This window comes from Pseudaquabacterium inlustre (assembly GCF_038066595.1).
GTDB lineage: Bacteria > Pseudomonadota > Gammaproteobacteria > Burkholderiales > Burkholderiaceae_C > Pseudaquabacterium > Pseudaquabacterium inlustre.
This window is the reverse complement of record NZ_JBBUTH010000007.1, coordinates 1-57671: the sequence shown is the minus strand read 5'-3', so window position 1 is coordinate 57671 and position 57671 is coordinate 1. Positions and strand designations below refer to the sequence as shown.

At 70.9% G+C, this 57671-nt stretch carries 45 protein-coding genes (1 of these 45 running past the window's edge); 18 read left to right on the top strand and 27 right to left on the bottom strand.

From position 1 onward, the window contains the following. The 9 genes from AACH10_RS11880 to AACH10_RS11840 all read right to left on the bottom strand — a co-directional run. Positions 1-639, bottom strand: the 5' portion of a protein-coding gene (locus AACH10_RS11880; protein ID WP_341410632.1) for a histone deacetylase family protein. Its footprint begins 450 nt before the window's first position; only the first 639 of its 1089 coding nucleotides appear in the window; its start codon is at positions 637-639; its stop codon lies off the left edge, out of view. A 27-nt stretch (positions 640-666) separates the two neighbouring features. Further along, entirely contained in the window at positions 667-2055 is a 1389-nt protein-coding gene (locus AACH10_RS11875; RefSeq protein WP_341410631.1) for an aminotransferase, read from the bottom strand. A gap of 43 nt (positions 2056-2098) precedes the next feature. Further along, positions 2099-4231 carry an alpha/beta hydrolase domain-containing protein gene (locus AACH10_RS11870; RefSeq protein WP_341410630.1) on the bottom strand — a complete coding sequence of 711 codons (2133 nt, stop codon included), beginning with the start codon at positions 4229-4231 and terminating at the stop codon, positions 2099-2101. Positions 4232-4250: 19 nt separating this feature from the next. Further along, a complete protein-coding gene (locus AACH10_RS11865) occupies positions 4251-5204 on the bottom strand; it encodes a 2-hydroxyacid dehydrogenase (RefSeq protein WP_341410629.1) in 954 nt (317 codons plus the stop codon). Positions 5205-5212: 8 nt separating this feature from the next. Then, complete coding sequence (locus AACH10_RS11860; RefSeq protein ID WP_423228596.1) at positions 5213-6877, bottom strand: ABC transporter ATP-binding protein; 1665 nt, start codon at positions 6875-6877, stop codon at positions 5213-5215. Next, complete coding sequence (locus AACH10_RS11855; protein WP_341410628.1) at positions 6874-7728, bottom strand: ABC transporter permease; 855 nt, start codon at positions 7726-7728, stop codon at positions 6874-6876. Before AACH10_RS11855 ends, AACH10_RS11860 begins: the two co-directional genes overlap by 4 nt. Before the next feature lie 2 nt (positions 7729-7730). Then, positions 7731-8705, bottom strand: a complete 975-nt coding sequence (locus AACH10_RS11850) for an ABC transporter permease (protein ID WP_341410627.1) — start codon at positions 8703-8705, stop codon at positions 7731-7733. A 7-nt stretch (positions 8706-8712) separates the two neighbouring features. After that, a complete protein-coding gene (locus AACH10_RS11845) occupies positions 8713-10287 on the bottom strand; it encodes an ABC transporter substrate-binding protein (protein ID WP_341410626.1) in 1575 nt (524 codons plus the stop codon). A gap of 105 nt (positions 10288-10392) precedes the next feature. Then, positions 10393-11154 carry a class II aldolase/adducin family protein gene (locus AACH10_RS11840; protein ID WP_341410625.1) on the bottom strand — a complete coding sequence of 254 codons (762 nt, stop codon included), beginning with the start codon at positions 11152-11154 and terminating at the stop codon, positions 10393-10395. 329 nt (positions 11155-11483) lie between these two features. Between AACH10_RS11840 and AACH10_RS11835 the strand changes: the two genes are divergently transcribed. Then, on the top strand, positions 11484-15524 hold the full coding sequence (locus AACH10_RS11835; RefSeq protein WP_341410624.1) for an autotransporter-associated beta strand repeat-containing protein: 4041 nt from the start codon (positions 11484-11486) through the stop codon (positions 15522-15524). 120 nt (positions 15525-15644) lie between these two features. Beyond that, positions 15645-17444 carry an ATP-binding response regulator gene (locus AACH10_RS11830; protein ID WP_341410623.1) on the top strand — a complete coding sequence of 600 codons (1800 nt, stop codon included), beginning with the start codon at positions 15645-15647 and terminating at the stop codon, positions 17442-17444. A 9-nt stretch (positions 17445-17453) separates the two neighbouring features. On the opposite strand, the gene AACH10_RS11825 is transcribed toward AACH10_RS11830, so the two are convergent. After that, entirely contained in the window at positions 17454-18074 is a 621-nt protein-coding gene (locus tag AACH10_RS11825) for a response regulator transcription factor (RefSeq protein WP_341410622.1), read from the bottom strand. A 221-nt stretch (positions 18075-18295) separates the two neighbouring features. On the opposite strand from AACH10_RS11825, the gene AACH10_RS11820 reads away from it, so the two are divergent. Beyond that, positions 18296-21202 carry a beta strand repeat-containing protein gene (locus tag AACH10_RS11820; protein WP_341410621.1) on the top strand — a complete coding sequence of 969 codons (2907 nt, stop codon included), beginning with the start codon at positions 18296-18298 and terminating at the stop codon, positions 21200-21202. Positions 21203-21223: 21 nt separating this feature from the next. Here AACH10_RS11820 and AACH10_RS11815 read toward each other — a convergent pair whose 3' ends face one another. Next, the gene (locus AACH10_RS11815) at positions 21224-21889 is read right to left on the bottom strand and encodes a glutathione S-transferase family protein (RefSeq protein ID WP_341410620.1); all 666 of its coding nucleotides are present in this window, start codon (positions 21887-21889) and stop codon (positions 21224-21226) included. A 99-nt stretch (positions 21890-21988) separates the two neighbouring features. Beyond that, positions 21989-23080 carry an HTH-type transcriptional regulator GntR gene (gntR, locus tag AACH10_RS11810; protein WP_341410619.1) on the bottom strand — a complete coding sequence of 364 codons (1092 nt, stop codon included), beginning with the start codon at positions 23078-23080 and terminating at the stop codon, positions 21989-21991. A gap of 166 nt (positions 23081-23246) precedes the next feature. On the opposite strand from gntR, the gene AACH10_RS11805 reads away from it, so the two are divergent. The 4 genes from AACH10_RS11805 (at position 23247) to AACH10_RS11790 (ending at position 26806) form a co-directional block, all read left to right on the top strand. Next, positions 23247-23822, top strand: a complete 576-nt coding sequence (locus AACH10_RS11805; RefSeq protein WP_341410618.1) for a gluconokinase — start codon at positions 23247-23249, stop codon at positions 23820-23822. 3 nt (positions 23823-23825) lie between these two features. Continuing rightward, positions 23826-24341 (top strand): TRAP transporter small permease subunit, encoded by a 516-nt coding sequence (locus tag AACH10_RS11800; protein ID WP_341410617.1) that lies wholly within the window; start codon positions 23826-23828, stop codon positions 24339-24341. 117 nt (positions 24342-24458) lie between these two features. Beyond that, positions 24459-25751, top strand: a complete 1293-nt coding sequence (locus AACH10_RS11795) for a TRAP transporter large permease (protein ID WP_341410616.1) — start codon at positions 24459-24461, stop codon at positions 25749-25751. A 35-nt stretch (positions 25752-25786) separates the two neighbouring features. After that, positions 25787-26806, top strand: a complete 1020-nt coding sequence (locus tag AACH10_RS11790; RefSeq protein ID WP_341410615.1) for a TRAP transporter substrate-binding protein — start codon at positions 25787-25789, stop codon at positions 26804-26806. A gap of 26 nt (positions 26807-26832) precedes the next feature. On the opposite strand, the gene AACH10_RS11785 is transcribed toward AACH10_RS11790, so the two are convergent. From AACH10_RS11785 to AACH10_RS11765, 5 genes are all read right to left on the bottom strand, one after another. Further along, positions 26833-27501, bottom strand: a complete 669-nt coding sequence (locus AACH10_RS11785; RefSeq protein WP_341410614.1) for a hypothetical protein — start codon at positions 27499-27501, stop codon at positions 26833-26835. Then, positions 27498-28490 (bottom strand): MlaD family protein, encoded by a 993-nt coding sequence (locus AACH10_RS11780; protein WP_341410613.1) that lies wholly within the window; start codon positions 28488-28490, stop codon positions 27498-27500. The genes AACH10_RS11785 and AACH10_RS11780 overlap by 4 nt, the downstream gene beginning before the upstream one ends. Positions 28491-28506: 16 nt before the next feature. Continuing rightward, on the bottom strand, positions 28507-29304 hold the full coding sequence (locus AACH10_RS11775; protein ID WP_341410612.1) for an MlaE family ABC transporter permease: 798 nt from the start codon (positions 29302-29304) through the stop codon (positions 28507-28509). A gap of 70 nt (positions 29305-29374) precedes the next feature. Continuing rightward, positions 29375-30256 (bottom strand): transglutaminase-like domain-containing protein, encoded by an 882-nt coding sequence (locus AACH10_RS11770; protein ID WP_341410611.1) that lies wholly within the window; start codon positions 30254-30256, stop codon positions 29375-29377. Positions 30257-30295: 39 nt separating this feature from the next. Next, positions 30296-32314 carry a chorismate-binding protein gene (locus tag AACH10_RS11765; protein ID WP_341410610.1) on the bottom strand — a complete coding sequence of 673 codons (2019 nt, stop codon included), beginning with the start codon at positions 32312-32314 and terminating at the stop codon, positions 30296-30298. 204 nt (positions 32315-32518) lie between these two features. On the opposite strand from AACH10_RS11765, the gene AACH10_RS11760 reads away from it, so the two are divergent. Then, positions 32519-33421, top strand: coding sequence for a DMT family transporter (locus AACH10_RS11760; RefSeq protein WP_341410609.1), 903 nt, complete (start codon positions 32519-32521; stop codon positions 33419-33421). Here the strand turns inward: AACH10_RS11760 and AACH10_RS11755 are convergent. The 4 genes from AACH10_RS11755 to puuE all read right to left on the bottom strand — a co-directional run bounded on the left by AACH10_RS11755 (position 33407) and on the right by puuE (position 39439). After that, positions 33407-35230 carry a sensor histidine kinase gene (locus AACH10_RS11755; RefSeq protein WP_341410608.1) on the bottom strand — a complete coding sequence of 608 codons (1824 nt, stop codon included), beginning with the start codon at positions 35228-35230 and terminating at the stop codon, positions 33407-33409. The two genes, AACH10_RS11760 and AACH10_RS11755, sit on opposite strands and share 15 nt — an antisense overlap. Positions 35231-35360: 130 nt before the next feature. Continuing rightward, complete coding sequence (locus AACH10_RS11750) at positions 35361-36626, bottom strand: M20/M25/M40 family metallo-hydrolase (RefSeq protein ID WP_341410607.1); 1266 nt, start codon at positions 36624-36626, stop codon at positions 35361-35363. 28 nt (positions 36627-36654) lie between these two features. Further along, positions 36655-38430, bottom strand: a complete 1776-nt coding sequence (uraD, locus tag AACH10_RS11745; RefSeq protein ID WP_341410606.1) for a 2-oxo-4-hydroxy-4-carboxy-5-ureidoimidazoline decarboxylase — start codon at positions 38428-38430, stop codon at positions 36655-36657. Between the two features lie 22 nt (positions 38431-38452). Further along, positions 38453-39439: an allantoinase PuuE gene (puuE, locus tag AACH10_RS11740; protein WP_341410605.1), complete on the bottom strand. Its 987-nt coding sequence runs from the start codon at positions 39437-39439 to the stop codon at positions 38453-38455. 115 nt (positions 39440-39554) lie between these two features. Between puuE and uraH the strand changes: the two genes are divergently transcribed. Then, complete coding sequence (gene uraH / locus AACH10_RS11735; protein ID WP_341410604.1) at positions 39555-39911, top strand: hydroxyisourate hydrolase; 357 nt, start codon at positions 39555-39557, stop codon at positions 39909-39911. A gap of 268 nt (positions 39912-40179) precedes the next feature. Continuing rightward, positions 40180-41565, top strand: coding sequence for a vanadium-dependent haloperoxidase (locus tag AACH10_RS11730; protein WP_341410603.1), 1386 nt, complete (start codon positions 40180-40182; stop codon positions 41563-41565). Positions 41566-41581: 16 nt separating this feature from the next. Here AACH10_RS11730 and AACH10_RS11725 read toward each other — a convergent pair whose 3' ends face one another. Together AACH10_RS11725 and AACH10_RS11720 are read right to left on the bottom strand one after the other, a co-directional pair. After that, on the bottom strand, positions 41582-42688 hold the full coding sequence (locus tag AACH10_RS11725; RefSeq protein ID WP_341410602.1) for a hypothetical protein: 1107 nt from the start codon (positions 42686-42688) through the stop codon (positions 41582-41584). After that, positions 42685-43851: a PhnD/SsuA/transferrin family substrate-binding protein gene (locus AACH10_RS11720; protein WP_341410601.1), complete on the bottom strand. Its 1167-nt coding sequence runs from the start codon at positions 43849-43851 to the stop codon at positions 42685-42687. The genes AACH10_RS11725 and AACH10_RS11720 overlap by 4 nt, the downstream gene beginning before the upstream one ends. A gap of 465 nt (positions 43852-44316) precedes the next feature. Here AACH10_RS11720 and AACH10_RS11715 point away from each other — a divergent pair, with 465 nt between their 5' ends. Together AACH10_RS11715 and AACH10_RS11710 are read left to right on the top strand one after the other, a co-directional pair. Continuing rightward, positions 44317-45513: a urate hydroxylase PuuD gene (locus AACH10_RS11715; protein WP_341410600.1), complete on the top strand. Its 1197-nt coding sequence runs from the start codon at positions 44317-44319 to the stop codon at positions 45511-45513. Between the two features lie 125 nt (positions 45514-45638). Next, positions 45639-46085, top strand: a complete 447-nt coding sequence (locus AACH10_RS11710) for a VOC family protein (protein ID WP_341410599.1) — start codon at positions 45639-45641, stop codon at positions 46083-46085. 28 nt (positions 46086-46113) lie between these two features. Here the strand turns inward: AACH10_RS11710 and AACH10_RS11705 are convergent, their stop codons facing one another. Continuing rightward, positions 46114-46947 (bottom strand): IclR family transcriptional regulator, encoded by an 834-nt coding sequence (locus tag AACH10_RS11705; protein ID WP_341410598.1) that lies wholly within the window; start codon positions 46945-46947, stop codon positions 46114-46116. A 95-nt stretch (positions 46948-47042) separates the two neighbouring features. On the opposite strand from AACH10_RS11705, the gene AACH10_RS11700 reads away from it, so the two are divergent. From AACH10_RS11700 to AACH10_RS11685, 4 genes are all read left to right on the top strand, one after another. Next, positions 47043-48026 (top strand): Bug family tripartite tricarboxylate transporter substrate binding protein, encoded by a 984-nt coding sequence (locus AACH10_RS11700; protein WP_423228595.1) that lies wholly within the window; start codon positions 47043-47045, stop codon positions 48024-48026. Between the two features lie 16 nt (positions 48027-48042). After that, on the top strand, positions 48043-50442 hold the full coding sequence (locus tag AACH10_RS11695; RefSeq protein ID WP_341410597.1) for a cytochrome P450/oxidoreductase: 2400 nt from the start codon (positions 48043-48045) through the stop codon (positions 50440-50442). A gap of 186 nt (positions 50443-50628) precedes the next feature. Beyond that, positions 50629-51672, top strand: a complete 1044-nt coding sequence (locus AACH10_RS11690) for a hypothetical protein (RefSeq protein WP_341410596.1) — start codon at positions 50629-50631, stop codon at positions 51670-51672. Positions 51673-51722: 50 nt separating this feature from the next. Next, the gene (locus tag AACH10_RS11685; protein WP_341410595.1) at positions 51723-52490 is read left to right on the top strand and encodes an Abi-alpha family protein; all 768 of its coding nucleotides are present in this window, start codon (positions 51723-51725) and stop codon (positions 52488-52490) included. 176 nt (positions 52491-52666) lie between these two features. Here the strand turns inward: AACH10_RS11685 and AACH10_RS11680 are convergent, their stop codons facing one another. Both AACH10_RS11680 and AACH10_RS11675 read right to left on the bottom strand, forming a co-directional pair. Further along, entirely contained in the window at positions 52667-53755 is a 1089-nt protein-coding gene (locus AACH10_RS11680) for a cadherin-like beta sandwich domain-containing protein (protein ID WP_341410594.1), read from the bottom strand. 130 nt (positions 53756-53885) lie between these two features. After that, on the bottom strand, positions 53886-54317 hold the full coding sequence (locus AACH10_RS11675; protein WP_341410593.1) for a hypothetical protein: 432 nt from the start codon (positions 54315-54317) through the stop codon (positions 53886-53888). A 118-nt stretch (positions 54318-54435) separates the two neighbouring features. Here AACH10_RS11675 and gshA point away from each other — a divergent pair, with 118 nt between their 5' ends. Further along, positions 54436-55995 carry a glutamate--cysteine ligase gene (gene gshA / locus AACH10_RS11670; RefSeq protein WP_341410591.1) on the top strand — a complete coding sequence of 520 codons (1560 nt, stop codon included), beginning with the start codon at positions 54436-54438 and terminating at the stop codon, positions 55993-55995. A gap of 16 nt (positions 55996-56011) precedes the next feature. Then, the gene (locus AACH10_RS11665; protein WP_341410590.1) at positions 56012-56362 is read left to right on the top strand and encodes a hypothetical protein; all 351 of its coding nucleotides are present in this window, start codon (positions 56012-56014) and stop codon (positions 56360-56362) included. 81 nt (positions 56363-56443) lie between these two features. On the opposite strand, the gene AACH10_RS11660 is transcribed toward AACH10_RS11665, so the two are convergent. Then, positions 56444-57671 (bottom strand): PEP-CTERM sorting domain-containing protein (locus AACH10_RS11660; RefSeq protein ID WP_341410588.1); only part of this gene is annotated, 1228 nt, incomplete at its 5' end.

The following is a 57671-nucleotide window of genomic DNA, read 5'->3' as shown; positions in this document are numbered from 1 at the left end:
GTGGGCGTCCACGTCCAGCACCGCCACGCGGCCGAAGTGCTGCGCCAGGTGCTGCGCGGCCACGGCGGTGTTGTTGACGTAGCAGAAGCCGCCGGCGCGGTCGCGGTGGGCATGGTGGCCCGAGGGGCGGCACAGTGCATAGGCCAGGCGCTCGCCAGCCACCACCGCCTCGGCCGCGGCAAAGGCCGTGTGCGCGGCGCGCAGGATGGAGCGCCAGGTGTGCGGTCCGATCGGGCAGGCCAGGTCGCTGATGTACCAGCCGGTCTGCGGCACCAGCGCGTTGCTGGGGCAGGTCGGGCGCACGCCGCCGGGCCCCGTGGCGTTCGGGTGCCCCGTCGGGTGCGGGTAGGGCGACAGGTTGGGCAGCACCTCGGGGCCTTGCTCGACGCCGGGCACCGACAGGGCCTGCCAACGCTCAAAAGCGGTGGCCAGGTAGTCGAGGTAGTCGGGTGCGTGCACGGCCTCCAGCGGCGCGCGGCCGGCGTCGCGCGGCAGCTGCGGCGGCAGGCCCAGCGTGGTGAGCGTGTCGCGCAGCGCCTCGGCCCGCGCCGGCACGTCGGCGGGTTGGTGGATGCGGCCCAGGCGCATGAACTGCTGCGGCTGGTGCAGCAGCTGGTCGGGGCAGAAGAAGGCTTGCATCGGGCGGCTCCGGTGGAAGGAGGGTGTTCAGGCCGTGAGCGTGGCCACCTCGGCCTCGAAGCGGTCGAAGGCACGGCCCAGGCGGGCGAAGAGTTCGTCCAGCTCGGCCTCGGTGATGATCAGCGGCGGGCACAGCGCGATGGTGTCGCCCATCGCGCGCACCACCAGGCCTTCTTCCAGCGCCAGCTGGGCCAGGCGCGGACCGGCCTTGGCGGCGGGCGGGAAGGCCGTCTTGCCGCTCTTGTCAGGCGCCAGCTCCAGCGCGCCGATCAAGCCCACGCCGCGCGCCTCGCCCACCACGGCGCGCTCGCCGAAGTGGCGCAGCGCGGCCAGGAAGCGCGGGCTCAGGGCCTGCACGCGGTCGAGGATGTGGTCGTCCTCGTAGACCTGCAGGGTCTCCAGCGCCACGGCGCAGGCCACCGGGTGGCCCGAGTAGGTGTAGCCGTGGCCGAAGGTGCCCAGCCGGCCGCTGTTGGCCATCAGACTGGCGTGGATGCGCTCATTGACCATCACCGCCGAGATCGGCACATAGCCCGATGACAGCGCCTTGGCGCAGGTCAGGATGTCGGGCTTCAGGCCGAAGGTCTGGCTGCCCCACATGGCGCCGGTGCGGCCGAAGCCGCAGATCACCTCGTCGGCGATCAGCAGCACGTCGTGCTTCTTCAGCACGGCCTGGATCTTCTCGAAGTAGGTGGCCGGCGGCACGATGACGCCGCCGGCGCCCATCACCGGCTCGGCGATGAAGGCGGCCACGGTGTCGGGGCCCTCGGCCTGGATGCGCGCATCCAGCGCATCGGCCAGGCGGGTGGCGAAGGCCTCTTCGCTTTCACCGGGCAGCGCGTTGCGCCAGTGGTGCGGGCAGTCCACATGCAGCATGCGCGGCAGCGGCAGGTCGAAGTCGGCATGGTTGCCGGGCAGGCCGGTCAGCGAGGCGCTGGCCACGGTCACGCCGTGATAGCCGCGCTGGCGGGCGATGATCTTCTTCTTGCCCGGCTGGCCCAGGGCGTTGAAGTGGTACCAGACCATCTTCACCGCGCTGTCGTTGGCCTCGGAGCCCGAATTGGCGAAGAACACGCGCGCCATCGGTACCGGCGCCAGCGCCAGCAGCTTGGCCGCCAGCTGGGCCACGGCCGGGTTCGAGCGGTGGTTGAACGTGTGGTAGTACGGCAGCGTGCGCAGCGCCTGGGCGCCGGCCTCGGCCAGGCGCGGGTGGCTGAAGCCCAGCGACGCGCACCACAGCCCCGACATGCCCTCGATGTAGCGCCGGCCCTGGTCGTCCTCCACCTCCACGCCATGGCCGCGCACCACCACCAGCGGGCCCTGCTCGGCATGGGCCTGGGCGTTGGTGTAGGCGTGCAGGTGCGATTGCGTGTCGAGCTGGCGCAGGGCCTGGATGCTGTCGGAGGTGGTGGTCATCGCGAAGGGGGCGGTTGAAACGGGGGATCGTCGGAACAGGGCGTCAGCGCAGCACCTGGCTGGCCTCGGCCGCGCGGATCAGGGCCTGGGCGTCCTCGGGCAGCAGGAAGCCCTGCTGCTGCGCGGCGGCGGCGGCCTGGCGCACGGCCGCCACATAGCCGGCATGGCTGCCGTAGCGTTCTTCCAGCGAGGGGCGCGGGTCCTGGGCGGCCTCGCGCTGGGCCTGGGTGCGGGCGAAGGGCAGCATGCCGCCCACGTAGTTGCAGATCTGGCCGGCGTGGAAGGGCTTGTCGCCCGCGGCGGTGATGTTCCAGCCCAGGTAGGTGCCCAGCGGCGCCAGGGCCAGCACCACGGGCACGCCGCCCAGTTCGTTGCCGTCGGCGTCGACCTTGGGCGCCCACATCGGCAGCACCTGGCGCACGCGCGGCGGGGCCAGGCTGGCGATGCCGCTGCCGTCCACGGGGTCGAAGTCGGGGCCGTGGTCGAGCACATGCACCGGCATGATGAAGTCGGGCTCGGGCACCGTGGCGCGCAGGCCGGGCAGCGTGGGCATGCCCAGGCTGGCCTTGTCGGCGCGCGCCAGCTGGCCGGCGGCCAGCGTGGGGTAGCGGCTGGGCGGGGGCGGCACGTCCTGCATCACCCAGCGGCGGAAGTGCTGGCGCAGCGCATTCACCGTCTCGGTGTGCGGCATGGGGTTGGCGGGCAGCACGCCGGTGCCGAAGTTGTTGCCGGGGCAGGCTGCGCCGGTGGCCGGCAGGCCCACGCCGGGCAGGCTGGTGTCGAAGCCGCCGGCGCCGCCGCCGTGGTGGCTGCTGGCCAGGTAGTAGCGGCGCACATTGGGCGGCAGCGGCAGGTCGGCCTTGCCATCGGTGCCCACCCACTCGGGCGTGAGCTTGAGCGCCCACACCTCGGCCGAGCCGAAGTGCTCGATCACCTTGGGGCAGGTGCGCGTGGCCTGGCAGCGCTGCAGGATGCCGGACTCGCGACCGCCGCGCAGCGCGTCGGGTGCGGGCAGCCACCACTGCGGGCCTTCGCTGCCGGCCTGGTAGAGCTCCAGCACGCCGTCGGGCTGGGCCCAGCGGTAGTTCAGCGCGATGCGGCGCCCGGCGATGATGGGCCACAGGCCGTCGTGCACGGCCTGGCCATCCTCGCCCCGGTTGAAGCCCAGGTGCAGCCAGCCGCGCAGGAAGTTGCCCGACTGCGACACGCCGCGCCCGATGCTGTGGCTCACCCAGCCCGCCACCGGGTTGGGCGTGCCGGCGTCGTCGGCCTTGGCGGTCTTGAAGAACTGGCCCACGTCGCGCCAGGCGGCGAAGCCCATGCCCAGCACCTGCGGGTCGGCCGCGGTGAACACCACCTGGTACAGGCGCTTCGGATCGAAACCGGCCTTCAGGCAGATCTGCGTCGGGTCGGGCGTGCCGGGGAAGGGGTTCTTCGCATCGCAACGCGCCCAGGCCCATTCGGCCGCGGGCACCACGCGCTCGTCGATCACCTCGCCGCTCTGCAGCTCGCCGCCGCGCGACACCAGCCTGGCCTTCGTGGTGTCCAGGCTCAGCGGGCGGTAGGGCACCGGGTTGGTCTGCACCAGCAGCGGCTGCGAGGCCGGGCCGCTGCGGTTGACGATGCGCGCGAACACCTCGCCGGTGATGCGCCCGCCATCCGCGGCGCGGGCCACCGGCAGCTGCAGCCATTGCGTGGCGCCGATGGTGGCGGTGGGCTTGACTGCGGTGGCGCCGGCGCTGTCGCCCTGCCAGGCGCTGGCCAGCATCACGTCACCGGCGGCGTACTCCTGCGCTGCATTGGGGAAGATGCGGCCGCGGTTGGGCACGTCGTGCCACATCAGTCCGCTGGCCTGGGCCTTGTCCACCGGCTTGAGCAGCTGGAAGGTGGCCACGTAACGCGCCTTGCCATCGGCATCGAGGCCCAGGCGGATGTCCTGGATGATGGCGTTGCCGGGCAGGGCCGGGTCCAGCTCGCCGAAGGCGCGGCCGACGATCTGCTCGTAGGCCACGCCGGTCGGTGCGCCGGCCGGGGCCGCCGCGGGCTGGCGGGCGTCGATCACCAGGCGGGTGACGCGGGCCTGCGCCGGCGCAGCCGGCAGCAGGCTGACCAGGGCAAGTGCGCCAAGGCCGAGGGCCTGGGCGGTGCGGGTGGGCAATCGGTGGAGGAGGGGCATGTCGGTGCAAGCTTGCATGTCAGTAGCCGCGGTGGCGGTCGATGGCCACCTCGGTGGCCCGGCCTGACAGGATGGCCGACAAGTTCGCCAGCGTCTGCCGGGCAATCACCGAGGCCGGTGTGCGCGTGGCGATGTGCGGCGTGACCGTGATGCGCGGATGGCGCCAGAACGGGTGGCCGGCCGGCAGCGGCTCGGTGCGGAAGGCGTCCAGCGTGGCCGCCCCCAGCTGACCGCTGGCCAGCGCCATCAGCAGGTCGGCATCCACCACGTGGTCGCCACGGCCCACGTTGACGAGGTGCGCGCCCTTCGGCAGCGCGGCCAGAAAGCGCGCGTCGATGCGGTTGCGCGTGGCCTCGGTCAGCGGCAGCAGGCACACCAGTGTGTCGCAGCCCGAGAGAAAGTCGGCCAGCTGATCGTCGCCATGGAACAGCGAGACGGCGGCCAGGTCGGCGGGCACCTCGGACGCGCTGCGCTTCCAGCCGCGCACCGCGTAGCCGATGCTCAACAGCGTGCGCGCGCAGGCCTGGCCCAGCGCACCGAAGCCGGCGATGCCCACGCGGTGCTGCGGCGGGTGCTGCACCGGTTGTTCGCGCCATTCACCGGCGCGCTGCTGGGCCAGGTAGGCGCCCATGTGGCGCTGGCCGTGCACCACGGCCCAGGCCACGTAGGCGGCCATGCCGCTGGCCATCTGGCTGTCGACGATGCGGCACAGCGGGATGTGATCCGGCAGGGCGGGGTCGCGCACCAGGTGGTCGATACCGGCGGCCAGCGACTGGATCAGCTTCAGCTTGGGCAGCGTGGCGATCACGCCGGGCGGCGGCTCCCAGCAGACCACGGCGTCGATGTCATTTCCATCGCCCAGGTCGGGCCAGATGCGCAATTCGATGCCCGGGCAGGCGGCCTCGAAGGCCGGCCGCAGGTAGTTCATGTCGATGGTGGCGCTCACCAAGGCGAGCGTGGGCGTGTCGCTCATACCCTGCGTCATGCCGCCAGCTTCGGCACCGCCGCCATCAGCGCCTGCGTGTACGGGTGCTGCGGCCGCGCCAGCACCTCGGCCGTGGGCCCGTGCTCGACGATGCGGCCGCGCTGCATCACGGCGATCTGGTCGCACATCTCGCCGGCCACGCGCAGGTCGTGGGTGATGAACACCATGGCCAGCTGGAATCGCTCGCGCACCTCGGCAAACAGCTTCAGCACCTGGGCCTGCACGCTGACGTCCAGCGCGCTGACCGGCTCGTCGGCCACCAGCAGCTGGGGCTGCATGGCCAGCGCGCGGGCGATGCAGATGCGCTGGCGCTGGCCACCCGAGAACTCGTGCGGGAAGCGCTCGGCCGCCTCGGGCCCCAGGCCCACCAGTTGCAGCAGCTCGCGCACGCGGGCTTCGGCTTCAGCGCGCGGCACGCCTTGCGCGATCGGGCCGGCCATCAGCGCCGGGCCGATGCGGTGGCGCGGGTTCAGCGAGGCGTTCGGGTCCTGGAACACCATCTGGATGTGGCCGCCGGTGGCGCGGCGCAGGCCTTCGCCGGCCAGCAGGCTGCGGCCCTTGAACAGGATGCGGCCCGAGTCGAACGGCGACAGGCCGACCAGGCAGCGGCCCACGCTGCTCTTGCCCGAGCCCGATTCGCCCACCAGGCCCAGCGTTTCACCGGCGCGCAGCGCAAAGCTCACGTCTTTGGCCGCCTGCACCGTGCGGCCACGGTTGAACAGGCCGCGGCCGGTGACATGGGTCTTGCACAGGTCCTGCACCTGCAGCACGTAGCTGGCCTCGTCGGCCGCCGGCGGCAGGGCCTCGCGCAGCGTGCCCTGCGGAATGGCCGCCAGCAGCTGGCGCGTGTAGGCATGCTGCGGCGCGCGCAGCACCTGGGCGGCCGGGCCGGCCTCGACGATGCGGCCGGTCTGCATCACCACCACGTCGTCGGCGATCTCGGCCACCACGCCGAAGTCGTGCGTGATGAACAGCACCGCCGTGCCGCGGCGCTGCTGCAGCTCGCGGATCAGCGTGAGGATCTGCGCCTGGGTGGTGACATCCAGCGCGGTGGTGGGCTCGTCGCAGATCAGCAGCCGGGGCTCCAGCAGCATGGCGCAGGCGATCATCACGCGCTGGCGCTGGCCGCCCGACAGGCGGAAGGGGTAGCTGTCGACCAGCAGCTCGGGCTCGGGCAGGCCCACGTCTTTCAGCGCCGCGACGATGCGCTGGCGCTTCTCGGTCGTGCCCAGCTTCTCGTGCGCGTCCAGCACCTCGGCCAGCTGGTCGCCGATGCGCATCACCGGGTTCAGCGCGGTCATCGGCTCCTGGAAGACCATGGCGATGCGTGCGGCGCGGAAGGCGCGCCAGCCGTCCTCGTCCAGCTGCAGCAGGTCCTGCCCGTCGAACATCATGCGGCCGGCCACCGGCTGCACCGCCGGCTGGGGCAGCAGGCCCATCAGCGCATTGGCGATCATCGACTTGCCCGAGCCCGATTCGCCCACCACGCACAGCGTGCGGCCGGCGTGCAGCGTGAAGCTGGCACCCTGCACGGCCAGCGGCCGGTCGGCGCCGGGGGGCAGGCGGATGTCCAGGCCTTCGACGCTGAGCACGGGCTGGGCAGGGGCTTGGGTCGGATGGGCGGCAGTCATGGCGGCAAAGTCCAGGGCGCGGGCGTTCATCGGGTTCTCCCCGCGGCACGGGCGTTCAGGCCGTCGTTCAGGCCCTCGCCCACCAGGTTCAGCGCCAGCACCGTGAGCACGATGGCCAGGCCGGGAAACAGCGCCATCCACCAGGCCTGGCGCAGCACGGTGCGCGCTGCGCCCACCATGTAGCCCCAGCTCATCTGGTTGGGGTCGCCCAGGCCCAGGAAGCTCAAGGAGGATTCCAGCAGGATGGCCGTGGCCACCATCAGCGAGGCCATCACGATGATGGGCGAGGCGGCGTTGGGCAGGATCTCGCCCAGGATGATGCGCGGCGTACTCAAGCCCGCCAGCTGCGCGGCGGAGACGAAATCACGCTGCCGCAGCGTGAGGAACTCGCCGCGCACCAGGCGCGCCACCGGCGGCCAGCTCACCAGCGCGATGGCCGCGACGATGGAGCCGATGGACGGCTGGAAGATGGCCACCAGCACGATGGCCAGCGCGAAGCTGGGCACGGCCTGGAACAGCTCGGTGAAGCGCATCAACGTGGCATCCACCCAACGTCCGAAGTAGCCGGCCACCGCACCGATGCCCACACCGATGATCAGCGACACCACCGTGGACACCACGCCGATCAGCAGCGAGATGCGCGCACCGCGCACCACGCCCGAGAAGATGTCGCGGCCCATGGTGTCGGTGCCCATCGGCAGGCCGGCGGTCTGGCCCGGCTGCAGGAAGGGCTGGTCGACCATGTCCCAGGGGTCGTTGGCGGCCAGCAGCGGCCCGAAGGCCACCAGCAGCGCCACCAGGGCCAGCACTGCCAGGCCGGCCACTGCGCCCTTGTTGCGCGCGAAGCGCTTCCAAAAACCCGAGTTGGATGACGAGGCCATGATCACTGCAGTTCGATGCGCGGATCGACCAGGGTGTAGACGAGGTCGGTCAGCAGGTTGAACAGCACCGCCATCGCTGCGGTGACGAGAAAGCAGCCGAGCAGCAGGTTGTAGTCACGCTGCAGCAGGGCATCGAACATCAGCCGGCCGATGCCGGGCCAGGCGAAGACCGTCTCGGTGAGCACCGCGCCGCCGATCATGCCGCCCGCCTGGATGCCGGCCAGCGTGACCACCGGCAGCAGCGCATTGCGCAGCACATGGGCGCGCAGGATGCGGCCGGCGGCCAAGCCCTTGGCGCGGGCGGTCTTGACGAAGTCCATCTGCGCCACGTCCAGCATCGCGGCGCGGGTCATGCGGGCGTAGACGGCCATGTAGAACAGCGCCAGCGTCAGCGCCGGCAGCAGCAGGTGGCGGCCGGTGTCGATGAAGGCGGCCCAGCCGGTGTGGCCGGCGCCCACGGTCATGTGGCCGAAGGCCGGCAGCCAGGCCAGCTGCACCGAGAACAGCAGCACCGCCATCATCGCCAGCCAGTACAGCGGCGTGGCATAGAACACCAGGGCCACCACGGTGATCAGACTGTCCAGCCACTGGCCGGCGCGCCGGCTGGCCAGGGCCCCCAGCGTCACGCCGAACAGCAGCGACAGCGCGAAGGCCGTGCCGGTGAGCAGCAGCGTGGCCGGCAGTCGGTCGAGGATCAGCGTGAGCACCGGCTGCTGCTGCCGGTACGAGAAGCCCAGATCGCCCTGCAGCACATGGCCCAGGTAGCGGCCCAGCTGCGTGGACACCGGCTGGTCGAGCCCGAACTGCGTGCGCAGCTGGGCCACGAACTGTGCGTCGGAGGCGCCGGCCTCGCCGGCGATCACGGCCACCGGATCACCCGGCGCCGCGCGCACCAGCATGAAGTTGACGGTGGCGATCAGCAGCAGGGCCAGCAGGCCCTGCGCCACGCGCGTGAGCATGTACTGCAGGCGTTTCATGGCGTGTTCAGGCCAGGCTGGCGCGGCCGATGCTGTCGTTCAGCCCGATGCCCGAGCTGATCGGGTTCTTCACCTTCACGCGGTACAGCGTGGGGAAGGTGATCTCGTGCAGCCAGGCCACCGGCACCTCTTCGACCAGCAGCTTCTGCACCTCCAGGTACGCCTTCTGGCGCGAGGCCGGATCGGTGGCGCGGGCGCCGGCGGCGAACAGCGCGTCGACGCGCGAGTTCACATAGCCTTCCACGTTGTTGAAGGGCGAGCCCTTGGCGATGTTGGTGCTGGTGTAGTTGCGCGCCACGCCCAGGGCCGGATCACCGTACTGGTACAGGTAGGTGAAGGCCAGGTCGTAGTCCCACTCGTTCAGGCGCTGGTTCCAGCCGGCCACGTCGGTGGCCACCAGTTCCAGCTTGATGCCGATCGAGGTCAGCGCCTGCTTCACCATCTCGGCCTGGCGCTGCCAGCTCTCGCCATAGGGCAGGGGCAGCAGGCGGATGGTCTCGCCCTTGTAGCCCGATTCGGCCAGCAGGGCCTTGGCCTTGGCCAGGTCCTTGGGGTACTTGGGCACGTCGTTGCTGGCGTACTTGATGGCGCTGTTGAACGGGCCGGTGGCCGGCTTGGCATAGCCGTACCAGGCGATCTTGGCCATGGCCTCGCGGTCGATGGCGTGCATCAGCGCCTGGCGGAACTTGACGTTGCTCAGCGGCGCCTTGCGGTGGTTGATCCACAGCCACGAGTGCGGCGAGAAGAACTCCCAGCCCTTGGTGGTGACGGCGACGCCCGGCAGCTTGGCCAGGCGCTGCACGTCGAAGTACTCCACCGAGCCGCCCGGCGCGATGTCGATCTTGCCGCTCTCGAAGGCCGCTGCGCGCGCCGCCGCGTCGGGGATGACGTGGTAGTACACCTTCTCGATCAGCGGCAGGTTGGGCACGTGGTAGGCCGCATTGGCCTCCAGCAGGATGTAGCTGCCCTTGACCCATTCCTTGAACTTGTACGGCCCGGTGCCGATGGGCGTGGCGTTGGCCGGGTTGGTGGCGAAGTCGGTGCCTTCGTAGATGTGCTTGGGCACCATGGGCATGGTGCCGTTCTCGAACAGGCCCAGGAAGGGCCCGAACGGGTACTTCAGCTTGAACTCCAGCGTCAGCGGGTCGAGCGCCTTCACCGATTCCAGCGCCTCCAGGTTGCCGCGCAGGCGGGCGTGGGTCTTCTTCAGGAACACATCCACCGAGAACACCGCGTCGGCGCTGGTGAAGGGCTTGCCGTCATGCCACTTCACGTTGGGCTTCAACTTGAAGGTGTAGGTCTTGCCGTCGGGGCTCACCGTCCAGCTGGTGGCTAGCTGCGGCTGCGGGTTGAGCTTCTCGTCGTAGCGCAGCAGGCCTTCGTAGATGTTGCCGGCAATCAGCTGCGTGGGGCCGTTCTGCACCAGGCCCATCATCAGGCCGGGCGGCTCGGGCTGCACCAGCACATTGAGCGTGCCGCCCTTCTTGGCGTCCTTGTCTTGGGCCAGCAGTTCCAGCGGCACGCCGGCGATGGACACGCCCAGCCCGGTGGCACCCAGTTGAATCAATTGGCGTCGTTGCATGGTGGTGAGCTCTCTTGCAGGGGTTGACGATGCGGCGGCTCGACCGGCCTCGCAGTGGCTTGCGTGGCGGTCTGACGCTTCAGGGAACGGGGAGGACGGCGCGGGTCAGTCGCGCCAGTGGCTGGGCGCAGCCGGCTGCAGGCGTTGCAGCATGGCGCGCCACTCACGCGCATACAGGTCGGGGTTGCCGGCCACGCGGTTGCTGTCGCCGCCCTCGTACTGGCGGGCGGTGAGCTCGGCCACTTCCGGTGCCACCGGATGGATGGGCTGGCCGGTGGCCTGGATGGCCAGCTGCACCTTGCAGGCGCGGTCGAGGTTGTGCATCAGGATGAAGGCCTCGGCCACGCTGTGGCCGAGCGTCACCAGGCCGTGGTTGCGCAGGATCAGCACCTGGGCGGTGGGGCCCAGGTCGGCCACCAGGCGCTCGCGCTCGGCATGGTTGAGCGCGATGCCCTCGAAGGCGTGGTAGACCACCCGGTCGTGGAACTGCAGCGACCACTGGTTGCAGGGCTGCAGCCCGCAGGCCAGCGACGACACCGCCACGCCCGGCACCGTGTGGGTATGCAGCACGCAGGTGGCGTCGTGCCGGGCTGCGTGCACGGCGCTGTGGATGGTGAAGCCGGCCGGGTTCACGTCGTGATCGGTGGGCTCGAGGATGCGGCCCTCCAGATCGATCTTCACCAGCGACGAGGCGGTGATGTCGCGGAACAGCATGCCGTAGGGGTTGATCAGGAACTGGTCCTGCGTGCCCGGCACGCGCGCCGAAATGTGGGTGTAGATGCTGTCGTCCATCCCGAAATGGGCGACGAGGCGGTAGGCAGCGGCGAGGTCTTCTCGCACCTTTTGTTCTGCAGCGGAAACGGACATGGCCCGGAGCCCTCCAAACGCTTGAAACTGGTCAACTGTCGGCTGTCGACAGTGTGCAGGAAGCATTGCCAGAACCGTGCCAGGGTTTGCGCGGGGTCAAACCGGGTGGAAACGGCCTGTGGCACCGGCGATGGCGGCCGTGGCGCCTGTTGCTGGTGCATCCGGCCCGGCGGTGGTGCGGGTGGTGGTGCGTGTGCGGGGTGCGCGGCGGCACCCCTTGCATGCAGGTCTCGGGACCCGGTCCCGGGTCCGAAGCCGGATGGTTGGCGGCGGGCAGGCTTCCCAGAATCCACCCCACTCTGGCCGCCGGCCGACATCGAGGGAGCCCCATGAACGACCGACCCCGCGCGCTGCGCCGCCAGCCCAGCCTGAACCGCCCCATGCCCTGGCGCCACCACGCCACGGCGCGCGCCGTGGCGCTGCTGCTGGCCTGCGGAGGCATGGCCCCAGTGGGTGCGCAGACGTCGGCCACGCCGCTGGTGCTGGGCTCGGGCAACACGGTCAGCAACACGATCACCATCCGGCCGGCGACCGCTGCGACGGGCACAGCGTGCGACGCCGGCAAAGCCGGCGCGGACGGCAACGGCTACGACAACACCACCGGCAACGGCAACGCTGGCGGCAAAGGCTCGGACGGAAGCGCCGCCGGCAACGGCAGCACCGGCACCACCGCCGCCAGCGGCAGCAATTTCGCGCTGATCAACAGCGGTTTGCTGGTGGGCGGCAAGGGTGGCAGCGGGGGGGACGGTGGCAGCGGCGGCGATGGCGGCGATGGCGGGGTGGCCAAGTCGCCCTGCCCGTCGAAGTACCCGAACTGCAGCAACGGCGCAGCGGGCGGGGGTGGCCGTGGCGGCACGGGCGGCAATGGCGGCACCGGTGGCACCGGGCTCAGCGGCTCGCACTTCACGCTGTACAACAGCGGCCGCATCCAGGGCGGGTTGGGGGGTGCGTCGGGTGCGGGTGGCAGCGGTGGCAGGCAGGGCGCGTGGCCGAACTACGGCGACAGCCCTGGCCTGGCTGGCGCCGATGGGTTGGCGGGCGCGGGCGGCGTGGGCGTGGTGGCCACCGGATACACCACCATCATCAACAGCGGCGTGATCGCCGGCCACCTGGGCAGCGACAACGGCAACGGCATCGTCAGCGCCGATGGCCACGCCATCGACTTCTCGGGTGGCGCCAACCGCCTGGTGCTGGTGAACACCAATTACGCGGCCAGCATCGTGGGCCAGGTGGTCAGCACCAGTGGCCGGCTCAACGGCGGTGACACGCTGGAACTGGGCATGGCCGACGACACCAACTTCTCGTTGAACCGCCTGCGCACCGGCTTCATCGGCTTTGCCACGCTCGCCAAGTCCGGCGCGTCGGTGCTGTCGCTGACTGCGCAGCACTCTCCGAACAGTGTGGACAGTTTTGCCGGGCGCACCTTGCTCACCGAGGGCGGGCTGGTGGTGAACGCGGCGGTCAGCCTGTATGGCGACAACGGCAGCAACGGCAGCAACAGCTTCCCGACCCCGCTTCGTGGCGACGCGGGTGGCGCGGGAACGGTGGCGGTGACGGTGTCCAGCGGCAAGACAGAAATCGTCTTGGGCGGCCTGGTCTACACGCCCAATGCCAGCCAGTCCACGCTGACCAACACCGGGCTGCTGAAGGGCGGCGATGGCGGTGCCGGCGGTCGGGGCCTGACCTCGTCCGGTGCGGGAGGCCAGGGCGCCGGTGCCGTGACCGGCGCAGACTTCCTACTGACCAACAACGCGGGTGGCCAGATCGTGGGCGGCGATGGGGGGGCGAACGGTGGCAGCAACCTGTTCCCGACCTATGCCGAGGGCGGCGTGGCCATCAGCGTGACCGGCAAGACCACGATCGTGAACGCCGGCACCGTGGCGGGCGGCATGGGCGGCAGTGGCGGCAGCGTGCAGGCCCATGCCATCGACCTGGCGGGTGGCGGCAACAGCCTGTCGCTGCGCTCGGGCAGCGACATCCAGGGCCTGGTGGTCAGCGCCGGGGGCGACACGCTGGATTTGGGTGGCAGCGCCGCCGGCAGCTTCAATGCCAGCCTGATCGGCAGCCAGTACCAGGGCTTCAGCCAGTTCACCAAGAGCGGCAGCGCCAACTGGACGCTGACCGGCAGCGGTGCGACGAACTGGCTGGTGCAGGCCGGCACGCTGACCGGCACCACCAGCTCGATGGCCGGCAACCTGAGCTTCGGCACCGGGTCGTCGCCCACGCCGCTGGTCGTTTTCGACCAGGCCAGCCAGGGCAGCTACGGCGGCCACATCACCGGCGACGGCCGCGTCACCATCAGCGGGGGCGGCCAGGTCACGTTCACCGGTGCCAACAGCTACACCGGCATCACGGTGGTGTCGGCCGGGCAGTTGGCGCTCAGCGGCGCGGGCAGTTTCGGGTCGGGCGTGTTGCAGGTGAATGCGGGCGCCTCGGCCGACATCAGCGCCATCAGCGCCGCCAGCACCACGGTGGCCGCGCTGCAGGGCCGGGGCACGCTGGCGCTGGGCGGCAAGAACCTGCGCGTGGACGGCTCGGCCGTCACCAGCTTCGCGGGCACGATCACCGGTGCCGGCAGCCTCACCAAGGCCGGCAGCGGCGTGCTCACGCTGGCGGCAGCCAACACCTACAGCGGCGGCACCCAACTGCAGGGCGGCCTGCTGATCATCGGCGCCGATGCCGCGCTGGGCGCGGCCAGTGGCGGCCTGAGCCTGAACGGCGCCACGCTGCAGACCACGGCCAGCTTCAGCAGCGCGCGCCAGATCGCGCTGGGCAACTACGGCGGCACCGTCAATCCCGACACCGGCAGCACATTGACGCTGAGTGGCGTGATCAGCGGCAGCGGCATCTTGACCCAGCAAGGCGGCGGCACGCTGGTGCTCAGCGGCGCCAACAGCTTTGCCGGCATGCGCGTCGCCGCCGGCACCTTGAGCATCAGCAGCGACGCCAACCTGGGCACCGGCAACGGCGTACTCGAGCTCCAAGGGGGCCGGCTCCACATCACCGGCAACGTGGTATCGGCACGCACCCTCAGCCTGATGAACGTGCTGCCGAACTATGTGGACATCGATGCCGGCGCGACGCTGTCGCTGTCGGCCTCGATCCTGGGCCGCGGCACCCTGGTCAAGAGCGGGGACGGCTTCCTGATGCTGCAGGGCGACAACAGCGGCGTGGGCCAGTTGGGCGGCCTGGTCGTCAAGCAGGGCGCCGTGGTTGTCAGCCAGGACAGCGCGCTGGGCCAGGTGTCCGGCGGCCTGACGCTGGATGGCGGCGCCTTGATGACCGGCAGCTTTGCCACCAGCCGCACCGTGACACTGGGTGCGGCGGGCGGCCGGATCGTCCCGTTCGTCAGCACGCTGCAGCTGGATGGCGCGGTGACGGGCAGCGGAAGCCTGACGACGGGCGGCGGCAACGCGGTGCTGATCCTCAACAGCAAGCTCAACAACTACGGCGGCGACACCACGGTGATCGAGGGCGGCACGCTGCGCGTGGCTGCGGGTTCGGGCCTGGGCAATGACAGCCATGCGCTGCGCCTGCAGGGCGGGCAGCTGGCCCTGGCCGCCGGGGCCAGCACCGCGGTGGGCAGCGTCAGCATCAGCCATGACCGCGCCTGGGTCGGCTCACTGCGCATCGGCGAGGCGGGCAACGCCCAGGCCAGCACGCTGCAGGTGCGGGGCAACCTGGACAACGCCGGTGACCTGCGCGTCGACAACGGCCTGCTGGCGGTGGCCGGCAGCCTGGTCAACACCGGCACGCTCACGGTGCTGGCCGGTGGCCGCGTGAATGCCGGCAGCTTTGTGCAGACGGCCGGCAGCACCACGCTGGCCGGCGGCCTGATCGATCCGCCCACCACCATCACCATCAGCGGCGGCACGCTGGCGGGCAGCGGCACGCTGGAAGGCGATGTGCAGGTCAGCGGCGGGCGCGTGGAAGTGGGGGCGGATGGCCTGCTGGTCACCGGTGCCTATGCGCAGACCGGCGGCACGCTGGACTTCGGCCTCAGCTACAGCGGCGGCCAGTACCACTACGGCCGCCTGACCGCCAGCACCCTGGCGCTGGGCGGCACGCTGGAGTTCACCCTCAGCGGCGCCAGCGCGGCCGATCTGCAGCGCCTGCAGACCGATCTGCTGGCGAACCTGCTGCAGCCGCTGGTCAGCCCCAGCGTGATGGCCAGCTTCAGCAGCATCCGCCTGGATTCCACGCTGGCCGGCGTGGATGCGGTGATGCTGGGGGCCAGCCAGGTGGCGCAGCTGGACCGTGCCTTCACCACCGCCGTGCCCGAGCCCGCCCACTGGGCCCTGATGCTGGCCGGCCTGGCCGGGCTGGCGGGGTGGACGCGCCGGCAACGCGCGGGCCGCGCCGGCGCCTGAACGCCTTGGCCACCGTGGGCAGCGGGAGCGCCCGCCGCCACCTCGGGGCTCACTGCGGGCGCCCTTCGAATGGGCGGTGGCGGGCGGGCGGCCGTGGCCCACCACCGCACAATGGGCCCGATGCCTGTTGCGCACCCCGACACCGCCGCCGACCTGGCCCTGCGGATTGATCCCATGGTGCGCGAAGACCAGGTTCAACACCTGCGGCGCGGCGATCCGCTGTACCTGCTGGCCAATGCCGGGCTGGCGGTGATGGTTGCGGTGGCCTTGCGCGACTCGGCACCGCTGCCGGCGCTGCTGGCCTGGCTGGCAGCCATCTGGCTGACGACGGCCTGGCATGGCTGGATGACCTGGCGCCAACGCGGCCGCAGCGATCAGGTCGACCGGCATCTGCGCCAGGTGACGTGGTTGTCGGCGGTGAGCGGCCTGCTTTGGGCGGTGGGCGTGCTGCTGGTCTATCCGGGGGCCGACGACATCCACCGCGCGCTGCTGGTCGTGCTGCTGGGCGGCATGGCCACCAGCGCGAAGTTCTCGCTGGCGGTGCACCTGCCGGCGCTGTATGCGCTGTACGTTCCGATGGTGGCCGGGCTGATGCTGGCCGCGCTGGGCAGCGCCGGGCCGGCGCGCTGGGTGGTGCTGATCCTCACGCCGCTGTGGCTGGCCGGGGCAGTGGCGCGCGCGCGGCAGATGCATGCGGCGATGATCGAATCGTTCCGCAACCGCCACACCGCCAGTCTGCTGGCGGCCGACCTGCAGGCGCAGAAGGATGTGGCGGTGGCGCTGGGCCAGTCGCGCAGCCGTTTTCTGGCCGCCGCCAGCCATGACCTGCGCCAGCCGGTGCATGCGCTGTCGCTGTTCGTCAGCGCGCTGCAGCAGCGCCCGCCGATGGACGAGGCCGAGCGCCTGCTGGGCCATGTGCGCAACACGGTGGACGGCATGGGCGCGATGTTCAACGCGCTGCTCGATGTCTCTCGGCTCGACGCCGAGATGGTGCGCCCGGCCCTCGGCCCCGTGCCGCTGGCGCCGCTGCTGGCGCGCATCGCCGCCGACGAGGGTGCCATCGCCGCCGCCAAGGGCCTGACGCTGCGCTGCGCGGTGCACGGGCCGGCCGACCTGGCCGTGCACAGCGATGCACAGCTGCTGGAGCGCGTGCTGCGCAACCTGGTGAGCAATGCCGTGCGCTACACCGCCAGTGGCGGCGTGCGGCTGCGGGCCGATGTGCGCGGCGGCGCCTTGCGCCTGCGCGTGGCCGACAGCGGCATCGGCATCCCGCTGGCGCACCGCGCCGAGGTGTTCCAGGAGTTCGTGCAACTGCACAACCCCGAGCGCGACCGCGACCAGGGACTGGGCCTGGGCCTGGCCATCGTGCAGCGCCTGTGTGCGCTGCTGGCGGTGCCGCTGCGGCTGCGCTCGCGGCCGGGCCGCGGCACGGTGTTCACGCTGATGCTGCCGCTGGCCCAGGGCCTGGCGGGGCAGGGCACCGCCGCAACCGCCGACCGTGCGGATCAAGTGGGTGGACTTCCGGCACTGGCCCCGGGCGATCTGGTGCTGGTGATCGACGACGCGGCCGACATCCGCGTGGCCATGGCCGCGCTGCTGCGGGGCTGGGGTTGCCAGGTGCTCACTGCGCCCGATCTGCCCGCGCTGCAGCCGCAGCTGATGGCGCTGACCACCGTGCCGCGGCTGATCCTGTGCGATCTGCGGCTCGAAGGGCCCGACGACGGCCTGGCCGTGATCGAGCAGCTGCGCAGCGGCTTCAATGACGAGGTGCCGGCCATCCTGGTGACCGGCGACACCGGCCCCGAGCGCCTGCAGCACGCCGCGGCCAGCGGCCTGGGCCTGCTGCACAAGCCGGTGAGCGAGGCGGCGCTGCGCCTGGCCATCGGCCGCGCGCTGGCCGCCACCCCGGCCGACGACTGAAACGGCCGCTCAGCTCACCAAACCCGCATTGCGCGCGGCCTCGACGGCCTGCAGCCGGTGCACCACGTTCAGCGCCTTGAAGATGGCCGAGACATGGCCCTTCACGGTCTTTTCCTGCATCGCCAGATTGCGCGCGATCTGCTTGTTGGTCTGGCCCTGGCACAGCTGCTGCAGCACCTCGCGCTGGCGCGGCGTGAGGCCGCTGCCATCCCCGGTGGGCGCCGGTGCAGCCGGCGCCAGCGCCATCAGCGGCGGCACGTACACCTGGCCGGCCAGCACCAGCTGCAGGGCGGCCAGCAGCGTGGCTGGCGCGGCTGACTTGGGGCAATAACCGGCCGCGCCGGCGGCCAGCGCGCGGCGCACGTCGTCGGGCTCTTCGGACGAGGACAGCACCAGCACCGGCAGGTCCGGGCGCTGGCGCCGCAGATGGGTCACCACGGCCAGGCCGCCGGTGCCGGCCATGCGCAGGTCGGCGATCACCGCGGCCAGGTCGGGCTGGGCTTCCACCAGCGTCAGGGCCACCTCGCCATCACTGGCCTGCAGCACGCCGGTGATCGCGGGCCACTGGCGCAGCACGCTGGCCAGGCCCTCGCGGAACATCGGATGGTCGTCCACTACCAGGATCTTCATCGCCACAGGGTAACAAGTTGCGCGTGCTTGACCGAACGCGTGGCTTGGGATGCGGCGGGCGCTGGCCGTTTGGCGCCATCCGGGCACCCATTCCGGGGTCTCGAGACCCGGTCCCGGGACCAAGGTCGGATGGTGCGATGCCCCCTGCGCTGAAAGACTGACCGGTGTTGCCGCCGCCGCGTTCGCGTGCCGGCGCCCTGTTGTCGATCCGAAGGTCTGCCATGCCGTACACCGTCTCACGCCTGTCCGCCCCTTGCCTTGCGCCGCGGCGTCCCCGCGCACGCGCCGGCCGCCCCACGCTGCTGGCGCTGGCGGTGGCGGCCCTGCTGGGCAGCGCACCGGCCGGCGTGGCCCTGGCCAAGACCGCGACCTGGACCGGCGGTGCCCCCACCAGCGGCAAGTGGTCCAACCGCCTCAACTGGGGCGGCAGCACGCTGAGCGACGGCGATGAACTGGTGTTCGCCGGCACGGGCCATCGGCAGGACAACAGCAACGACCTGCTCAACGCCAGCTTCAACGGCCTGAGCTTCGCGTCGGGGGCCGGCGCCTTCACGCTGAACGGCAACGCCTTCACCAGCCTGGGCAACATCACCAACTACAGCAGCAACCGCCAGACGCTGGCGATGGCGCTGACCGTGGGCAGCAGCCAGTCCTGGGTGGCGGGCTTGTCCGGGCTGCAGTTCGGCGAGATCGACTTCGCCAGCATCGCGGCCGCCGCCTACACCGTCAGTGGCCTGGGCACGCTGACCGTTGTGGGTGGCATCAACAACAACAGCAATTTCCGACAATCGTTCGCCTCGGCGCTGACGGTGGCGGCGAACCAGACCTGGAACGGCGGCGTCGCCGGGCTGTCGGTCAATGGCCTGATCTTCGACAGCGCGGCCGCCTATACCCTGAAGGCCGACAACGTTTACAGCGCCGGCCAGATCGTCAACCGCAACACCTCCCAGCTGCAGACGCTGAACGGCGTCGTGAACCTGACCCAGGACCAGACCTGGACCCTGGGCGGCGGGCTGCGTGTGGCCGGCCTCGGCGGCTCGGGCAACCTGACCATCGTCGGCGGCAAGGCGATCCTGAGGCTGGGCTCCGGCGCCGTCAGTACCGACACCACCTATTCGGGCGTGATCGCGGCAGCCGAGACCCCGCTGTACATCGACGTGGCGGGCAGCACCCACACGCTCACGGGCAAGGGCGGCGAGCTGAGCTACCTGCAAATGTCGGCGGGCACCTTGCGCCTGCGCGGCGGTTCACTGAAGTTGGGCTTCCTCGGCCAGATGACGGGCGGCACGCTGTCGGTCGAGAACGCCCGCCTCGACCTGACGACGTCCGAGCAGACCTACCTGTTCGGCAACACCAACCCGCTGATGGCGATTTCCGGCGCCGCCGGGATGGTCAACAGTGCAGGGGGACTCATGATCGGCTACGTCCAAGGCGGGCGTGTCCAGGTGTCGGACGCCGGCAGCCTGCAACTCGCGGGCAGCCTGATGGTGGGCGGCGGCGACGGCACAGCGGCCAACGGCAGCCTGACGGTCACCGGCGGGGGCACGGTGCAGGCCCAGGGCGTCTCCATCGGCTACTACTCTGGCTCGGTGGGTGCCGTCACGGTCGACGGGACGGGCTCCCGCCTCATCAACACGCGCGGCGGCATGACCCTGGGTACTGGCGGCGGCCAGGCGGCCAGCCTGCTGGTCAGCAACGGCGGCCTGGTGAGCACCAGTTCCACCGTCCTGGGCTCGGCGGGCAGCAACATCACGGTCAACGGCGGCACCCTGGTGACGGGGCTGCTCAGCGGACGGACCGGCACCATCGTGCTCGACGATGGTGACCCCGGGCTGGCCCTGGCGGCGCTGACCCTCAACGGCACCAGCGGTAGCAGCAGCTTCGGGGGCAGCATCGCGGGCGGGGGCAGCGTTGTGAAGACCGGCGGCGCCACCCAGGTCCTGTCCGGCACCAACAGTTTCACCGGCGGGGTGACCGTCACCGGCGGGTTGCTGCAGATGGCCAGCGGCGCGGCCAGCCTCTACCAGGCCAGCGGCAGCGGCACGCTGCAACTGGACTACGGCACGCTGGGCTGGTCAGCCGTGCAGGCCGATGCCGGAGGCACTGTGGTCTACAACACCCCCACGCTGACCGGCGGCACGCTGCTGGGCGATGGCACGCACGATGTGTCGCGCGTCACGCGCTACGTGGGCACCAGCGTGGGCAGCGGCGCCACGCTGGCGCTGGCCAACAACACGCGGCTGATCGGCGTGGTCAGCGCCGGCACGCTGAACGTGGCCGCGGGCCGCAGCCTGAGCTGGAGCGGCGGCAGCAACGCGGGCGGGCGCTTCAATGTGGACGGCACGGCCAGCGTGGCGGGCTGGACCTCATCGGGTGTGCTGCAGGTGGGCACGGCCGGGGTGTTGAACGTGGCCAGCAGCGACCTGGTGCTGCTGGGCGGCAGCCGCACGGCCGTGGGCAGCAAGGCCGCACCCGGCGGTCGCATCAGCCTGGGCACCGGCCACACCGTGGAGCTGAACGGCGCGCTGCTGGTGAACAACGGCAACATCGACGCCACCACCAACGTGCACTACGGCAGCCTGGCCAAGGGCGCCGGCGTGTACGGCGCGGTGAACGTGTTCGAGGGCGGCGTGTTCGAGGCCGGCAACAGCCCCGGCACCGTGCGCACCGGCGCGACCACCTGGAATGCCGGCGGCAGCTACCTGGTGGCCATGGACCAGGCCGGCGGCTTGGCTGGCGTGAACAGCGGGCTGTGGAACATCGACGGCACGCTGGCCATCACCGCTGCCGCCGACGGTGGCCACTTCACTATTCGCGTGGCCACGCTGAACCAGGCCGACCAGGCCATCACGCTGGCCGACTTCAACGCGCACCACGACTACAGCTGGCTGATCGCCAGCGCCAGCGGCGGCATCAGCGGCTATGCGCCGGGCCTGTTCAGCGTGGACAGCAGCGGCTTTTTGAACCCGCTGGACGGCGGCCATTTCTCGGTGGCGCAGTCGGGCAACCACCTGATGCTGAACTTCACCGCGGCAGTGCCCGAGCCCACCTCGGCCGCGATGCTGGGTCTGGGCGTGCTGGTGCTGGGGTGGGCGAGGCGTCGGCGTGCCGACGGCGCGTCTGCCTGAACGTCGGCGGCCTGGCCGGCTTCAGAAGTCCGCTGGCGCGGGCTGCGGCAGCGGCACCCACGACAGGAACGGCGCCGCCTCGTCGGCCGCGCGCCGTACCGAGGGTCGTTGCCGCAGGCGCCGCAGGTAGCCGCGCAGCGCGTCCAGCTCGGCCGGGATCGGCTCGGCCCAGTGGGCATAGAACAGGAAGGTGCCTGCGCCGCAATCGGCCAGGCTGAAGCGCTCGCCGGCGGCCCAGGTGCGGCCGGCCAGCTGGCCATCCAGCCAGGCGTAGGTGCTGCGCAGCATCTGCCGCGCCTCGGCCACGCCATGGGCATCGCGCGCGCCCTCGGGCCGCAGCGCATCGGCCACGATCTTCTGCTGCGGCGTGGAGATGTAGTTGTCGAACACGCGGTCGAGCATGCGCACCGGCAGCGCGGCAGCCGGGTCAGCGGGGATCAGGCGCTGGGCCTCGGGCTGGGCGAGGCCCAGGTACTCGACGATGCAGCTGGCCTCCAGGACGGTGTGCTCGCCATCCACCAGCACCGGAAACTTCTGCAGCGGCCACAGCCGCGTCAGCGCCTGGTTCTCGGCACTGTCGGGCGTGCTCAGCCCGCGCGGTTCGAAGGCCGTGCCGTACTCGTACAGCGCGATCAGCGCCTTCTGGCTGTAGGACGACAGCGGGTGGAAATACAGCTGCAAGGCCATGGGGGACTCCGGTGGTTGAGGCGATGCGCGCCAGGTGGCACATGCTGGCACGACGAACGGCCGCGTGTTGGGTCGACACGGCCCGCCCCGCCACCGCGCTCAGCTGCTCTGCCGCACCACCAGCTCGAAGCCCACGTCCACCGTCGGCTGGGCCGGCTGCTGGCCGCGCATCAGGCCCAGCAGCAGCGTGGCGGCCTGGGCGCCCACCTCGGCGCGCGGGGTGCGCACGCTGGTCAGCGGCGGGATCATCTGGTCGCTGCCGGCCAGGTCATTGAAGCCGGCCATCGCCACCTGCTGTGGCACCGCGATGCCCATGCGCAGCGCGGCCAGCAACGCGCCCTGGGCCAGGTCGTCGTTGCAGAAGAAGATGCCGTCCACGTCGGGGTGGCGGGCCATCAGTTCGCGGAACAGGCGGCCGCCCAGCGCCATGCTGGTGGGCGTGGGGTCCATCAGCTCCAGCGCGGGATCGTGGCAGCCGGCGGCGCGCAGCGCGGCGCGCCAGCCCTCGGCGCGCTGCATCACGCGCGGGTCCATCTGGCCGGCCACGTAGGCGATGCGGCGCCGGCCGCGGGCCAGCAGGTGCTCGGTGATGGCGCGGCCGGCGGCCTGCTGCGAGAAGCCCACGCTGTGCACGCCGGGCGCCTGGCGCGTCTCCATCATGTGCACGCAGGGCAGGCCGCTGCCGTCGATCAATGCCTGCGCCGCGGGCGTGCGGTCGAAGCCGGTCACCAGCAGGCCGGCCGGGCGGTGCGCCAGGTAGCTGCGCAGCAGCGCCTCTTCTTCGTCGGGCCGGTAGTGGGTGACGCCGATCAGCGTCTGGTAGCCGGCCGGGGTGAGGGTGCGCTGCACCGATTCGAGCAGTTCCACGAACAGCGTGTTGCTCAGCATCGGGATCAGCACCGCCACATGCTGGCTGTGGGCCGAGGCCAGCGCGCGGGCGGCGGGGTCGGGCACATAGCCCAGCCGGGCGGCGGCAGCATGCACGCGCTCGGCCAGTGCGGCATCCACGCCGCGGGTGCCGCGCAGCGCGCGCGAGGCGGTGATGGCGCTGACGCCGGCCTCGCGCGCCACGTCGTCCAGCGTCACGCGGCCGGTGGCGCGGCGGGCGGTGCGGCGCACCGGGGGGCTGGGTGGCGCGGCCTCGGCGGGGGCGGGGGTGTGGGCGGGCGGTGCGTCCTCGTCGTGGCGCATCTTCGTGGAAACCCTGATGTTGGTGGCGGTGGGTTTGATTAGGATAGCGCTGTCCAAACCGCTGTGCCACCGCAGTATCCCTCACCAGGGAAGCGCGGTGCCGGCGGTGTTGCCGCAGGCCAGGCGCCTGCACTTTTTCGGATTTTTGGGATAGCGCTGTCCAAACATGAATGCCGCCGAATCACGTCACTGGCCGTCCATCGTGGTGATGGGCGTGGCCGGTTGCGGCAAGAGCAGCCTGGGCGCCGCGCTGGCGCAGGCGCTGGGCCGCGCGCTGGTGGAAGGCGACGACTACCACCCGCCGGCCAACGTGGCCAAGATGCGCGCCGGCACGCCGCTGACCGACGCCGACCGCGCCGGCTGGCTGGATGCCCTGGGCGCCGCGCTGCAGCAGCGCGAGCCGGCGCCGGCAGGCCACGGCGCCGATGCCGGCCAGCGCGCCGTGCTGACCTGCTCGGCGCTGAAGGCCGCCTACCGCGAGCGCCTGCGTGCCGCCGCGCCGGGCCTGGCCTTCGTGCACCTCACGCTCACCCGCGAGCAGGCGCGTGCGCGCGTGGCCGCACGCGGCAGCCACTACTTCAACCCGGCGCTGGTGGACAGCCAGTTCGACACCCTGCAGCCGCCCGAGGGCGAGCCGCGCGTGCTGTCGCTCGATGCCACCCGGCCGCTGGCTGAGCTGAGCCAGGCCGTCCAGGCCTGGCTGCAAGCGGGCCTGCCCGCCGCCGATCCACAGGAGACCTGACCCATGACCACCGATTCGACTGGCGCCGCCCCCGCGGCGCCGGGCTGGCAGCGCCTTGCCGAAAACGCCATGGCCATCGCGCTGGGCGTCATGGCGCTGGCGGTGTTCGTCAACGTGGTGCTGCGCTACGGCTTTGGCAGCGGCATCGCGGCCAGCGAGGAACTGTCGCGCCTGCTGTTCGTGTGGCTGGTGTTCATCGGCGCGGCCGCGGCCTACCCGCTGGGCGAGCACATGGCCTTCACCAGCCTGCTGCAGTTGCTGAAGAACCGGCCCGCCGCCATGGCGGCCGCCACCGCGCTGATCCGCGTGCTGGTGATCCTGGCCTGCGCCTGCCTGGGCTGGGGCGCCTGGCAGCAGGTGGTGGTGGGGCTGGACAGCCGATCGGTGGTGATGGGCTATCCCACCGCGCTGCTGCCGCTGCCGGCGCTGCTGTGCTCGGTGGCCATCGGCGTGATGGCGCTGTGGGAGCTGGTGGCGCGCAAGCCGCTGGACCTGGGCCACGGTGTGGAGGTGGAGTGATGTTCAAGAAGGCCGCAGGCCCAGATCAAGTTGGCGGGCCGAGCGCCGGGCCGCTCCCAAGCCGGCCCGCATCCCCTCGGGGGATCGGCCGACGTACCCGTCGGACGAGGGGCTGACATGACACCCGAAGGACTTGCATTCATCACCTTCTCGCTGGGCATGCTGGTGCTGATGGGCATCGGCCTGAACATGGCGCTGGCGCTGGTGCTCACCGGCGCCGCCATGGCCTGGGTGCTGGGCTTCTGGGACACCCAGTTGCTGGCGCAGAACCTGGTGGCCGGCGTCGACAGCTTCCCGCTGCTGGCCGTGCCCTTCTTCATCCTGGCTGGCGAGCTGATGAACTCGGGCGGCATCAGCCAGCGCATCATCACCATGGCCCAGGCCTGGGTGGGCCACATCCGCGGCGGCCTGGGCTACGTGGCCATCGGCGCCGCGGTGCTGATGGCCAGCATGAGCGGCTCGGCCCTGGCCGACACCGCGGCGCTGGCCACCATCCTGCTGCCGATGATGCGCCAGCACGGCTACCCGATGGCCACCTCGGCCGGCCTGCTGGCCTCGGGCGGCATCATCGCGCCGATCATCCCGCCGTCGATGCCCTTCGTGATCTACGGTGTCACCACCAACACCTCGATCTCGGCGCTGTTCACGGCCGGCATCGTGCCCGGCCTGATCATGGGCGTGGGCCTGATCGTGGCCTGGAAGTGGGTGCTGCGCCGCATCGACCTGAAGCCCGGCACGCCGCTGCCGCTGCGCGATCGCCTGCTGGCCACGGCCAAGGCCTTCTGGGCGCTGCTGATGCCGGTGATCATCATCGGCGGCATGAAGACCGGCGTGTTCACGCCCACCGAGGCCGCCGTGGTGGCCGCCTTCTACGCGCTGCTGGTGGCCACGCTGATCCACCGCGAGATGAAGCTGGCCGAGTTGCGCGGCGTGCTGGTGCGTGCGGCCAAGACCACCGCCATCGTGATGTTCCTGTGCGCCGGCGCCCAGGTGGCCAGCTACATGATCACGCTGGCCGACCTGCCGGGCGTGCTGACCGGCTGGCTGGGCCCGCTGGTGGAAAGCCCGCGCGTGCTGATGGCCGTGATGATGGTGGTGCTGGTGCTGATCGGCACCGCGCTCGACCTGACGCCCACGATCCTGATCTTCGCCCCGGTGATGCTGCCCATCGCCGTGAAGGCCGGCATCGACCCGGTGTACTTCGGCCTGATGTTCGTGCTGAACGGCGCCATCGGCCTGATCACGCCGCCGGTGGGCACGGTGCTCAACGTGGTGGCCGGCGTGGGCCGGCTGTCGATGCACCAGGTGGTCAAGGGCGTGAACCCCTTCCTGCTGACCTACACGCTGATCCTGGCGCTGTTCGTCCTGTTCCCGCAGCTCGTCACGGCCCCGGTGGCCTGGATGCGCTGAGCCTGCTGTTCCTTCTGATCCCTCCGGAGACTCTCATGCAACTGATCCGCCGTGCCCTCGTCGCCACCGCTGCCGTCGCTGCGCTGGCCAGCACCACCACCGCCTTCGCGCAGGACATCAAGCCGCGCCTGATCCGTTTCGGGTACGGCCTGAACGAGCAGAGCAACCAGGGCCGCGCGGTCAAGCTGTTCGCCTCGGAAGTCGAGAAGGCCTCGGGCGGCAAGATGAAGGTGCGCGCCATCGGCGCCGCCGCGCTGGGCCCCGACACGCAGATGCAGCAGGCTCTGATCGGCGGCGCGCAGGAGATGATGGTGGGCTCCACCGCCACGCTGGTGGGCATCACCAAGGAGATGGCGCTGTTCGACACGCCCTTCCTGTTCAACAGCGCCAAGGAAGCCGACGCCGTGCTCGATGGCCCGGTGGGCCAGAAGGTGATGGCCAAGCTGCAGGAAAAGGGCCTGGTGGGCCTGGTGTACTGGGAGAACGGCTTTCGCAACCTCACCAACAGCAAGCGCCCGGTGACGAAGCTGGAAGACCTGGACGGCGTGAAGCTGCGCGTGATGCAGAACGAGGTGTTCCTCAACAGCTTCAAGAGCCTGGGCGCCAACGCCGTGCCGCTGCCCTTCAGCGAGCTGTTCAGCGCGCTGGAGACCAAGACGGTGGACGGCCAGGAGAACCCGTTCAACACCATCCTGAGCAGCAAGTTCTACGAGGTGCAGAAGTACCTGAGCGTGACCAACCACGTCTACAGCCCGTGGATCATCACGGTCAGCAAGAAGTGGTGGGATGGCCTGAGCAAGGACGAGCAGAAGGTGCTGCTGGACGCCGCCGTGAAGAGCCGCGACTTCGAGCGCAAGGACACCCGCGAAGAGGCCGCCAAGGCCGTGGCCGACCTGAAGGCCAAGGGCATGCAGATCAACGAGCTGAGCCCGGCCGAGACCGCCCGCATGCGCGACAAGCTGACCCGCGTGAACGCCAGCATCGCCGCCAACGTGGGCATGGACCTGTGGAACGAGACGCAAGCCCAGCTGGCCAAGCTGCGCGGCGGCAAGTAAACCGCGACATGCGCGCGCTGGCCTGATCAGCGCGCGGCGGGGTCGGCCAGCACCAGCGCGATGCGCCGCTGCAGCCGTGCGGCGCTGGCCGCGTCACCGCCCTGCTGGGCGCGCTGCTGCGCCAGCTGCAGCCAGGCCAGCAGCGGCCGGCGCCAGCCCTGGGCCGACGCCGTGTCGATGGCCGTGTGGATGGCCTCGGGTGCCAGCCGTTGCTCACGCAGCGCCACCGCCGCGCCCAGCAGGCGGGCCAGTGGATCGGGCACCGCATTCAGGCGCGCGGCATCCACGGTGCTGGCGCCGGCCAGCGCCTGCTGCGCCGCGGGCAGCAGCGCGCGCTGGGCCGCATCGGTGGCGCCAGCCAGGTAGGCGGCGTAGGCCACCTCGGGTGCGGCAGCATCGGCGCGCAATGGCTCGAAGGCCGCGCAGGGGCCGAAGTTCAGCGCCGCCGCCTCGGCGGCACAGCGGGTCAGTTCGGCCCGCGCCAGCAGATCGGGCCGGCCGGTGCGGGCGATCTCGGTGCGCACCACGCGCATCTCCGCCTCGGCCACGCGCGCGTTGCCAGCGAGCTGCGCGTCGATGGCGCGCTGCAGGCTGGCATGCGCGTTCATCTGCCAGTCGGGCGGCGGTGTGCCGGCGCAGGCGGTGAGAAGGGCCAGCAGGCCCAGCGCCCATGTGCAGAGGAGGGCGCGGCTCATGGCAACTTCAACTCCGTGTCGCGCGCCAGCGGCCAGCGGCGGTTCAGCTCGTTGACCAGGCTCTGCACCTTGCGCAGGCTGGCTTCCACCTCGGCGCGCAGCGGGCCCAGGTCGGCGGTGGCCGTGCGGGCATTGGCGGCCACGCCCTGGGCCTCGGCCAGCAGCTTGTCCACGCCCTGCAGCGTGCCGCGGGCGTCGGTGAGCAGGGCGCGCAGCTGGGCCACGGTGGCCTGCGTTTCCTGCGCGATGCCTTGCGGGCCGAACACCTGGGCGTCGGCATGGCCCACCAGCGTGTCGGCCTTGGCGGTCAGGCCGTCCAGCTTGGCCAGCAGCGCGTTGGTGCGGTTCAGCGCGGTGATCAGCTTGTCGGCGTCGGCCGGGTTGCCCATCAGCACGCCCAGCGCGCCGCGCGGCTCGTTCAGCCGGCCGGTGAGCGTGGCCACGTTGGCCAGCGTGCCGGCCAGGGCCGCGTCCTTGGCGGTGAGGGCCGTGACGTTGGCCACCAGGTCGCGCACGGCGGCCACCAGCTTGGGGATCTCGGCACTGGCGTCGCCGGCCAGCACGCGGCGCTCGGCGCCATCGGGCAGCGGCGGATCGGTGAGGATGCCGCTGAACGCGCGCAGCGCCGTGCCGCCCACCAGGCCACGCGACAGCGTGAACACGCTGCTGCTGCGCAGCCAGTGCGCGTCGTTCTTGGGCACGTCCACCAGGATGCGCACGGCGCCGTCGGGGGCCAGCTCGATGCGGCGCACGCGGCCGATCGGAAAGCCCGAGAAGGTGAGGTCCATGCCCACGGTCACGCCTTCCGAGTCATCGGCCAGCAGCACCAGGCGCTGCGTGGGCTCGAAGGCGCCGCGGGCGTACATCAGGTACAGGGCGGATGCGGCCAGCAGCGCCACCAGCAGCACCAGCAGGCCGGTGGCGCGGCGCTCCAGGCCGGTGGTGTCGGGGGGCGGGGTGGTGGTGGGCGTGGCGTCGGGGTCGGTCATGGCGGGGCGGGGCGGCTCAGGCGTAGTTGCCCATCAGCGAGAGCACCTCGATCAGCAGGATGGCGGCGAACAGGCGCACCAGGCCCTGCAGCTCCAGCGGCAGCGGGCTGCTGCGGCCCGCCCGGTCGTGCAGGCCCGAGCCCAGCGGGATGACGGCCACCGCGGCGCCGAAGCCCAGGGTCTTGAGCAGGAAGATCAGCGACACCGCGGGCGTGAACACCTGGCCCACCTGCCGCGTGAAGCGCGCCAGGCCCCAGGGCGTGAAGCCATGCGCCAGCAGGTAGGCCAGCAGCAGCGACACCAGGCTGCTGAAGGCCGCCAGCAACACCATGCAGAACAGCGCCGCGGCGGCGCGCGGCAGCACCTCGTCGTGCAGCACGCTGCCGCCGCGCCGGCGCAGCGCCTCCAGCGCGCCGCCCTCGCGCAGCGCGGCCAGCTGCGCGGCCGCCGGCACGCTGACCCGCACCGCCACGAACAGCGCCGCCGCCAGCGGAATGAGCTCCAGCACCAGCACCCGCACCACCATGCCCAGCGCGTACTGGCTCAGGCCGTAGCTGGCGGCCGTGACCAGCACGATGCGCGCGATCACCAGGCTGAGCAGCGTGGACACCACGCCGAACCAGCCCAGCAGCGGCAGTGCCGCCCCCACCAGGTGCCGCGCCAGCAGCGGCCGGCGGGCCGGGGCGTAGGTGGACGGCGTGAGCAGCAGCGCGCCCACCAGCGCGCCCAGGTGCACGATCTGCCACCAGGTGGCCAGCCAGCGCCGCGCCGCGTGCAGCGGCTGGAAGCGGGGCAGGGCGGCGGGCGGGGCCATGGCGCCGATGATAGGGGCCGGGCATCCACCCAGCGGCCCAGCCGCCCAACTGCTCGACGGCGTCAGGGCGTCAGGGCGCCAGCGGCGGCGGCCCGGCGTCCGTGCTCAGTGCCTGGGGGCAGTGCCAGGGCAGCTGGCAGCCGGTCTGGTCCTGCAGGATGGTGGTGCGGATCACGGGGGCCGCCGAGCGCACATTGCCGAAGATGGTGGCCACCGCCACGTCGGCGGCGTCGCGCCCGGTGCCCAGGCGCACGAAGCCCATCGGGATGGCCGTGCCCGAGGGGTCGAAGATGACCCAGCGGCCGCCCAGGTACACCTCCACATAGGCATGGAAGTCGGGCGGCCCCAGCGCCGGGTCGGCGCCGTAGTCGGTGCCGGTGGCGAAGCGGGCCGGGATGTTCACCGCGCGGCACAGCGCGATCATCAGGTGCGCGAAGTCGCGGCACACGCCCTGCTGCTCGATCACCGTGTCCACCGCCGAGGTGCTGGAGTTGGTGGTGTTCGAGGTGAAGCGCACCTGGCGCCGCACCCAGTCCTGGATGGCCATCACGCGGCCATGACCGGTGGGCAGCCCGCCGAACTGGTGCATGGCCAGGCGGATCAGCCGGTCCGACTGGCAGTAGCGGCTGGGGTAGATGTAGCCGATGACCTCGGGCGGCAGCTGGCCCACCGGCACCTCGGGCAGCTGGGCCGGTGCCAGGAACTGGTGGCTCAGCTGCACGGTGGCCAGGTAGCGCAGTGCCAGCGTGCCGGGCTGGGCGCGCAGCCGCAGGTAGCGGTTGCGGGTGGTGGGGTCGGTGTCCAGCCGGGTGGCGATGGGCTGGTTCAGCGTCAGCTGCTCGGCACACACCACCTGGGCCTGGGTGTGGGCGGCGTGGATGTTGAAAATGAAATCGGCGCCGTGCGCGTCGATCTCGTAGTGGAGGTCGATCTGCAGTTCGATGCGGATCATCGTGGGCCCGTGCGCAGGGGGCGGCAACGGGCGTTCCAGTCAGGGTTCATCCGGACAGTATCGCCGCGTGGCAGCCCAGGCGAGGTCGTCATCGATGTCCAGCCGCGCGTGCAGCACGCCGCGCAGCGCGTTGCAGACCACGATGTCCTCGGCCTCGCGCAGCTGGTGAAGCGCCACGCTGCGCTCGGTCGCGTTCCAGGCGGGGTCGTCCAGCAGCACGCTGCGCATCACGCCGGGCAGGGCGCCGTCGCTCAGCGGTGGCGTGAACCAGCGCCCGCCCAGCCGCACGAACACCGCGCTGCGTCCGCCTTCCACCAGCCGCCCGTCGGGCGTGCAGAACACCGTGTCGAAGGCCCCCTGCTGCTCGGCCAGGCGCACGCCGGCGTCGTAGGCGGCGCGCAGCGTGGTCTTGTGGGCCGACAAGGGGCGTTGCGCGGGCAGCGGTGCATCGGCCAGCCGCAGGCGCACCGGCGCGTCGGGCGTTCCCGCGGCGCCTGCGGGCAGCAGCGCCAGCACCGCATGCGTGATCGCCATGCCGCCGCCATGGCGCAGCGCCAGGCGCAGGCGGTGCGGCACACCGCGCGGCAGCGCGGCGGCAGTGGCGCGCAGGCGCTGCTCGGCCGCGGAGATATCCAGTGCAAAGCCCAGGGCCGTGGCGCTGCGCTGCAAGCGGGCCAGATGGCGCGGCAGCAGCGGCAGCTGGCCCTCGGCCGTGCACAGCACGGTTTCGAACAGCTCGAAGCCGGGGTCCAGGTCGGTCAGGAAGCGGGCCTTCAGCCGGCACTCGTCCCACTCGGCGGCGGCCACGCTGTCCTGCACGATGCCGGCGCCCACGCCCAAGGTCAGCGGACGCAGGCCCTGCGGCGCGGGTGGGCCCAGCGTGAGGGTGCGGATGGCCACGCTGAGGCAGAAGTCGCCGCAGGCCTGGCCGCCGGCCGGTGCATCCAGCCAGCCGATGGCGCCGCAGTACAGGCCGCGCGCCGTGTCCTCCAACTGGCCGATCAGGCCCATGGTGTGGCGCTTGGGCGCGCCGGTGATCGAGCCGCAGGGAAAGCTGGCGCGCAGCACCTCGGCCAGGCCGGTGCCGGGGCGCAGCCGCGCCTGCACGGTGGACGTCATCTGCCACACGGTGGCATAGGGCTCCACCGCAAACAGCGCCGGCACGCGCACCGTGCCGGTCTGCGCCACGCGGCCCAGGTCGTTGCGCAGCAGGTCCACGATCATCAGGTTCTCGGCGCGGTTCTTCACGTCGGCGGCCAGCGCGCGGGCGGCCTGGGCATCGGCCTGCGCGTCGGGCTGGCGTGCGGCCGTGCCCTTCATCGGCCGCGCCGTCAGCTCACCGCCCGTGTGGCGCAGGAACAGCTCGGGCGAGCACGACAGCACATGCGTGGCCACCGCGGCTCCCGCGCTGGCGTCGCCCTCGGCATCTGCACCGGCCTCTGCATCGGCGTCAAAGGGCGCCGCCGCCGCCTCCGGCAGGGCCAGCAGCGCGCCGAAGGGCACCGGCTGGCGCGCGCGCAGCGCCTGGTACAGCGCGGTGGGCGTGCCGTAGGCCTGGCCCTGCAGCCGGAAGGTGTAGTTGACCTGATAGGTCTCGCCGCGGGCGATGGCGGCATGGATCTGCGCGATGGCCGCGTCGAAGGCCGCGCGGCTGACGCTGGGCGTCAGCCCGGTCACGCCGCAGGCGGCGCGGCCCTGGGCATCGGTGTCGGTGGGTTCGGCGGCCGCCTCGGCCGCGGCCTGCGTGGCCAGCCAGGCGCCCACGCCCTCGGCGTCCAGATGCTGGCACTGGCCGAACATCAGCACGCGCAAGGCCGGGGCGGCGGAACCCTCGGCCAGCAGCCGCGCGGGCAGGCGCTGCAGCGGCAGGCCCCACTCGTAGTCGATCAGCAGCAGCGCGTGCAGGCCGCGCGCCTGGTCGGCGGCCACGGCCTGGCAGGTGGCGTCCAGCGTCTGCGGGTCGGTGCAGCGGTGCTCGCGCACCAGGCGGGTGTAGAGGCGGCTGAGGGCGTGGCCGGGGCGGGCTTCGGCGTCGTCGAGCAGGGCGAAACAGGGCATGGTGGCTGGCAGCAGACTGCGGCGCTGTGGAGGGCACCGGTATGGCGGGGGCCGCATGATGCCCGCATCCGCGCCCGCCGGTGGCCGCAGGGCGTTGGCGCGCGCAGGGAGGGCCGGCGGGCGCGCAACGACCCGCAGGCGACACGCCGTGCGCGGCCTTGCACGCACCATCGCGGGGTCTTCCGTCCCCTGGGTCCGCCGCGCATGTCCGCCACCACTGCACCGTCACGCCGCTTCCTGCTCACGCTGCTGGTCGTGCTGTGGCTGGTGTGGGGCACCAACTGGGGCCTGATCCCGCTGGCGATGCGCGAGGTGTCGGTGTGGAGCTTTCGCGCCAGCTCGTGCCTGCTGGCCGGGCTGGTGCTGCTGGCGGTGGCCCGCTGGCGCGGCCTGCCGCTGCATGTGCCGCGGGCGCAATGGCCCACCATCGCGGTGGCCACCTGCTTCTACCTGGTGCTGTGGAACGTGGCCAGCGCGCTGGCGGCGGTGCTCATCCCCTCGGGCCAGGCGGCAGTGTTGGGCTTCACGATGCCGCTGTGGGCGGCGCTGATCGGCTGGCTGCTGCTGGGCGAGCGCCTGGGGCGGCGCATGGTGGCGGCGCTGGCGCTGGGCGCCGCAGCCGTGGCGCTGCTGGCCTGGCGTGGCATGTCGGCCTATGCGCAGGCGCCGCTGGGCGTGGCGCTGGCGCTGCTGGCGGCGCTGGGCTGGGCGGTGGGCACGCTGATCCTCAAGCGCGGGCGTGTCACCGTGCCGGCCCTGGTGCTCACCGGCTGGCAGCTGCTGGGCACCGCCGTGCCGCTGGGCGCGGTGGCGCTGGCGCAACTGCAGGGGCCACCGGCGCTGCCGTCGTGGCCGTCGGTGGCGGTGATCGTCTACATCGCGCTCGTGCCGATGGCCGTGGGCAACTGGTGCTGGTTCGTCATCGTCGGCGAGCTGCCGGCCTCGGTGGCGGGCATGTCGTCGATCATGGTGCCGGTGCTGGCCATGGTGTCGGGCGCGCTGATGCACGGCGAGCCGCTGGGCGCGGTGCAGCTGGCGGCCATGGCCTGCAGCGGCGCCGGGCTGTGGCTGGCGCTGGCGCGGCCGGCGCCGTCAGGCCAGCGGTAGGCCCAGCGTGAAGCGCGCGCCCTCGCCGGGCGCCGACAGCAGCGTCAGCGTGCCGCCCATCAGCTCGGCCAGCGCGCGCGACAGCGCCAGGCCCAGGCCGGTGCCGCCGTGCTCGTGCGCCACGCGGTCGTCGCCCTGGCGGAAGCGCTCGAACACGCGCTCGTGCAGCGCCGGGGCGATGCCGGGGCCAGTGTCCACCACATGCACCAGCAGGCGTGGGCCGGCGGGGCCCTGGGTCACTTCGGCCTCGATGCGCACCTCGCCCTGCTCGGTGAACTTGAAGGCGTTGGACAGCAGGTTGTTCAGGATTTGCTTGAGCCGCAGCTCGTCGCCCGGCACCGTGGCGGGCACGGTGTCGGCCACGGCCACGTGCAGGCCCAGGCCCTTCTCGGCCGCGGTGATGGCGTAGAACGAGGCCGCGCCCTCCAGCACCCCGCGCAGGTCCACCGGCGCGCGGGCCACCTGCATGGCGCCGGCCTCCACCTTGGCCAGGTCGAGGATCTCGGTGAGCAGGGTGTTCAGGTACTCGGCCGCCTTGCGGATCAGGCCGGCCTGCTGGCGAAAGCGCGGCTCGGGCAGGCGACGCTCCATCAGCTCGGCGAAGCCGCGGATGCTGGTCAGCGGCGTGCGCAGCTCGTGCGAGATGGCGGCCAGGAACTCGGTCTTGGCCTGGTTGGCCGACTGCGCCGCGGCCTCGCTGATCTGCAGCGCGGCGTTGCTGTCCTCCAGCCGGCGCAGGCCCAGGTGGAAGATGGTGGCCGCGGCGGCCATGGCCAGCGTCAGCAGGCCGGTCAGCAGCAGGGCCAGCGTGCGCGTGTCGCGCCAGCTGGCCAGGGCCTCGTCGGTGGCGCGGACCACGGTCACGTACAGCGGGTAGTCGGCCACGCGGCGGTAGCTCACCAGGCGCTCCACGCCGTCGATGGCGCTCACCGTGGTGTGGCGGCCCGCGGCGTCGGGGTAGCCCTGGCCCTGCGGGCCGAAGCTGGCCAGCTGGGTGCCGATGCCGTTGCTGGCGCCGCCGATCACGCGGGCGCGCACCGTGGCGTCGCTGCCCACCAGGGCCACGCCGCCGCGGGCGCCCAGGTTCACGCCGCGGTACACGTCCTCGAAGTAGCTGGGGTCCAGCGAGGCCACCACCACGCCCAGCGGCTGGCCGCCGGGGCCGGCGATGCGGCGCGAGAGCTGGATCGTCCAGCGCCCCGACACTTTGCCCAGCACCGGCTTGCCGATGAACAGCCCCCCGGCCGACACCACCGGCGCGCCCGGCGCGCGCTGCGGCGCCAGGTGCACGCGGATGTGCTCGCGCTCGGACAGGTCCACATGCCCCGCCTTGCTGCCGTCGGGGTCGAGGTTGCTGCCGATGAAGCGGCCGTTGGGCCCCACCAGCGACAACTGCAGCAGGATCTTGGGCGCCAGGCCGGTCTCGTTGGCGAAGCGCGCCAGGTCGCCCGGCGCCAGTTCGCCGCCGCGCACCGCGTCGTGCAGGCGCAGCGTGGCCTGGTCGGCGGTGGCCAGCACGCGCACCGTCTGCTCCTGCAGGATGCGCGCGAGGTTGGCGCTCTGCAGCTCCTCGGCGGCGATGGCGTCGCGCCACTTCATCGTCAGCACGGCCGCCACGGCCGACCAGGCCACCACCAGGGTCAGCAGCACGGCCGGGGCCACCCAGCGGCTCAGCGTGGCCCGGCGCGGGGCGCGCTCGGCTGCCGGTGGGCGGGTGGCGGCCGGCCCGCCGGCGTCTGCCGCACGCGCATCGGCCAGCGCCGCGGTGTGCGCGACGGCCTGGGATTCACGGGGCAGGATGGCGGACATGGCGGCGGCAGGGGTGGACTCGCTGCCCGGTTATCGGCCGCGAAGCCGCGTCACTGAAGCGGCAGGCGTGCTGACGGTCGCGGCGGTCGGCTGCGCGCCGGCCGCGCACCGGCATCAGCGCGCCAAGGGGTCAGCCGGCCAGCAGATCCGCCAGCATGCGCGCCACCACGCGCGTGGCGGCCTGCAGGTCGGCCAGCTGCAGGTGCTCGTCGGCGCGCTTGGCATTGCTCTCGCGCACGGTGCGCGGGCCGGCGCCGTAGATCACGGCCGGGATGCCGCGCTCGGCGTACAGCCGCGCGTCGGTGTAGAGCGGCGTGCCGCGCTCGGCGATGGGCTCGCCGAACACCGCCTCGCCATGGCGCTGGATGGCCTGTACCAGCGGCCGGTTGCCCGGCAGCGGCTGCATGGCGTGCGCCAGCAGCAGGCGCTCGATGCCCACCGTCACGCCCGGCACCGTGGCCGCGGCGTCCTCGATCAGCCGGCGCAGCGCGGCTTCCACCGCCACCGGGTCTTCCTCGGGGATCATGCGGCGGTCGAGCTTCAGCAGCACCTGGCCGGGCACCACGTTGGTGTTGGTGCCGCCTTCGATGCGGCCCACGTTCAGGTAGGGGTGGGTGATGCCGGCCACGTTCGAGCGCAGGCCGCGCAGCACCGTGTTCTGCGCATACAGCGCGTTCAGGATGGCCACCGCGCCCTGCAGCGCATCGACGCCGGTGTGCGGGATGGCGGCATGGGCCATCACGCCGTGCACCGTGACGGCCAGCTGCAGGCAGCCGTTGTGCGCGGTGATCACCTCGTGGCCGAAGCCAGCGGCCAGCAGCAGGTCGGGCTGGGTGAGCCCTTGCGCCAGCAGCCAGCCGGGGCCCAGCTCGCCGCCGAATTCCTCGTCGTAGGTGAAGTGCAGCTCCACCGTGCCGCGCAGCGGCGTGCCGCGGGCGGCGGCCACGGCCTCGAGCGCGCGGGTGGCGAAGGTGTAGGTGGCGAAGTCGCTCTTGCTCACCGCGGCGGCGCGGCCGTAGAGCGCGCCGTCGGCGATCTCGGCGCCATAGGGGTCGTGCGTCCAGCCGTCGCCGGGCGGCACCACGTCGCCATGGGCGTTCAGCGCGATGGTCGGGCCGCTGGCGGTCGGGCCTTGCGGCCGGCGCACGATCAGGTTGGTGATGCTTTGCAGGCCGGCGGCGCGCACCGTGTCGGCGGGCACGGCATGGCGCTCGGCCGCGTAGCCGAAGGCCTGCAGCAGCTCGGCCGTGCGTTCGGCGTGCGGGGCGTTGTTGCCGGGCGGCGTGTCGGTGGGCACGCGCACCAGGGCTTGCAGGAAGGCCACCTGCTCGTCGAAGTGGGCGGCGATCCACGCGTCCAGGTCGGCGAACAGCGGGTCGGTCAGGGGCAGGGACATGGGCAGGTCGGGGAACTAGGGCAGGTTTTCAGGCCAGGCCGGCCAGCAGGTGCTGGAAGGCCTGCACGGCCAGCTCGGCATCGTGGGTGGTCACGGCTTCCAGCGGGTTGTGGCTGATGCCGCCGTTCTGGCCGCGCACGAACAGCATGGCCTGCGGCAGGGCATGGTGCAGCATCATCGCGTCGTGCCCGGCGCCGCTGGGCAGGGTGTGGATGGGCAGGCCGAGGGCCGCCACCGCGTCGGCCCAGCGCTGGCGCCAGGCGGCATCGCAGGGCGCGGCGGCGGCCTGCAGCGTCTCGGTGAGCTGCAGTTGCAGGCCGCGGCGCTGGCAGATGGCGTCCAGCCCGGCCAGCACCTCGGCCACGCAGTCGTCGCGCGCAGCGTCGGTGGTGGCGCGGATGTCCAGGCTGAAGCGGCAGCGCCCCGGCACCACGTTGATCGAGCCGGCCGGCACCTCCAGCTGGCCCACCGTGCCCACCACCTCGGGCCGGGCGCTGGCGGCGCGCTCGGTCAGCAGCACCAGCTCGGCCACGCCGGCGGCGGCGTCGCGGCGCTGGCCCATCGGCGTGGTGCCGGCATGGCTGGCCTGGCCGGTCAGTGTGCCCAGGAAGCGGCGACTGCCGTTGATGGCACTCACCACGCCCAGCGGAAGATCCAACGCGGTGAGCACCGGGCCCTGCTCGATGTGCACTTCCACGAAGCCCAGGTAGCGCGCCGCATCGCGCCGCAGCGCCTGGATGGACGCCAGCGTGCCGGGATGGCCGGCCGCCTGCAGCGCCGCGCGCAGCGTCACGCCGGCGGCGTCGGGCTGATCGAGCCAGGCCGCGTCGAAGCGGCCCACCAGCGCGCTGGAGGCCAGGAAGGTGGCCGCGTAGCGCTGGCCTTCCTCTTCCGAGAAGCCCACCACCTCGATGCCGAAGGGCAGGCGCCGGCCCGCGCGGGCCAGCTGCTGCACCGCGGCCATCGGCACCAGGATGCCCAGCCGGCCGTCGTACTTGCCGGCGCGGCGCACGGTGTCGTAGTGGCTGCCGGTGAGCAGGCGTTGGGCCTGGGGATCGGCGCCGTGGTACACGCCCACCACATTGCCCAGCGCGTCGATCGTCACCTCGTCGAAGCCGTCGTCGCGCATCCACTGCGCCAGGTCGGCCGCCACGGCCTGGTGGGCCGGGGTGAGGTAGGTGACGGTGAGCTCCTGCGGCGCGGTAAAGCCCTCGTCGCAGTGGCGGGCCAGGGCCTCGGCGCGGTCCCACACCGCTTCGCCCAGCGTGGGCGCGGTGCCGAAGCGGTCATCCAGCCGGATCTCGGCGATGCGGTGGATCTGGCGCAGCGCCTCGGCGAACTCGGCCTCGGGGTGGTTCAGCAGCCGGCGCGCGAAGGTGTCGATGATCTCGGCGCGGCTCAGGCCCAGGCCGCGCGGCCCGCGCACCGCCAGGATGAACGGGAAGCCGAAGCGGGCGTTGTAGTCGGCGTTCAGCTGCTGCAGGCGGGCGAACTCGTCGGGCGTGCAGGCCGTCAGCCCGGCGCGGCTTTGCTCGCCGTTGCTCTCGTCGGTGAGGGTGCGGGCGATGGCCGCCTTGCCGGCCAGCTCGGGGTGGGCGCGGATCAGGCCCAGCTGGTCGTCGCGGGACGCGGTGCGCACCGCCTGCACCAGGGCCTGGCGCAGCTGCGCCAGCGTGGTGAAGGGGCGGGCCGAGGCAGCGCGCGCGGCGATCCAAGGCGAATGCTCGTAGATGCCGGCCAGCAGCGCGGTGAAGTCGTCGGCCGATGCCGCGTTCAGCGCGGCCAGGGTCAGCGGGGTGCTCATGGGGTGGGGGGATTCAGGGCGCTCAGGCCCAGACGAAGGCCGTCTGCGCATCGAAGGGGTGCACGGTGCGCCAGTGCTGCGCAATGTCGATGCGCCGCGCCACCCACACCCGCTCGTGCTGTTGCACGTAATCCAGAAAGCGCTGCAGCGCGCGCATGCGCCCTGGGCGGCCCAGCAGCCGGCAGTGCATGCCGATGCTCATCATGCTCGGCCCGCCCTGGCCGTCGGCGGGGTCGCGCGCGCCCTCGGCGTAATGCACGTCGAAGGCGTCCTTCAGGTACTGGAAGAACGGCTCGCCGTGGCTGTAGCCCTGCGGCAGCGCAAAGCGCATGTCGTTGCAGTCCAGCGTGTAGGGCACCACCAGGTGCGGCGCCAGCTGGCCGTCGCTTTTCTTCACCTGCAGCCAGAAGGGCAGGTCGTCGCCGTAGTAGTCGCTGTCGTAGGCAAAGCCGCCGGCATCGGCCACCAGGCGGCGGGTGTTGGGGCTGTCGCGGCCGGTGTACCAGCCCAGCGGGCGTTGACCGGTGAGTTGCTCGATGGCGGCGATGCCCAGCGCCATGTGCTCGCGCTCGGTGGCCTCGTCGAGGTTCTGGTAGTGGATCCAGCGCCAGCCGTGGCAGGCGATCTCGTGCCCGCCCTCGGCGAAGGCGGCGGTGATCTCGGGGCAGCGCTGCAGCGCCATGCCCACGCCGAACACGGTGAACGGCAGGCCGCGCTGCTCGAACTCGCGCAGGATGCGCCACACGCCGCTGCGCGAGCCGTACTCGTAGATGCCCTCCATGCTGAGGTGCCGCGCCGGGTAGGCCGCCGGGTTGAACATCTCGGACAGGAACTGCTCGCTGCCGGCGTCGCCATGCAGCACCGAGTTCTCGCCGCCTTCCTCGAAGTTCAGCACGAACTGCACCGCCACGCGCGCGTCGCCGGGCCAGCGCGGGTGTGGCGGGCGGCGGCCGTAGCCGGCCAGGTCGCGGGGATAGCGGGGGGCGGGCGGGGCGGCGGCGTCGGTCATCGGCGGGTTGGCACGGGCGGTGCAAGGCAGTGTATAGACTGGCAGCGGCAAGTCCCGTGCCATGCAGCCCCGCCGTTGACCGCGGCACCCCGAGCGCCTTTCAGAAAGCATCCCCATGGGCCACCTCAGCACCCACGTTCTCGACACCATGCACGGCTGCCCGGCCGCCGGCCTGCAGGTCACGCTGCAGCGCCTGCACGGCGACGGCCGCGCCGAGACGGTGCGCCAGGTGGTGCTGGACGCCGACGGCCGCGCCGGTGGCCCGCTGCTGGATGCCGCGGCGATGGCCGTGGGCCGCTGGCGCCTGCTGTTCGAGGTGGCGCCGTACTTCCGCGCCCGTGGCGTCGAGCTGCCCGAACCGCCCTTCGTCGACACCGTGACGCTGGACTTCGGCATCGCCGATGCGGCGGCCAAGTACCACGTGCCGCTGCTGGTCAGCCCCTGGTCGTATTCCACCTACCGCGGCTCCTGAGCGCGCGCCGGCGCCAGCGCCGGGGACAGGCTGTGCACATTCACACAGGCCGCTTGGGGCGCGGGTTGGTCCCATTGACATCAGGGGGTGGCCGCGCTCGCCGATGCCGTTAGCGTACGCGCCGTTACAACCGGCGCGCCTCGCCCAGCTGTCGTACCCATGGGTGCCCGCTGCGCCGTGGCGTGCCACGCACAGCAAGGAGTGACGGGCGATGGCGATCTCACGCAGGGCATGGATGGGTCAGGCTGCAGCCTCAGGTGTGACCTGGATGGCGGGTTCCGGCGCGCAGGCGCAGGTGGTGGACGGGCCGGCGGCCACCGGCCGCGGATCGACGGTGGTGCTGCGCTGGAACCAGAGCCTGCTGGACGCCATTGCCGCCACCTACACGCAGGCCACGGTCTCGTCGCGCGCCGCGTCGATGGTGCATGAGGCGATCTACAACGCCTGGGCGGCCTACGACCGCAGCGCCCGCTTCACGCTGGCCAACGGCATCAAGCGCCCGGTCTGGGAGTGGACCGACGAATTGCGCGAGGTGGCGATCAGCCATGCGGCCTACACCGTGCTGCTGGCCCTGTTCCCCAGCGAGAAGAAGGCGCTCGACCTGCGGCTCAAGCAGAGTGTTCCGGCCAGCACCGCCCTCGTCCAGTCGCTGTTCGTGCTGCAGGCCAAGGACGTCGGCGAAACCACCGGCCGCCGCCTGCTGGCCGCACGCGCCCGCGACGGTGCCAACCAGCTGGGGGATCTGGCGCCGGGCGCCTATGCCGACACCAGCGGCTACCAGCCGGTGAATACACCCACGCAACTGGTCGACCCCACGCGCTGGCAGCCGCTGTACGTGCTGGACGCGCAGGGCGTCTGGGGCGTGCAGAAGTTCCTGACGCCGCACTGGGGCCAGGTGCGCCCCTTCGCGCTGGGCAGCGGCTCGTCGCTGCGGCCCGAGTTCAATGCGGCTGGCGGCCCGACGCAGGCCGAGATGCAGCAGTTGATCGACTACAGCGCCGCGCTGGACACCAGCTGGAAGGCCCTGGTCGAGTTCTGGGCGGCCAACCCGGGCACCGTGTCGCCACCGGGGCAGTGGCTGCAGATCGCCGAGGCGGTATCGAACGCCGACAACAACACGCTGGCCGACGACGTGAAGCTGTTCTTCGGCGTGTCGCAGGCGCTGCTGGACGCCGGCATCGCCGCCTGGGACGCCAAGCGTGCCTACGACTCGGCGCGCCCGGTCAGCGCCATTCCGTACTACTTCCGGGGCCAGGCCATCCGCGCCTGGGCCGGCGTGGGCCTGGGCACGCAATGGATCCGCGGCGAGCACTGGCGCCCGTTCCAGCGGCCGACCGCGCCCACGCCGCCGTTCCCCGAGTTCCTGTCGGGCCACAGCACTTTCAGCGCCGCGGCCGCCTCGGTGATGGCCGGTCTGCGCGGCAGCGACGCCATCACGCTGCACGGCCATGTGCTGGCCACGCTGCCCAAGTTCGAGCCGGTTGGCCGGCAGGTGAACTTCAGCGTCAGCTCGCTGAGTTCGGCGGCCGACTGGGCCGGCCTGTCGCGCCGGGTGGGCGGCATCCACTTCGAGCGCGGTGACCTGCTGGGCCGGGCGCTGGGCAAGCGCGTGGGCGGTCTGGTGCTGGCGCGCTGCCGCACGGTGTTCGGCTGACGACTCAGCCGGGGATTCAGCCGGGGGAGCGCCGGCGCAGCCCCCAGGCGGCCAGCAGCGCGGCCAGGGCCGCGGCGCCGGCCGTCACCAGGGCCACGCTGCGCAGTGGCAGGCCCTGCGGTGCGGCCGGGGCCTGCGGCGCGGGCTTCACCACCACCAGCCGGCCGTAGCGCTCGGCGCCCTGGCTGAGGTCACGTGTCTGCGCCCTGGGCACGGTGCCATCGGGCAGTTCGATGCCGATGCGCAGCGTGTCGTCCACCTGGCCGGCGATGGCCACCACGCGCTGGCGGGCATTGGTGATCAGTGCGCCGCGAAAGTAGCCCAGCGACTCGAAGGCCGAGAGCTGGTTCTGCACCTCGCCGTAGTCGCCGCTGGCCAGCGCGGTGGTGAGCCCGTGGGCCAGCGTTTCGTCGGCCAGGCTGCGCAGTTCGGCGGCATGCCGGCTCACGCGGCGGCTCTGCTCGTCCATCGCCGGCAAGGCCCCCAGCGCCAGCCAGGCGGCCAGCGCGGCGGCGGCCACGCCCAGGCCCGCGCCCACCAGCCCCAGCGTGCGCTGCGGCATCGGCCTGGCCGGCACGGGCTGCGACCAGGCCAGCGCCTGCCCGTCCAGGCCGGGGCGCGCACCGTCGTGGCGGTTCAACAGGCCGGCGTTGCACAGCAGCCGCGCCATCGCGATGTCCAGCTCGCGCGGGCGGTCGTTGCGTGCGTGGTAGCGCACCTTGACGATGACCACCCGCAGCGCGTCCATGCGCCAGGCAAAAGTGCGGCCGCGCACGCCCGAGTGCGTGTCGATCACGCGCTCCAGGCTGGCGTTGGCCAGCTGCGCGACGATGGCGTTGGAGCCCGGCAGCGCGCTTTCCATCGACAGCGGCTCGCCATCGTCGACCAGCGCGCCATGCTCGTCCATGGCCCAGGTCGACTCGCAGGCCATCGAGGCCGTGTCGACGACGAAGGCGCGGAACTGCTGCATGCCCAGCGCCTGGAACAGCCGCGACAGGTCGGCGGCCAGCGGGCCGGGCGGTGCCGGCACCGGCTCGGCATCGGGCGGCATGATGCTGCTGGGCGGGTCGTCCAGGCGGGTGTTCTGCCACGCCGTGCCCGCGTGGGCGCCGGCAGCGCTCACTTCACCACGCCCATCGCGCGACGGGTCTGCGGGGCGAAGGCGTCGAGCTCGCGCATCTGCGCGTCGTCCACGTCCACGAAGCCGCTGAAGCCGGTGGCGCGGGTGAACTCGGCGCCCTCGTCCTTGTCGCTCATGAAGGCCTTGAACTGGCCGCGCAGGCGGCTGATCTGCTCGCGGTCCAGCCGGGCCGGATTGGCCATCAGGATGAAGTTGGGGATGCGCACGAACACCTCGACGATGCGCAGACGCGACGACTCGTCGGGCGGCAGCGCGCGCAGCTCGCCGTTGCTCATCACCGCGGCAGCGGCCTCGCCGGTCAGCATCATGCGGCCCACGCCCAGGTCGCTGCGGGCGGCCTTGACCTCGAAGTCCTTGCCGGGCTCCATGCCCAGGCCCTTGAGCCACTGCAGTCCGTACAGCGCCACCAGCGACTGCGGATTGGCAAAGCCGATGGCCTTGCTGCGCGCGTCCCTGGGGCCGGTGAGCGGGCTGTCGATCGGCGCCACGAACAGCGCGCCGATGCGCGGCTCGTACATGCCCACGGGCACCAGGCTGCGGTCGGCCTGGCCCACCCGGGCGAAGTGCGGCGCGGCCACCGCCAGGTCGTACTCGCCGGCCATCATGGCCTCGAAGAACACCTTGAAGTTCGGCGGCACCACCAGCCTGACCTTGGTGCCAGCGCCGCTTCTCTCAAGGTAGCGCTTGAGGTGCTCGTACTGTGCCAGCAGCGTGGCCGGCGCGATGTTGGGCAGCACGCCCAGCACCAGCTCGCCACCGGCCGGGGCCGGGTTGGGCGCAGCCGGTGCGGCCGCCACCGGCGCCGCTGGCGGCGCGACAGGGGGTGCCGGGGCGGGAGCAAGGGCGGGTACCGAGACCGGTGCCGAGCCCACCAGGCGCAGGTACTTGCCCTGCGCGTCGTTCACCAGCTCGAAGCGCATGCCCACCTGGATGCGGTCGGGGTTGGCCAGGCCGCTGAGCTGCGGGCGGTACATCTGGCGCCAGCTGCGCACGTTGCCTGTATGGCGAGCGGCCAGTGCCGAGAAGCTGTCGCCGGGCTTGACCTCCACGGTCTCGCCGGCGGTGGCCAGGGCCGGCACCGAGGCCAGCACCAGCACCGAGGCGGTGGCGATCAGGCCGCTGCGGGCCGCGTGCGGCCGATCCATGACCCGCGAAAGACGCGGCCGGACTGGTTCCGGAACTCCCATGTGAAACAACTCCTGCGAATGGTTCAACGACAACCTTGTTTCACGGGACCGGCCCGGCCTGTGGGCCGCCTTCCTGGGTGAACGGGTCCGCTGTCGCACGCCGGACCACTTTTGCTGATTTGGACTATAGGGGTGAACACTGACGTCTGACTGGAGCGTGCCGGCGCAGGGCCCACCTGCCCGGGGGGGCCGTCGGGGCGGGACGTGACTTCGGTCACTGGGCGCCGCCGGGGCGGGTGGGCGGCGTGGGCGGCACCGTGGCCTGGCACGCATCTGGCTAAACTGCCGGCGACGGTCGCCGCGGCGCCCCGGTGTGCACCGGGATCGCGACCCCCGCGCCCCACAGAGCCCGCTGTGGTGGGGTGATCCTCCGCCTAGCCCCTGGGGCCCGGCGGCGCATCACCTCACCGGATGGAGGCGGCCATGGAGGCCTACCTGCTCGACTGGGCCAACCTGCTGCTGCGCTGGGCGCACGTGATCACCGCGATCGCCTGGGTCGGCTCGTCCTTCTACTTCGTGTTTCTGGACAACAGCCTGGTGCCGGCGGCCCGCGCCGAAGACCGCGCCGAGGGCGTGACCGGCGAGTTGTGGGCCGTGCACGGCGGCGGCTTCTACCACCCGCAGAAGTACATGGTGGCGCCGCCGCGCCTGCCCGAGCGCCTGCACTGGTTCTACTGGGAGAGCTACAGCACCTGGCTCACCGGCTTCGGCCTGTTCACGGTGCTGTACCTGTTCAACGCCGGCAGCTTCCTGGTCGACAAGAGCCTGCGCGACTGGTCGCCGGTGACGGCGGGCGCGGTGGCCGTGGGCTTCCTCGTCGCCTTCTGGGCGGTGTACGACGCGATCTGCCGCGGCTTCGGCCGGCGCGCGAACGGCGATGCCATCGTGGGCGCGCTGGTGGCGCTGGTGGTGGCCTTCTCGGCCTGGCTGGCGACGCAGTGGTTCCCCGGCCGCGCGGCCTTCCTGCTGGTGGGCGCGATGATGGCCACGGCCATGAGCGCCAACGTCTTCGTCTGGATCATCCCCGGCCAGCGCACCGTGATCGCGCAGATGAAGGCCGGGCAGCCGGTGGACCCGGTGTACGGCCAGCGTGCCAAGCAGCGCAGCGTGCACAACACCTACTTCACGCTGCCGGTGCTGATCGCGATGCTGAGCAACCACTACGGCTGGCTGCACCAGGGCGCCCACGCCTGGCTGGTGCTGGTGGGCCTGATGGTGGCCGGCGCGCTGATCCGCCACAGCTTCGTGGCCCGCCACAAGGCGCGCGAGGCCGGCCTGCCGGCGCCCTGGGGCTGGGCCGTCGGCGGCTGCGTGCTGCTGATCGCGCTGGCGGTGTGGCGCATGCCCGCGGCGCCAGCCGCGGCCGCCACCGCATCGGCCGCGCCGGTCACCGGCGCCCAGGTGCAGGCCATCGTGGCCCAGCGCTGCGTGATGTGCCACAACGCCGAGCTGCAGCAAAAGGGCGTGGCGCTGCACACGCCCGAGCTGCTGCGCCAGCATGGCGCGGCGGTGGTTCGGCAGGCGGTGCTGCAGAAGACCATGCCGCTGAACAACGCCACGCAGATCACCGAGGCCGAACGCGCGGTGATCGGGCGCTGGTTCAACGCTGGCATGCCCTGATGGACGCCACTGACCCGTTGATGCCGACGGCCAGCGCAGATAGTCTTTGTGGCCGGCCAGGCCGTCCCGGCTTGGCATCGCAGCGTCCGAGCGCCATTCTTTCCTGCTGACTTCCAAGGTTTTCGATGCACACCGCCATCACCACCAATCCCGGTCCGATGTCGCCGTTCCACCTGGCCTTTCCGGTGAACGATCTCGCGCAGGCCCGCCAGTTCTACGGCACGCTGCTGGGCTGCCCCGAGGGCCGCAGCTCGCCCGACTGGATCGACTTCAACTTCTACGGCCACCAGATCGTGGCCCACCTGGCCCCCACCGAGACCGGCGAGGCCCAGCGCAATGCGGTGGACGGCCATGGCGTGCCGGTGCGTCACTTCGGCATCGTGCTGCCGATGGCCGACTGGGAGGCCATGGCCGAACGCCTGCGCGGCCACGGCGTGAAGTTCGTGATCGAGCCCTACATCCGCTTCAAGGGCGAGCCCGGCGAGCAGGCCACCATGTTCTTCATGGACCCCTCGGGCAACGCCATCGAGATCAAGGCCTTTGGCGACATCAACAGCCTGTTCGCCAAGTGAGGGTTGGCTCTGCCGCCAGCGTGTGCCGCTAGGCGGTGGCGCCCATCTGGGTGCTGAGTGCGCGCGCCTCGTCGCGCAGCAGCCCGGCCGCTGGCCCGCCGGCCGATGCATCGAAGGCGCCGGAGGCGCCCAGCACCGTGATCACTGCCACCGTGCGGCCGCTGTGGTCGATCAGCGGCGCCGCCACGGCGCTGATGCCGCGCAGGTAGCTGTCGTGCACGGTGGCCAGGCCTTGCTGGCGCACCGTGGCGCACAGCGTGTCGATGTCGCCGCGCGCGGGCAGTTCGGCGCGCTGGGCCGGTGTGGCGGCCCGCCATTCGGCCAGCGCCTCGGCGGCCAGGGGGCCCTCGCCCTCGGCCCGCGTGGCCAGAAACACCCGCCCGGTGGCCGACCACAGCAGTGACAGCACCGATCCCGGCCGCACGTTCACCGTGACCGGCAGGCCGGGCTCGTCCAGGCGCAGCACGGTGGGGCCGTGGTTGCCCATCACGGCGACGAAGGCGGTGAGCCCCAGCGCCGCGCGCAGGCGCGCCAGCGCCGGCTCGGCCAGGCGCACGGCGTCCACCTGGCGCATGGCGGCCAGGCCGATGCGGATGGCCTCCGCCCCCAGCGCGTAGTGCTGCGTGGCGCTGTCCTGCGCCACCAGGCCGGCATCCACCAGGCTGCCCAGGTAGCGGTGCAGCTTGGCCGGTGCCTCGCCCAGGTGCACGGCCAGCGCGCTGAGGCTGGCGCGGCCATCCAGATCGGCCAGGCCCTTGAGCACTTCCACCCCGGTGCTGGCGGCCTGCACGCGCTGGCGGCGGTCGGGCGGGGCGGGCAGGGCCGGTGGGGTGGCGGGCGGATCGGTTCGGCGGCGGGGCATGGCGTTGCGGGTTATCCAGAATCAAGATTTACGCATGGCGTAACAGAATCACGCATCCGTGAAAACACGCTGCGCTGATCAAGGAGACCCTGCGCATGAAGACCCCCTCGATGCTGAAGGCCCTGGCCGCCGCCATGCTGCCGTTGATGCTGATGTCGGCCCCGGCGCCGGCCGCCGCCCAAGCCAGCGCAGGCAAGTCGCTGCGCTGGATCGTGCCGTACCCCGCCGGCGGCGGCAGTGACTTCCTGGCCCGCACCATCGGCCAGACGCTGGGCCAGCAGACCGGCACCAGCGTGGTGGTGGACAACAAGCCCGGCGCCAACACCGCCATCGGCGCGGTGGAAACCATCCGCTCGGCGGCCGACGGCCACACCGTGATGTCGGCCGACAACGGCACCATGGTGTTCAACCCGGCGCTGTACAAGAACCTCACCTACCAGGTGAAGGACCTGGCGCCCGTCACGCTGATGGGCCGCTTTCCGATGATCCTGGTGGTCAATCCGCAGGCGGGCTACGCCGATGCCAAGGCCTTCGTGGCGGCGGCCAAGGCCAGGCCGGGGCAGATCAGCTTTGCCTCGGCCGGCGCTGGCAGCCCGCACCACCTGGCGATGGAGCTGCTGAAGAGCGAGGCGGGCCTGTTCATGGTGCACGTGCCCTACCGCGGTGCCGCCCCGGCGCTGCAAGAGGTGGCGGGCGGCCAGCTGCCGGCCATGATGACCGACCTGGCCGCCGGCAACGCGCTGATCAAGGCCGGCAAGTTGAAGCCCCTGGCCGTGGCCCACGCCACGCGCCTGCCGCAGCTGCCTGATGTGCCCACCTTTGCCGAGCTGGGCTTCAAGGGCGTGGAGGCCGCGGCCCTGGTGGGCATGGTGGCCCCGGCCGCCACGCCGGCCGACACCATCGCCGGCTTGGCCAAATCGGTGGCCGCGGCGATCAAGGACCCGGCTGTCACCAAGCGCCTGACCGAGTTCGGCGTCGAACCCGTGGGCAGCACGCCCGCGCAATATGCCGACCTGCTGAAGAGCGAGACGGCGCGCTGGCACAAGCTGATCGCCGACAAGAAAATTACCCTGGAATGAGCCCCCGGAGACCGCGATGAGCCAGGCCCCCGGCTGCCCCTTTCCACATGCGGCGGCCGGTGCGGCTTCCGCTCAACTCGACCCCCGCGGCTGCCCGGTCAGCGCCGCCGCCGCGGCCTTCGATCCCTTCGAAGACGGCTACCAGCAAAGCCCACCGGATGAGCTGCGCTGGGCGCGCGCGCAAGAGCCCATCTTCTACGCGCCCAAGCTGGGCTACTGGGTGGTGGCGCGGTATGACGACGTGAAGGCCGTCTTCCGCGACCACCTCACCTTCAGCCCCAGCATCGCGCTGGAGAAGATCACGCCCACCGGCGAGGCGGCCAATGCGGTGCTGGCCCAGTACGGCTACGCGATGAACCGCACGCTGGTGAACGAGGACGAGCCGGCCCACATGGCGCGCCGCCGCCTGCTGATGGAGCCGTTCACGCCCGCCGCGCTGGCCCACCACGAGCCGCTGCTGCGCCAGCTGACGCGCGAGTATGTGGACCGCTTCATCGACAGCGGCCGCGCCGATCTGGTCGACCAGATGCTGTGGGAAGTGCCGCTGACCATGGCGCTGCACTTTCTGGGCGTGCCCGAGGAGGACATGCCCAAGCTGCGCCAGTACAGCATTGCCCACACCGTGAACACCTGGGGCCGGCCGAGTGCCGAGCAGCAGGTGGCCGTGGCCCATGCGGTGGGCAACTTCTGGCAGCTGGCCGGCGAGATCCTGGCCAAGATGCGCCTGAACCCCGATGCGCCGGGCTGGATGCCGTTCGGCATCCGCATGCAGCGCGAGCACCCCGAGGTGGTGACCGACTCGTACCTGCACTCGATGATGATGGCCGGCATCGTGGCCGCGCACGAGACCACGGCCAATGCCACGGCCAACGCCGTGAAGCTGCTGCTGCAGAACCGCCCGGCCTGGGACGAGCTGTGCGCCGACCCGCGCCTGATCCCCAACGCCGTGGAGGAGTGCCTGCGCCACAACGGCAGCGTGGCCGCCTGGCGCCGGCTGGTGACGCAGGACACCGAGGTGGGCGGCGTCAAGCTGGCCGCCGGCAGCAAGCTGCTGATCGTGATGGCCTCGGCCAACCACGACGAGGCCCACTTCCCCGATGCCGACGCGGTGGACCTGCGCCGCGACAACGCGGTGGAGCACCTCACCTTCGGCTACGGCGCGCACCAGTGCATGGGCAAGAACCTGGCGCGGCTGGAACTGCAGGTGTTTCTGGACGAGTTCACCCGCCGCCTGCCGCACATGCGCCTGGCCGAGCAGCGCTTCAGCTACCTGCCCAACACCAGCTTCCGAGGCCCCGAGCACCTGTGGGTGGAATGGGACCCGGCCCAAAACCCCGAGCGCCGCGACCCCCGCGTGCGCGACCCGCGCCACGCCGTGCGCATCGGCGAGCCCGCGCGCAACGGCCTGGCCCGGCCGGTGGTGGTGCAGGCTGCCGAGGCCGTGGCCGATGGCGTGCTGCGCCTGACGCTGGCAGCCCCCGACGGCCAACCGCTGCCGCGCTGGCGCCCCGGCGCGCACATCGACATCGAATGCGGTGACGCCGCCACCGACAGCGACGCCCCGGTGCGCGCCTACTCGCTGTGCAGCGACCCGGCCGACCTGAGCCACTACCAGGTGGCCGTGCTGCGCGACCCCGCCAGCCGCGGCGGATCAGCCTGGGTGCACGCCAACGCCAAGCCCGGCGCCACGCTGCGCATCCGCGGCCCGCGCAACCACTTCCACTTCGAGCCCGAACCGGGCGCACGCGTGCTGCTGATTGCTGGCGGCATCGGCATCACGCCGATCGCCGCCATGGCACGTGAGGCCCAGGCGCGCGGGCTGGACTACACGCTGCACTACAGCGGCCGCAATCGTTCAGCCCTGGCTCTGCTGCCCGAACTGCAGGCCCTGCACGGCCAGCGCCTGGTGCTGCATGTGGCCGATGAAGGCACGCGCGCCGACCTGGCCGCCATCACCTCGCCAGAGCGCGCAGGCGGCGCCCAAGGCGCCACACAGGTATGGGCCTGTGGCCCCGAACGCCTGCTGGCCGCACTGCAGGCCCTGGCCGACGACCCCGCCGCCCCCTGGCCCGACGACGCGCTGCACATCGAACACTTCACCGCCCACCCGGCCACGCTGGATGCGACCAAGGAAGTGCCCTTCGAGGTGGAGTTGAAGGTCTCCGGCCTGACCCTGACCGTGCCCGCCGACCGCACCCTGCTGAGCGTGCTGCGCGGCGCGAACATGGACATCCCCAGCGACTGCGAGGAAGGCCTGTGCGGCAGCTGCGAGGTGCGCGTGCTGGCCGGCGAGGTGGATCACCGGGATCGGGTGCTGACGCGGGCGGAGCGTTCGGCGAATACGAAGATCCTCAGTTGCTGTTCGCGGGCGGTGTGTGGTCGGGCAGGTGGGCAGAGGTTGGTTTTGGATCTGTAGCGGCTGCATGCAACGGCGGGATCACATGCTTTGGCCGCCGTCGCTCAAACACTGGATGGTTCGGGACGCCCTATCTCCGGCTGGCGGTTAAAGCGCTATGCTTTGGGCTTGCATGCTTTCCATGAAATGTGAGTATGCTCAGGATATCGTTCGCAATCAGGGGGTTTCAGTATGTCACCCAAAGAAATGACCGTCTTCGTACTTGGAGCTGGTGCAAGCAAGGAGCTAGGACTCCCAACTGGCGATGAGTTGAAATCTGCAATCGCCAGAGATGTTGATATTCGCTTCAAGCTTGGTCACACTCAGGAAAGTGGCAGCTATGAAATATGCGAGGCCTTTCGTGCGCTGGCTCGCAAACAACAACAGCAACAAGGCATAAACAACTATATTAGAGCGTGTTGGAAGATTCGTGATGCCTTGCCGCAGGCAATATCCATAGATAATTTTATAGACGCGCGCAGCGATGACCCGCTTATTGCGGTTGCAGGCAAGCTTGGAATCGCTACTTCGATTCTTGCTGCAGAAGCTGCATCAAAACTGGCTGTCAATCCTCAGAATGGCAATAGTGCCCCGAACTTCAGTGCCTTATCTAGCACTTGGCACAATTCTTTTTTTCAGTTGCTCACGGAAAACTGTAAGAGGGAAGACCTACCTGATAGGTTGGCACGGGTCGCCTTGGTTGTTTTCAACTACGATCGTTGTGTAGAAGTCTTTTTACTTCAGGCGCTAAAGAACTACTACACAATTGACGAATCTGAAGCCCTCCAATTATTGAGGCGGGTTGAAATTCATCACCCCTATGGTGTTGTGGGTGGGCTGCCGGGGTTAAGCAGTGGAACTTCGACTCCTTTCGGAACCACTCCGCACCCGACTGAACTGCTTGCAATATCAAATGAAATTAAGACCTTTACGGAGGGTACAGACGAATCTGCCAGTCATGTCAGGCGTATTCGAGAATTGATGTCGCAATGCCATCGCACGGTCTTCCTAGGCTTTGCATATCATCGACTAAATATGCAGCTCTTGTACAAAAAGCCGAGTGGATTGTTGCCGCTAAACGTTCGAAACATCTACGGAACAGCGCTGTCCCTGTCGGCGTCTGATGTCGGAATAATTTCCCATGAAATCTCCAGATATGCCGAAACAGATGTTGGCAATGTTCAACTAAGAAACGACCTGACATGCCACGGACTATTTAGGGAGTACTGGCGTTCCATGGCGCTTAACTAACGGTCCACGGTTGATCTCGCCATGGTTCTGCTATGTCTTAAAAATTTTGTATGTTGCTGCCAAAATGGCGCGACACACTGATACATATCTGGACAAAACTAATGGCTAACTCGCAGGAAGACGGCGGCGTCGATATCGCTGGTTTTGGGAAGATTGCCAAGGCTATTCCGCCGAAAGTGTATGAACGTACTGCAGACGCGCTAGTTCAGGCGTTTACACAGTTGACGGCCCCAATAACAGCAACTACAGCTGGCCTCGGCAAGTACCTTGCGCAGAAATTCGACAATATGGTCGAAGCCGAGAAAGCGATTGCCACTTTCACCGTGGAAAAAGCCGTGAACCGGGCGATGGTTCGTCTTCATAGAGAGGGGCGGCAATTATTGCCTCCTCCAGCTACCAAGCCTTTGGTACGTTCAATCGAAGAGGCTTCCCGTGAAACGGATCCATTGCTTCATGAAATGTGGGCTAACTTAATTGCGAGCCAATTGACCTCAGAGGATGCCCACCCACATTTCGTCGAGCTACTATCGCACTTTAGTTCTTCGGAAGCTCGCATTCTTTTGGATGTACACCCGCTAGAAGATGTTGGCGAGAATAACGGGGGCTATATTTCTATGGGTGACTTTGATTTCGAGGCCTGGGTTCCCAAGAGTGGGGCTGAACCTCGTCCGTGGACCATCTCGTGCGCTCTTTTGTATGATCTTCGCTTAGTGGCCGGTCTTGTTCCGTCGGGGAGTGAGGAAGCCCGGACAACCATTCTCTATCGAACAAGGTTGGGAACGGCATTCCTCAAGGCAGTAACTCAGCCGCCAGACTAAATTGGTGATGGCTTTGAAAGTGAAGTAGCAGGACATTGCCCCAGTACCGTAAAGCTTGCCGGCTGAAGCCACCCCCGCCGTCAATCCCGCCGCATACCCATTCGTCGCACCCCCATCAAGACCCCGCCTTTGAGCTTCGCCCTTGGCTTGCCGCTGGTCTTGCGGCGCCCGGTGGTTCACGCCACCACCACCGTCAACCCCGCCACATACCCATTCGTCGCATCCCCCGTCACCACCGCCATCTCCGTGCTCGTGCCATCACTGAACACGTTGTCCGCCGCAAAGCTGGTCACCGAGGTGTTCTGGCCCTTGGTATAGAGCGCGGTGGCATACACCGCCTGCGTCACGCTCTGCGGAAACGCGATCTGCGTGGTGGCGGTGGCGGTCACGGCCAGGTTGTTGTTCAGGTAGATCTGCACATGGATGTGCGTGATGCGCCCGGCGTACCAGCCGGGGTAGATGGTGGTGAAGCTCACCGCGCCGTTGGCATCCGTCACCTGGATGCCGCGCAGGTAGGTCAGCCCGGTCTGGCCCGTGTTGTTGCTGACGTTGTAGCCCGAGTACAGGCCGTCCTTGTCGCAGTGCCAGATGTAGACGGCCGCGCCGCTCACCGGCGTGCAGCCGGCGCTCAGGTCCTGGATGGTCAGGTTCACGGTCAGCGGCACGCCGGTTTTGCCCTCGCGGATGTCGCTGCGCACCATGGCGCTGTTGCTCAGGATGGCCAGCAGCGGGTAGGGGCCCTGGGTCTCGGTGGCCGTCAGCGTGCAGCTGCCCGCCGCGCTGCGCGTGGCCGTCACGGTGTAGCTGCGGGTGGTCAGGCCGTCGGCGGCCGTCACCTCGATGTTCAGCACATTGCTGCTGCCCTCGCTCAGGCTGATGGCGGCTGAGGCGCTGCCGCTGGCCACCGCCAGGCCGTTCACCTTCACCGTGGCGCCGCTGGCCGTGGTGGTGGGTGTGACGGTGATCGTGCTGACGGTGTTGGACACCGTCACCGCATAGGCCGTGGTACCGGCGGCAAAGGCCGGGCTCAGCGTGCCGCTGTTCAGCACCAGGGCCGACAGCGTGGCGTCGGTGGATGGGGTGGTGGTGCTGCTGTTGCTGCTGCCACCGGTGCTGCTGGTGCCGGCGCTGCCGCCGCCGCCACCGCAGGCGGCCAGCGCCAGCGAGCCCATGGCCATGCCCAGCGCGCGGCGGCGGGCGGCGGGGGCGGCGTCAGCGTCTGGGGTGGTGGGTTGGGCGGTGGTGGTGGGCACGCGCTGGGTCATTTTCGGAACCTCCCGGTGGCAGAAGGCGCCGATGCTGGTGGCGGTGTGTAGCGCCGACATGCGTGAACGTAAAGCAGCGTTGCCGGATGTGCGGCGCAGGGGTGGCCCGGCACTGCGGCCCGGCGCCGGTTCAACAGTGCAACCAGGGCTGCCAGTTCAGGCCGCCGGGCGGCAGCGCCACGGTCAGGCTGCGGGCCGTCAGCTGCCAGGTGTCGCCCCACGCGCCGGTCACCTCCAGGCGCAGCGGCTGGCCGGGCTGGGCCGCTGCCCAGTGGCCGGGCACCGGGCAGCCGGCTTGCCAGCGCCCGTCCAGCCACAGCCGGGCCTCGCGCAGACGGCCGGGGGCCGGGGTGCCCACCAGCTGGGCGCCGCCGAAGATCAGGCTGAGCCCCGGCGCATGGCCCGGCGCGCCGCTGTGCGGATGGCGCAGCTGCGCGGCGGCCAGGCGCAGCGTGATGTGGCCGTCGGCCGCTGCGTCCACGCCGGCCAGCTCGCTGTCGGCCAGGGTCAGTTGCCAGAGGGTGGGCGTGGCGTTGGCGGGGCAGGGCGGGGCGTCAGGCATGCGGGCAGTTTGCCGCATCATGAAATTTCTGCTTAGCACGATTTGCATCAGCCCGACGCCTGCAACCGTCATCGGCCTCTGCTACCGTTGCCCCCCGTTAGATGAGAGGAGACCCGCCATGACCGCATTGATTCGGCGCCTGCGAGCGCTCAGCCCGGCCCAGCTGGCCGGCATGCGGCGCGGGCTCGAGAAGGAAAGCCTGCGCGCGCTGCCCAACGGCACGCTGGCGCTCACGCCGCACCCGGCCGCGCTGGGCTCGGCGCTCACGCACCCCCACATCACCACCGATTACAGCGAAAGCCAGGTGGAGCTGATCACCGGCGTGCACGCCAGCGCCGAGGGCTGTCTGGACGAGCTGACCCAGCTGCACCAGGCCGTGTACCACGCGCTGGGCACCGGCCCGGAGGCCGAGCGCCTGTGGGTGGGCAGCATGCCGTGCGATCTGCCCACCGATGAAACCATTCCGCTGGGCCGCTACGGCAGCAGCAACATCGGCCGCGCCAAGAGCGTCTACCGCATGGGCCTGGGCCACCGCTATGGCCGGCGCATGCAGACCATCTCGGGCATCCACTACAACTGGTCGCTGCCGGGGCTGGACAACGACCAGCACTTCGCGCTGATCCGCAACTTCCGCCGCCATGCCTTCGTGCTGCTGACGCTGTTTGGCGCCAGCCCGGCCGCCTGCGCCAGCTTCGTGGCCGGCCGCCAGCACACGCTGCTGCCGGTGCCGGGCACCGGCGGCCACACCATGCACATGCCGCACGCCACCTCGCTGCGCATGGGCCGGCTGGGCTACCAGAGCGACGCGCAGGCCTCGCTGGCGGTCAGCTACAACAGCCTGGAGAGCTACGCCAACTCGCTGCACGGCGCACTCACCACGCCGTACCCGCTGTACGAGGCGGTGGGCGTGCGCAACCCGGGTGGCGACTACAACCAGCTCAACACCAGCCTGCTGCAGATCGAGAACGAGTTCTACGGCGTCATCCGGCCCAAGCGCGTGATCCGCTCGGGCGAGCGCCCGCTGCACGCGCTGCGCGAGCGCGGGGTGGAATACATCGAGGTGCGCTGCATGGACCTCGATCCCTTCGTGCCGGTGGGCATCGAGGCGCAGACCATGCGCTTCATCGACATCTTTTTGCTGCACTGCCTGCTGGCCGACAGCCCGCCCGACAGCCCCGACGAGATTGCCGCACTGGGCCGCAACCAGCACCGCACGGCCGCCCGCGGCCGCGAGCCCGGCCTGCTGCTGGAGCGCGACGGCGACGTCATCACGCTCACCGACTGGGCCGCTGAACTGCTGGCCGAATGCGGCCCGATCGCCGACGCGCTGGACGCCGCCCACGGCGGCGAGGCCTACCGCCAGGCCTTGCAGGCTGCCAAGGACGGCCTGGCCGCGCCCGACACGCTGCCCTCGGCCCGCGTGCTGGCGCAGATGCAATCGGGCTTCGACGGCAGCTTCAACGCCTTTGCCCGTGCGCAGAGCGAGGCCACCCGCGCCACGCTGCTGGCCCTGCCGTACCCCGAGCCGCTGGCCCTGCGCATGGCGGCCGCGGCCGAAACCTCGCGTGCCGAGCAGCGCCGCATCGAAGCCGCCGACACGCTGCCCTTCGAGCCCTGGCGCCAGGCCTATCTGGATCCGGCCACACTGGACGTGCTGCCGCAGGCGCGGGCGGCGTGAAGGGGCTCATGCATCCGTGAGCGAAGCCAAACCCGAACGCTGGGCCATCGACGCCGGCGACAGCGCCGAAGCCCTGCTCGACATCCCGCCCGACGCCCAGCGCGACCGGCGTTTCGAAGTAGCCATCGCGCTGGCCGTGCGCTGCCCGGCCGAGCTGGACGGCGCCTGGCTGGAACTGCAGGTGCTGGCCAACGGCAACCAGCAATGGCGCCGCCGCATAGCCGCCAGCAACCCCGGCCACAGCGACGGGCTGGACTACCGCTTTGCCCGCACCGTGCCCGTGGGCGAGCCGCTGCGCGTGCTGGCCAAGGTGGCGGTGCGCGGGGTGCGGCGGGAGCGGGTGGTGATCGAGGCGGAGGAGGTGTGAGAAGTTGCGGCCATCTGTACCCAGAGTGCCGATGGCCGGTCGGTCTTGCTCTTCCTCCTCCGGGCCTGCGCAGTTGATGCGTCAGTGCGCGGCCGGCAGTCTGCGCCGCGCGCGCCATCCGACGGCCAGCAGGCCACCGACCAGCAGGGCCCACTGCGAGGGCTCAGGCACGGCAGCGGTCACGCGCAGCGTCAGATCATGGGCGTTGTATTCCACGGCGAACTGGGTGCCAGTGGCGCCGTGCCAGGTCACCGTATCGAACATCGAGTTGGACAGCCGCTGGGCAAAGGTAGCGATCACGTAGCTGTCGCCCACATGCAGCGACACACCCGGCGTAGCATTGATCGACAACGTGCCGTTCCATAACACGTCGTCGGTGATCACCAGCCGGTCGGCCTCGCCGCCAGCACCCAGATCAACACTGAACGTGGCCGTGTCGGTGCTTCTTAGGTCGCCGTTGATGGTGAGCGTGCCAATTGGAGCAGCGGCCGAGCCAGGGGCCAGTGTGCCGGCGTTGGTCAGGGCGTAGGCCGCGCTGTAGGTTCTCACCGTGCCGTTGCCGGAGAGCAGACCGGCGTTGCGCAAGGTGCTGTTTAGCGCGTAAAGCATTGTGCCGGAGTCGACCGTGACCGCGCCCGCGTTGCTGAAGCGGTCGTCCACACCGAGCGAGCCACCCGACACATGGATGGTCCCTTGGTTGACCAGCCCCCTGGCCTCGGTGGCACCAAACCCGCTTCGCGTCAGCAATCCATCGTTGAGCACAGTGCCACCGCCCAGTGTCTTGTAGCCGGTGCTACTGGCCGCGCCAAGGTCAGAGAAGGTGGTGCCGCTGGCAATGTGTAGCACGCTGCTGGGGTAGGAGGTGCTGCCCGAGGAGTAGCCCGATTCAACACTGATGCGGCCGTTGCCCGCCGTCCAGGTGCTGTCGCCGTTGAGGTTGAGCGTGTAGCTGTACACGAGGGCCTGGTTGGCCTGGCCGTTGAAGCTGGTCGCGCCTTGCACGTTCGTCGTGCCGCCGGTCAGGAAGGTGCCCGACGAGAGTGTGCCGCCATTGAAGTTCAATTGGTCGGCCGTGACCGTACCTCGCCCAGCGAGGGTTCCGCCATTGAGCGTCAGCGCACCGATGCGTTGAGCGCCTTCGATGAACAGACGACCGTTGTCGACCTGCCAGTTGCCCGAGATGGTGGCAGCCGCCTGCACGAAGCTGTCATTGCCGATGACGGTGATCTTGCCGGCGTTGTTGACGGCACCGGCCGTGAACGTGGTGGCCGCCAGCAGCACCTCGGCGCCCTGGGCCACGTTGACCTGC

Coding starts and splice junctions, on each gene's coding strand:
- AACH10_RS11690 (WP_341410596.1), top strand. CDS start 50,629: ATGACCGTCTTCGTACTTGGAGCTGGTGCAAGCAAGGAGCTAGGACTC.
- AACH10_RS11695 (WP_341410597.1), top strand. CDS start 48,043: ATGAGCCAGGCCCCCGGCTGCCCCTTTCCACATGCGGCGGCCGGTGCG.
- AACH10_RS11765 (WP_341410610.1), bottom strand. CDS start 32,314: ATGCCCTGTTTCGCCCTGCTCGACGACGCCGAAGCCCGCCCCGGCCAC.
- AACH10_RS11815 (WP_341410620.1), bottom strand. CDS start 21,889: ATGGCCTTGCAGCTGTATTTCCACCCGCTGTCGTCCTACAGCCAGAAG.
- gshA (WP_341410591.1), top strand. CDS start 54,436: ATGACCGCATTGATTCGGCGCCTGCGAGCGCTCAGCCCGGCCCAGCTG.
- AACH10_RS11825 (WP_341410622.1), bottom strand. CDS start 18,074: ATGAAGATCCTGGTAGTGGACGACCATCCGATGTTCCGCGAGGGCCTG.
- AACH10_RS11805 (WP_341410618.1), top strand. CDS start 23,247: ATGAATGCCGCCGAATCACGTCACTGGCCGTCCATCGTGGTGATGGGC.
- AACH10_RS11730 (WP_341410603.1), top strand. CDS start 40,180: ATGGCGGGTTCCGGCGCGCAGGCGCAGGTGGTGGACGGGCCGGCGGCC.
- AACH10_RS11860 (WP_423228596.1), bottom strand. CDS start 6,877: ATGAACGCCCGCGCCCTGGACTTTGCCGCCATGACTGCCGCCCATCCG.
- AACH10_RS11680 (WP_341410594.1), bottom strand. CDS start 53,755: ATGACCCAGCGCGTGCCCACCACCACCGCCCAACCCACCACCCCAGAC.
- AACH10_RS11790 (WP_341410615.1), top strand. CDS start 25,787: ATGCAACTGATCCGCCGTGCCCTCGTCGCCACCGCTGCCGTCGCTGCG.
- gntR (WP_341410619.1), bottom strand. CDS start 23,080: ATGCGCCACGACGAGGACGCACCGCCCGCCCACACCCCCGCCCCCGCC.
- AACH10_RS11845 (WP_341410626.1), bottom strand. CDS start 10,287: ATGCAACGACGCCAATTGATTCAACTGGGTGCCACCGGGCTGGGCGTG.
- AACH10_RS11685 (WP_341410595.1), top strand. CDS start 51,723: ATGTTGCTGCCAAAATGGCGCGACACACTGATACATATCTGGACAAAA.
- AACH10_RS11875 (WP_341410631.1), bottom strand. CDS start 2,055: ATGACCACCACCTCCGACAGCATCCAGGCCCTGCGCCAGCTCGACACG.
- uraH (WP_341410604.1), top strand. CDS start 39,555: ATGGGCCACCTCAGCACCCACGTTCTCGACACCATGCACGGCTGCCCG.
- AACH10_RS11700 (WP_423228595.1), top strand. CDS start 47,043: ATGAAGACCCCCTCGATGCTGAAGGCCCTGGCCGCCGCCATGCTGCCG.
- AACH10_RS11840 (WP_341410625.1), bottom strand. CDS start 11,154: ATGTCCGTTTCCGCTGCAGAACAAAAGGTGCGAGAAGACCTCGCCGCT.
- AACH10_RS11715 (WP_341410600.1), top strand. CDS start 44,317: ATGGAGGCCTACCTGCTCGACTGGGCCAACCTGCTGCTGCGCTGGGCG.
- AACH10_RS11785 (WP_341410614.1), bottom strand. CDS start 27,501: ATGAGCCGCGCCCTCCTCTGCACATGGGCGCTGGGCCTGCTGGCCCTT.
- AACH10_RS11830 (WP_341410623.1), top strand. CDS start 15,645: ATGCCTGTTGCGCACCCCGACACCGCCGCCGACCTGGCCCTGCGGATT.
- AACH10_RS11780 (WP_341410613.1), bottom strand. CDS start 28,490: ATGACCGACCCCGACGCCACGCCCACCACCACCCCGCCCCCCGACACC.
- AACH10_RS11800 (WP_341410617.1), top strand. CDS start 23,826: ATGACCACCGATTCGACTGGCGCCGCCCCCGCGGCGCCGGGCTGGCAG.
- AACH10_RS11835 (WP_341410624.1), top strand. CDS start 11,484: ATGAACGACCGACCCCGCGCGCTGCGCCGCCAGCCCAGCCTGAACCGC.
- AACH10_RS11675 (WP_341410593.1), bottom strand. CDS start 54,317: ATGCCTGACGCCCCGCCCTGCCCCGCCAACGCCACGCCCACCCTCTGG.
- AACH10_RS11710 (WP_341410599.1), top strand. CDS start 45,639: ATGCACACCGCCATCACCACCAATCCCGGTCCGATGTCGCCGTTCCAC.
- AACH10_RS11755 (WP_341410608.1), bottom strand. CDS start 35,230: ATGTCCGCCATCCTGCCCCGTGAATCCCAGGCCGTCGCGCACACCGCG.
- AACH10_RS11820 (WP_341410621.1), top strand. CDS start 18,296: ATGCCGTACACCGTCTCACGCCTGTCCGCCCCTTGCCTTGCGCCGCGG.
- puuE (WP_341410605.1), bottom strand. CDS start 39,439: ATGACCGACGCCGCCGCCCCGCCCGCCCCCCGCTATCCCCGCGACCTG.
- AACH10_RS11705 (WP_341410598.1), bottom strand. CDS start 46,947: ATGCCCCGCCGCCGAACCGATCCGCCCGCCACCCCACCGGCCCTGCCC.
- AACH10_RS11760 (WP_341410609.1), top strand. CDS start 32,519: ATGTCCGCCACCACTGCACCGTCACGCCGCTTCCTGCTCACGCTGCTG.
- AACH10_RS11720 (WP_341410601.1), bottom strand. CDS start 43,851: ATGGATCGGCCGCACGCGGCCCGCAGCGGCCTGATCGCCACCGCCTCG.
- AACH10_RS11850 (WP_341410627.1), bottom strand. CDS start 8,705: ATGAAACGCCTGCAGTACATGCTCACGCGCGTGGCGCAGGGCCTGCTG.
- AACH10_RS11870 (WP_341410630.1), bottom strand. CDS start 4,231: ATGCCCCTCCTCCACCGATTGCCCACCCGCACCGCCCAGGCCCTCGGC.
- AACH10_RS11775 (WP_341410612.1), bottom strand. CDS start 29,304: ATGGCCCCGCCCGCCGCCCTGCCCCGCTTCCAGCCGCTGCACGCGGCG.
- AACH10_RS11855 (WP_341410628.1), bottom strand. CDS start 7,728: ATGGCCTCGTCATCCAACTCGGGTTTTTGGAAGCGCTTCGCGCGCAAC.
- uraD (WP_341410606.1), bottom strand. CDS start 38,430: ATGAGCACCCCGCTGACCCTGGCCGCGCTGAACGCGGCATCGGCCGAC.
- AACH10_RS11795 (WP_341410616.1), top strand. CDS start 24,459: ATGACACCCGAAGGACTTGCATTCATCACCTTCTCGCTGGGCATGCTG.
- AACH10_RS11770 (WP_341410611.1), bottom strand. CDS start 30,256: ATGATCCGCATCGAACTGCAGATCGACCTCCACTACGAGATCGACGCG.
- AACH10_RS11750 (WP_341410607.1), bottom strand. CDS start 36,626: ATGTCCCTGCCCCTGACCGACCCGCTGTTCGCCGACCTGGACGCGTGG.
- AACH10_RS11865 (WP_341410629.1), bottom strand. CDS start 5,204: ATGAGCGACACGCCCACGCTCGCCTTGGTGAGCGCCACCATCGACATG.